Source organism: Bacillus sp. A015 (assembly GCF_053851875.1).
The window spans coordinates 1-57,671 of record NZ_JBSPZB010000015.1 but is presented as its reverse complement, the minus strand read 5'-3'; the positions used below and the strand labels follow the sequence as shown (position 1 = coordinate 57,671).

Genomic DNA, 57,671 nt, shown 5'->3' with positions numbered 1-57,671 from the left:
ATTCGTCTGCTATTAATGCGTTCAGATCAGGCATGTTCTGGGAAATCGGTCCGTATTTAAAGGATTATCCAAATTTAAGTAAGATGAACGAACTGATTAATAAAAACGCCTCTATAGACGGTAAGCTTTATGGAATTTATAGAGAGAGACCGCTTTCAAGACAAGGGATTGTCATTCGAAAGGATTGGCTTGAAAATTTAAATTTGGATACACCAAAAACATTGAATGATCTTTATGAAGTAGCCAAAGCATTTACTGAAAAAGATCCGAACCAAAATGGAAAAGCCGATACGATTGGCTTTACAGATCGAAATGATTTGATTTATGGGGCATTTAAAACACTTGGTTCATATGAAGGAATGCCAACAGACTGGAAAGAAGAAAACGGCAAATTCACGCCAGACTTTATGACAAATGAGTATATGAATACAATGAAATACATGAAAAAGCTACGTGACAATGGCTATATAAACAAAGATTTCCCAGTCACAAGTAAAACACAGCAGCAAGAATTATTCTCACAAGGAAAAGCAGGCATCTATGTTGGAAATATGGTAGATGCGGTGAACCTGAGGGATGATGCGACAGATAAAAACATGGAAGTGGATATTCTCAATCGAATCAAAGGCCCAGATGGCAAAGAACGTGTGTGGGCATCAGGCGGTCATAATGGCATCTTCGCATTCCCTAAAACAAGCGTTAAATCTGAGGCGGAGTTAAAGCGGATTTTGGCTTTCTTTGATCGCATTGCAGAAGAAGATGTGTATGGTTTAATGACTTACGGTATAGATGGTCAGCATTATAAGAAAGAAGAAGGAAATACATTTATCCGAGAAGAAAGCCAAGTGAAAAGCTGGCAGACAGATGTACAGCCGCTTGTCAGCCTCGTAGGGATTGATAAACGCTACTTAAAAAATAAAGGGGATGCGGTTCGTACAAAATACGAAGAGCTGGAAGAAGACAACAAAAACATCATCGTCGCTAACCCTGCTGAAAGCCTGTATTCAGAGACGGCATCAGAGCGAGGAAACGAATTGAAGAAAATCATCGATGATGCGACCTACAAGTTCATTCTTGGAGATATAAACGAAGAACAATTTAAGAAAGATGTAGAGAAGTGGAAATCAAATGGTGGAAATAAAATCATTGAGGAATATGAAGCTTCCTTTAAAAAATCATAAACAGAACACCCCCGCTTAGCAGAAAAAGCGGGGGTGTTTTCATTAAAAGTCGAAGTTGTCTGGATCAGGGCCAATCCGTTTGTTCTGATTTAAATCAGAAAGACGCTAGCATCTTAAATGAACAGTTTAAATAAAAAAGTCCCGCTTCTTGTGAGAGCGGGGCTTCAGCGTGTAGACAAACCCTCGCATTCGGTGTCAGTCCTGCGTGCCGGTGCTCACGAATCTCAAATTCGCTCCGCTCCGGTACTCGTCCTTCCTAGACTTCAAGAGTTTTCTATCACGCTGAAAAGAAGACAAAGGGCTAAAATAAAGGTCATTTTAGCCCTTTGTCAACAATCTGAGTCCTGCTTCTTGTGAGAGCGGGACTTTTTTTGCATTATGTTCCTTTTTTCTGGTCACGGTATTTCCCAGGGGTCGTGCCTTCTAGCTTTTTAAAGGAGCGGATGAAATTTTGCGGATTTTTATATTTTAGCTTTTCCGAAATTTCTTTGACGGACATATCGGTTTCCACAAGCCAGTTTTTCGCGACATGATGTCTGTACGACGAGAGATATTCACTAAAGGAGATATCCATTTCCTTTCTGAAAATACTGCTTAAATAATTTGGGTTGTAATGCAGGCGTGTGGCGATTTCATCCAAAGTGAGATCTGAGTCGAATTCTTGATGAATGATATGAATGATTTTCTCTGAGATATTTTTGTATTGTGAGTCCTCACGTGCACTAAGCTGGTCAATAATCGGCCGAATGATCTCATGTTTCAGCCATGTCTCTGTATCTTCAAAGGTTTTAAACTCAAAGATCGTATCATAGAGCATTTTGTTATCTTCGACTTCAAATAATTCAATGCCCAACAAATGCATCAGCTCAATCAAGTTGTTTAAAAAACGGGCAAGGGCGATATGGTATTCGTGCGGTCCAGCATTTTTAGAGAAAATGGATTGCAGGAGCACATGTAAATAGTGATCCGCCTTGCCTTGATCGCCAGACTTAACCGCATCAAATAAATCATGCTGCAGCTGTTTTGGGAAATGGGTTTTAAACGTCTTTCCTTTCTGGATATGCTCATATAAGATAATGGATTTTTTCTCTGCTTTGAGTCTATATTTTAGGGCTTCTTTCCCTTCAATATAAGCATGTTTGGCCATGGTGAGCTCTTTAAACTGACGGCTGATACCGATGCTGATCGACAAACCAAGCTCTTCCTCAATACGCTGCTGAATGATTTCAGCTAATTGATTTAAATATTCAGTAAATTCCTCCTCTGACTTTGATTGGTTTAGGATAATCGTTGTTTGATGCTGATTGACAACGGTTGGCTGAAGGTGCTCATCTTGCGGAATAATCTGCTCGATCAGTCCATTGATAGCAAATAAGAGCAAGTCAGCATCCTTTTTTTCATACAGTGTTCCTTTCAGCGTATCGATTTGGGTTACAAGCATGGATAAATGAGACCAGTCACGAGGGAATCCTAAACTTTGGAATCGGTTGTTAATCTCTTCTTCCGTCAGCTTTCCAAGGAGCAGCCGCACCATAAAGTATTGCTGTAAGTGTGTCACTTGCTGCTCAATGCGTTCCTCTAAATCATTGTTTTGATCTTTCATTTGTTTAATACTCGACTCAATCAACTCGAATTCATTTTGGAATGGCTGCTTATGCAAAAATGATTCATTGCGTGCAAATGACTCGTATAATAAGCGGATTGGTTTATAAAAGTGTCTGGAACCAAACCATGAAAACAGCAATGAAAGCGCTAACAAAATAAAGCAAATAATAAAGGTGATCCACCCAATCGATTTCGTTTGCTGTTTGAGTTCTGGAATGGAGACAAAGGATAGGTACGTCCATTCGTTATAATCTGATTTTTGAAACGTAATTTGATAGTTCAGTTCATCAATCTTTATGTCAAATTGTCCTGATCGATTTTCAAGTGACAGCACATGCTTGACGAAATCTTGATTTTTCAAGGATTCACCGATTTGTTCTTTGCGATTATGTAGCAGCACTTTTCCGTTTGTGTCAATGACAAACATACTATTAGATTGAGAGAAATCAGGCATGTTGTCAGCAATCACGCAGCTCGGAATGCTGGCGACGGCGACCCCCTTTTTTTGGACACTGTTCATGGGAAGTTGTTTGATTAAGTTCACATTGTACTTGCAAAAGGACGCTTTTCCTTCTTTTGTTGCAACAAGGGGATTATTCTCTTCAAGTGTCCAGCTGGAGTGACTCGGAATATTGAGGTAAGAGGCTAACGCTTTTTCTTGGTCTCCGCTTGTGACATGATAAAGCCCGGAATTGTTCATGTACCAATCCTCAATTTTACTGACGAGTGTAATATTGGAGAGATCGGTGTCAAAGGTTTGCAGGTAGTTCAGTTCCTGCTGTACTTGATTATAAAGCTGGAATTGGTCTGGGTTTAAAGGTTCTGTCAGTGTTTGAAGGAGAGGCGGCGAACTGACATAGTGAGTGAGAGAATGATCAACTGTCTTTAAAATATGCTCAATATTGGACTGCGTTTGTTTGACGCTGTCCAGCTTTTCATTTGAGATATTTTCAAGTGCTGTTTTTTGCGAATGCTGATAAGAAAAAATACCGACAATGATAACAGGAATCGTACTAAGCATGAAAAAAAACGTCGCAAGCTTGTAATAAAATTTATACTGCCTTCTTTTCATAAAACCCCCCATTTCAAACGAAACAATCTTTCCCCTTAATTTATTAATCCAAAAATCTGGTAGGTTTGTCAATAATCATTTTCTGAGATTAGGATCATTTTCTCATGTTTTATGTAACGTTTTGAGTAGCTACACCTAAGGAAATATGATCTGTTGATATGATTGTAGACGGATTTTTCATCCTTAAGATACAGTGAACACATGCATCAGCATGAGGGGGGCTTTATCAATGAAAACAGAGGATGTCACTGCCAAGGGTGTGCCTGCGGCAGCTTTAAAAAAAGAAAAGAGAAAGCGCTTACTTAATCAATTGCTTAGTCAAAAGTTTTTGTATTTAATGATTTTGCCAGGGCTCATTTATTTTCTTGTCTTTAAATATGTGCCTATGTGGGGACTCATTATTGCCTTTCAAGATTATCAGCCGTTTCTTGGCATTCTTGGCAGTGAGTGGGTTGGGCTCAAGCACTTTATTCGATTGTTTACAGAACCAACATTTTTCATCTTATTAAAAAATACGCTCATTTTATTTGCCATGAATGTCGTGATTTTCTTTCCAATTCCAATCTTATTAGCACTCCTTTTAAACGAGGTTCGATTGGCATTGTTTAAGAAATTTGTTCAGACGATGATTTATATCCCTCATTTCATGTCATGGGTGATTGTCGTGTCCTTATCTTTTGTTTTGTTAACAGTAGATGGTGGGTTAATTAATGAATTGATTGCTTTCTTTGGTGGAGAAAAGATTAACTTCCTCCTTAGTCAGGATTGGTTTAGACCGATGTACATTTTACAGGTGATCTGGAGAGAAGCAGGGTGGTCGACGATCATTTACCTTGCAGCGATTACGGCCGTGGACCCGCAGCTATATGAAGCAGCGAAAATGGACGGAGCCGGCAGACTGAGACAGATGTGGCATATCACCCTTCCTGCCATTAAAAGTGTCATTGTTGTTCTGCTTATTTTAAAAATCGGTGATACGTTAGAGCTTGGCTTTGAGCACGTCTATCTATTACTCAACGCAACGAACCGGGAAGTAGCGGAGATTTTTGATACGTATGTCTATACAGCTGGACTCAAGCAAGGACAATTCAGCTATAGTACCGCTGTTGGTTTATTTAAAGCAGCCGTTGGACTCATTTTGGTCATGCTGGCGAACCGTTTAGCAAAGAAATTCGGGGAAGAAGGTATTTATTAAAAAGGGAGATGAGAAGAATGACATTATCTACTGAGAAGGTATCACCACTTGAGCATGCAGAGAAATTAGCACAAAGTATAATAAAAGCGCATACACCAATTGAGCTGCCACCAGCTGGAAGGTGGCATTATCATCAAGGGGTTTTCCTTTGCGGCGTGATGAAGCTGCACGCGGCAACGGGGAACGAGGCGTATTTCGATTATGTGAAAAATTATGCGGACTCGCTCATTGATGAGTACGGAAATCTGTTATTTCGCAGGGATGAGCTTGATGCGATCCAGGCAGGACTCATTTTATTCCCCCTTTACGAAAGAACGGGAGAGAAGCGGTATGTGCTGGCAGCGGAGAAGCTGCGCGGACTTTATCGTACGCTCAATCGCACGTCTGAGGGCGGATTTTGGCATAAGGACAATTATGCTTATCAAATGTGGCTGGATGGTCTCTACATGGGTGGTCCTTTTGCATTAAAGTATGCCCAGCTTAAAGGAGAAGAGACGCTTGTGGAGATGGTCATCCATCAAGAGCATCTTATGAGAAAGCATACAAAAGATGAAAAAACAGGTCTTTACTATCATGCGTGGGACGAACGAAAAGTGATGCCATGGGCAGACCCAAAGACTGGCTGTTCCCCGGAGTTTTGGGCAAGGTCCTTTGGCTGGTATGTCCTTGCATTAGCAGATATGATCGAGGATCTGCCAGAAGAGCATGGAGGGCGAAAGGTGTGGAAGGAAACACTGACAGACATGCTGGAAAGTGTGGCAAAGTATCAGGATGATGAGACAGGTCTCTGGCATCAAATCATTGATAAAGGAAATCATAGCGACAATTGGCTTGAAAGCTCCGGATCGTGTTTATTCATGTATGCCATGGCAAAAGCCATGAATGAAGGGTATGTGAGTCTCCGTTATGTCGATCATGTGGTCAAAGCGTATGAAGGCTTGATCCAGCATAAGACGGAGGAGAAAGAAAACGGCGATTTTACAGTGAACGATATTTGTATCGGAACATCTGCGGGATTTTATGATTACTACGTTGGAAGAGAGCGGAGTACAAATGACTTGCACGGGGCAGGCGCTTTTATTATGGCGTTAACTGAGCTAGAGAAGCTGTCTGTTTTTCAAAAGGCATGAAAAGGTGTCAAAGGGCTGCGGTCTGGCTCATCAGTTTCATCGCTGCCTTTTGTTTGTCAGCCTGCCAGCGGGAAACAAACGGTATCGATGTCCTTATTTTTTCTGACATGTCAAAGGGAATGAAAGATCAATTAATGGAGAAGGCTTTTCAGCCGGATCAAGAGACATACAACGTCCACATCTTCCCTGCGATTCCTGAGAAGCTTCTCGTTGAAATCACTGCAAAAGAGGGGGACGTGATGTTCGTCCCTGAAGAAATGTTTAGAACGTATGATGATCCTGAAAGCTTTCAGCTGCTTGAAGAGATGGAAGTAAGTGATGAAGCGGCGGGACCATACACGATAGAGAACCCAAAGACGGGGAAAACGGTCGATTATGCGGTTCAAATCAATAAAGGAACGAAAAAGCTAAACGGCTATACATTTCGATTACACCGAGATATGGTCGCTTTCATTCCTGTGTATGCTGAGAAGTCCAAAGAGGCGCTGTCTCTCATGAAACAACTTCGTGAAAATCGATAGAAAAAGGGGTGGGGAATGTGAAACGGGTCGTGATTTGCGGGCTCAGTCATCGCGCGTTCAATATGTTTATCAAACCGCTCATAGAGGATTTCAATGAGCATTACAGAATCACAGGGCTCCTAGATATAGATGATCAGCGGTATATACTCTGTCAGGAGCGGTTTCCATCACTGAGAGGGGTCTCATTTTTTCATGAGGATGCATTTGATCAGATGGTGAAGGAAGTAAAGCCAGACATCGTCATTGTGGCAGGACGGGATGATACGCATGTCACGTATATCATGCAGGCGCTTGACCATGATCTTGATGTCATCACTGAAAAGCCAATGGTGACAACAGCAAAAGACGCGAAAAAAGTGATGGATAAAGAGGCAGAGAGCAAAGGGAAGGTGACGGTCACCTTTAATTATCGCTACAATCCATTTCATCGGAAGGTGAAAGAGCTCATTTTAGACGGGAAGATCGGAAGGGTCACCTCTGTTGAACTGAGCTGGCTCATTGATACGTATCATGGAGCCAGTTATTTCAAAAGGTGGAATCGCATACGTCAATTCTCTGGAGGCCTGTCTATTCATAAGTCGACCCATCATTTTGATTTGGTCAACTGGTGGATAGATCAAAAGCCGAAACAAGTATTTGCCTATGGGGCGCTGAATTATTATGGAAATGAAAGCCCTTGGAATCCCTTACAGGATGAGGAAAACAGATATTGCGGAACATGTCATGTGAAAGATACATGTCATTATGAAGCAAGGTGGAATCCGCGGGTACAGCGCTCAAAGGTGGAGGATGATCATATTGAATCAGGTCAGGAACAGTCACAGCAGTACTCAAATTACCGCCCAGATGCCTGTATTTTTGATAAGGAAATTGATATTGAGGATACGTATGTGGCGTCAGTGGCTTATGACCAAGGTGCTCTGCTCAGCTATTCGATTCAATTTTCAGCTCCATATGAAGGGTACCGGCTTGCGATAAATGGGACGAAGGGACGCATTGAAACAAATGAGTTTCATGTACCAGCAAGAATTCCTTTTCAATTCCCGGAACAAACGATTTCTTACTACCCGATGTTTGGCGGAAAAGAAACGATAGAAGTCGTGAAACAGCCAGGCGGACATGGCGGCGGAGATCCGCTGCTGCTAGCAGATTTATTTTTAGGAAAAGATCCGTTGATTCACTATGACATTTCGGCAGGGGCAGAGGCTGGTGCTTATTCGATTGCACTTGGAGAAGGCATGTGGCGCTCTGTCGCAGAAAAACGTCCAATCGGAATAGAAGAATTGTTTCAAAAAGAGACGGTATAACGAGAAAGAGAGGAGGGAAAAGAGATGGATCATGATGGATCAATGAGCAGGATGCTGCTGATGTGTGAGTGGGTGATGCGGCTTGCCTATACCAATTTGCTATGGCTTTTGTTCACATTACTGGGGCTTGGGGTCTTTGGCTTCATGCCTGCGACAACTGCGTTATTTTCCGTAATGAGAAAGTGGATACAAGGGCACGAGCAAGTCAAAGTCTTCCGCACCTTTTGGAAGGTATACCGCGAGGAGTTTGTACGCTCTAATCTGATTGGCGTGGTGCTGCTCATGATTGGAACGATTATTTATGTAGACCTTGCTTATATTTATCCAACGAGCTGGTTTTTACATGTGCTTCGCTTTGCCATTTATATCTTTGGTTTTCTGTTTATTGTCAGCTTGTTTTATATTTTTCCGCTGCTTGCTCATTATGATTGGAAAAAGCGTCTCTATCTGAAATTCTCCCTTCTGCTTGGTCTCTCCTATTTGCAATATACGCTCTCTATGCTTGTTTTCTCGGCTATCCTATTTGTCCTATTTGCTTATTTGCCGGGGATCGTGCCGTTTTTTAGTGTGAGCATTCTTGCGTATGGCAACATGTGGCTAGCCTATCAAGTATTTAAAAAGATAGAGTTTGAAAGTGAGCAGCAGGCAGTAGATGTGCAGAAACGATTGCCATCTTTCCTTCAATCGAAGCGGGTGAATACGCAGTGATGTGAATGATTTGCTATAATGGTGTCACCGTGAACAAAAGGAGAGGTGAGAGTCGTGTCCGTAAAAGAAATCTCAATAGAAGAATTAAAACAAAAACTAGAGCAAGAAGAAGCCATTCAGCTAGTTGACGTACGTGAGGATGAAGAGGTAGCAGAAGGCATGATCCCAGAAGCAGTCCATATTCGAATGGGAGATATCACTGAAAAGCTGGATGCGTTCGATAAAACGCAGGAATATTATATTATTTGTCGTTCTGGTAAACGTAGTGAAAATGTCTGCTATTTCCTAGAAGACCAAGGCTACCAAGCGACCAATGTGGTTGGCGGGATGCTTGCATGGACAGGAGAAACAAAACCGAAGCTGTAAAAAGGAGTCCTTTCATCGATGAGATGGAAGGCTTTTTTGTTCATATGCCCGTCTCTATGTGCATAAAGATAGAGTAGCGAGAGAAGGGAGAGTGGCATATGTGCTAAAGGTAGCTGTATTTGATGAAGAACACGAAAAGGATTTACAGAGCGAAATCAATTTATTTTTAAAAGGAATGGATGACGACCAAATCATTGACATCAAGTACAATGTAGCAGTGATCTGTGAGCAAGGAGGAGAACAGCTCTATTGTTTTTCTGCGCTCATTTTATATAAAAAATAGACGGCATCAAAAAAGGACCTGTGTGAAGGGTCCTTTTTCTCTTTGATTAACTTGCGTCAATATATAAACGATGCTTGTTGCAGTGAACACATTGAAAGAGATAGCCTTGTAAGTCACGAGCCATTGCTTATAGAAAAAAGCCGTTCGGATAACGGCTTTCAGCGTGTAGACAAACCCTCGCATTCGGTGTCAGTCCTGCGTGCCGGTGCTCACGAATGTCAAATTCCCTCCGCTCCGGTACTCGTCCTTCCTAGACTGCAAAGGTTTTCTGTCACGCTGAAAAGAAGACAAAGGGCTAAAATAAAGATCATTTTAGCCCTTTGTCAACAATCTGAAAGCCGTTCGGATAACGGCTTTTTCTTCTTGCGATTATGCTTTTTTTACTCTTGGACTTCGTGGTTTATTGACTTTGTTTGCTTGTTTGATTGCCTTTCGTTCATCATTTAATGATCTATACAGCGATACGATCATCAAAATGATGACAACTGAGAACGGCAAAGCTGCGAGTTTTGCTGTATTTTGCAAGGCTTCAAGCCCGCCTGAAAATAAAAGCACTGCAGCAACAGCTGATTGGATGATGCCCCAGGTGATCTTCACACTATTAGCTGGATTTAATGATCCATAGGTTGTCTGCATCCCTAGTACGAATGTAGCTGAATCTGCTGATGTGATAAAGAATACAGCAATTAAGATAAGTGCCAAAATGGACGTAATCATGGCGAGTGGGTATTCATTTAATACTCCAAACAGCATGGTTTCAGTGGACATGTTAGCAACATCGACGATATTGTTTTGTTGTAAGTCCATAGCTGATACTCCGAAGATAGAGAACCATAGGAAAACGAGTATTGAAGGAGCCGCTAAGACACCTATTAAAAATTCTCGAATGGTTCTTCCACGTGAAACCCTTGCAATAAAAATTCCGACAAATGGAGACCAAGAGATCCACCATGCCCAATAGAAGATTGTCCATCCATTAATCCATTCTCTTTTTTCAGAATCATTTGGTGATAATCTAAAGCTCATTTGAACAATATTTGATAAGTATTGTCCGATTGAATCTGTAAATGAATTTAAAATATAAACAGTTGGTCCAACAATGAGTAAAAAGATCATGAGCAAAGCAGCAAGAATCATATTTGTGTTACTTAAATATTTAATACCTTTACCAATTCCGCTCCAAGAAGAGATAAGGAACAGAACCGTAACGATTGCAATAATGATGAGCTGAGTCATGAAGTTATTTGGTAGACCGAATAAATAACTTAATCCTCCATTAATTTGTGCGGCACCTAGTCCTAAACTAGTCGCTACACCAACCACTGTTGCAAATACCGCGATACAATCAATGGTTTTTCCAATCCATCCGTGAATTCTGTTTCCGAATACTGGATATAGGGTGGAACTAATTAATCCAGGCGCATCTTTTCTAAATTTGAAGTATGCAATGCAAAGTGCGACAATCGCATAAATGGTCCATGCATGAAGTCCCCAGTGGAAAAAAGTATAACGAAGGGAATCGCGGAAAGCCTGTGCGGTTTCAGTCTCACCTGTTGGTGACTGAATGGCATAGTGGCTGATCGGTTCAGCTGCTCCGTAAAAAACAAGACCAATTCCCATACCAGCACTAAATAGCATAGCAAACCAAGAAAATAGACCAAATTCAGGCTCTTCGCCCGGCTTTCCTAGCGTAATTTTGCCGATTGGGCTAAAGATAATGAATAGACAAAAGCCGACTAGCAGTGATACCACTAATAAGTAATACCAGCCAAAGTCATTTGTAATGTATGTTTGAATTTGACCCGTCACATTTTGCAGTGTTTCTGGAGAAAAAGCTCCCCATAGAACGGCAACAAATGTGATCGCAATCACAATCCAAAATACACTTGATACGTTTTTCACACCATCTCACTCTCCTGTTGTTCTACACGTTTAAGCAGAGGGTTTTGTTTAATATCCCCTATCTCAACTATTTTCAAACAAAAAGAGGCGAGTTTCTCACTCGTCCTCCATTTTACCGTAACATGTTTCCCTTCCATTTATCAACCATCGATATGTGAAGATGATTTTTCCTCAATTCGTTTACGAAGACGGTAGACATATTCTTTTAAACAAACTGCGAAAATGGTAAACGCCAAAACAATGGCGACTTTTAACGGGGGAATCGACAGCTTCATGAAAACAGCGGCTGTCAAACTAATAACGACCGCAAGTACAATTGGAAGTGCGCGTCTGATCATTGATCTCTCTCCTTTACTTCTAGTGCAGCATTCATGCCAGCAAGCCTGCCTGTCACAAGTGCTGACGTGATATTGTAGCCGCCTGTGTAACCATGGATGTCTAAAATTTCTCCGCAGAAATAAAGACCGGCCATTTTTTTCGATGCCATTTTTTTCGGTTCAATCTCTTTGACAGAAACGCCGCCTCCTGTGACAAACGCTTTGTCCAAGGATAACGTACCATTTGCATGAACGATGAAATGTTTACAATCATGGGCAAACGCACGCAGTTTATCCTTGGCAAGGCCAGAAAATGTGTCCTGCGGATCAATACCGTTCCGTTCTAAAAGGAACAATAAATAGCGTTCTTGCATCCAAGACTTCAATACATTTTTCATCGCTTTTTTTGGTTCGTCCTTTAGGGCACGATGAAGCTTTTGAAACAGTTCCTCGTCATGAAGCTTCGGATATAAGTCAATTTGCAGGCGGACTGTCGGCTGCTTTTTCAGTTCCTTCACAACAAACCCGCTGCATCTAAGAACAGCTGGGCCTGATAAACCAAAGTGAGTGAAGATCATATCCATGACATGTGTGACGACGGGTTTCCCCTTTTTATTTAACACACTTATGGCCACACTTCTTAATGAGAGACCTTGAAGGACTTTTTCTTTTATAAATCGCTCATCTGATGTAACTGGTACTTCTGTTGGAAAAAGCTCTGTAATGGTATGACCAGCGGCTTCCGCCCATGCATAACCGTCACCAGTAGAGCCGGTATGCGGCACACTTTTCCCGCCAACAGCGATGACGACGGCCTCACTTGAAATTTTTTCATCATTATTTGTAACAATTCCAGCTGCTTGTCCGTCTTGATACAGAACTGCTTTAATCTTTTCATTCGTTCGAATGGTGACATTCAGAGCGCGAAGTCTGTCTAAAAGGGCATCCACAACAGATTGCGCTTTGTTTGAGACAGGGAACATGCGTCCATGGTCTTCTTCTTTTAGTTCAATGCCTAGGTTTTCAAAAAATCTAATAATATCCTCGTTATTGAACTCAGAAAATGCACTATATAGAAAACGGCCGTTTCCAGGAATATGCTTGATGATTTCTTCTACTGGAAGGCGATTGGTGACGTTACAGCGTCCACCGCCAGAAATAGCCAGCTTTCTGCCAAGTTTGTTTCCTTTGTCAATTAACAGAACAGATGCACCGTGCTCTGCTGATGCAATCGCGGCCATCAGTCCAGAAGGTCCACCGCCAATGACAATGACATCGTAATGTTTCATGTTACATTCCTCTTTCTACTTTCAGTCATTTCTCTATTATAGCGAAGATCGGGGAAGGCTGAAATATGAATTGATTGGTTTTGTGACTTCTGTATTGGAATTGTTACCTGTGCGATGAAATGATGTGGTAAAATAGTTAGGTTGAATATTCATTAGAAAAATGGTGGTTAAGCGCATGTCTAATAAACTGCTTCGTGGTACGTTGGTTTTAACGATTGGGACGTATCTCTCTCGTATTCTTGGTATGATTTACTTAATTCCATTTAGCGCAATGGTTGGAGCTACTGGTGGTGCGCTATTTCAATATGGATACAATCAGTATACGATCTTTTTAAGTATTGCTACGCTTGGTTTTCCAACAGCGGTATCAAAATTTGTCTCCAAATATAATGCAATCGGCGATTATGAAACAACAAGAAAAATGTTCAGGGCGGGTATGTCGGTCATGCTTGTCACCGGTATTATCGCCTTTTCTCTTTTATATTTGACCGCACCGATTTTTGCCAAGATTCAGCTTGGCGGATCGAATGAAACAGGCGGTTTGACCGTCGATCAAGTGGTATATGTGATTCGGATGGTGAGTTTAGGTCTTTTGGTTGTACCAATCATGAGTCTTGTGCGAGGGTTCTTCCAAGGACACTCCATGATGGGGCCGACAGCTGTTTCCCAAGTCATCGAACAACTTGTCAGAATCATCTTCCTATTAACAGCGACGTTTATTATTTTAAAGGTGCTTGACGGCGGGCTTGTTATTGCTGTCGGATATGCAACATTTGCCGCACTTATCGGCGCATTTGGCGGGTTATTTACGCTTTATTTATATTGGCTGAAGCGGAAAGACCGTCTCCTATCCATGCAGCTGAATACAGGTGCTTACTCTGATTTGACTTATAAGCAAATGTTTACAGAGCTGTTTAGTTATGCAGCACCGTATGTGTTTGTTGGACTTGCGATTCCAATTTATTCTTATATCGATACAAATACAATTAACAGAGCTATGATTGCATCAGGACATCAGGATATTAGTACAGCGGTACTGTCCATTGTGACGTTATATTTACCGAAGCTAGTCATGATCCCTGTGTCACTTGCAACAGCGTTTGGCTTAACATTGATTCCGACGATTACAGAATCATTTACAGCACGTAATTACAAGCTGCTCAATCGGCAAATTGATCAAACGATGCAGGTCATTTTATTCTTCGTACTGCCTGCTTCATTTGGAATCTCTGCATTGGCTGGACCGGTTTATTGGTTTTTCTATCCGTCTGTTCATCCTGAGATTGGGATCTCTATTTTGTTCTGGTATGCACCTGTTGCGTTATTGTTTTCTTTATTCACCATTAACGCAGCGATTTTGCAGGGGATTAACAAACAAAAATTTGCGATTGTCAGTCTTTTGTTAGGGATCATCATTAAAACGGTTCTGAATATCCCGCTCATTAGCTGGCTGCAAGGAAATGGTTCTGTGCTTGCAACTGCACTAGGCTACAGTGCGTCGATCTTGTATATGTTCATCATGATTAAGCGCCATGCAGGCTATTCATTCCGCAGGATTTTCAAACGTTTTATACTCATAAGCATTTTAACAGCAATCATGGCTGTTGTGGCTTATGTGACATGTCAGCTTGTGAGTCAATTGATCTCCTATGAAGGCGGAATTGTACAAGCTGGTATCGTTATTTTGATTTCAATGATCACTGGCGGCGGTGTGTATATGTTCTTATCTTACAAGGTTGGATTACTAGAGCGTGTACTTGGCAGCCGGATGCCGTCATTTTTAAGAAAAAAGAGTTAAGAAGAGGTGGATATTCATGAGGCTTGATAAATTGCTTGCCAATAGCGGCTTTGGTTCAAGAAAAGATGTGAAGAAGCTGGTCAAGGCCCGGGCTGTCACAGTGAATGGGGAAGTGGCGAAGCAGGTGAAAGATCATGTCGATCCATCAAATGATGAAGTGCTCGTACACGGAGAGCGTGTTGAGTATAAAGAATTCATTTATTTAATGATGAACAAGCCAGATGGCGTCATTTCGGCAACGGAGGATCTGCGAGATGAAACGGTTGTCGATTTACTCGAGCCGGAGGATATCGCAAGGGAGCCATTCCCTGTGGGGAGACTTGATAAGGATACAGTCGGTCTTCTCCTCCTCACAAATGATGGGCAGCTCGCTCATCAATTGCTTTCTCCAAAAAAGCATGTCCCGAAAACGTATGAAGTTCATCTGAAATACCCTTTAGGAGATCAAGACATTAAACGCCTTGAAGAGGGGGTTGTGATTTTAGACGACTACCGAACGAAGCCGGCAAAGGTTGAAGTTGATGCCAATCAAGAGGCGGATACACGCATCCGTTTAACGATTACCGAAGGGAAATACCATCAAGTGAAGCTGATGGCACAAGCAGTAGGCAATGAAGTGATTTTTTTAAAACGGTTGTCGATGGGACCTGTCTCATTAGACGAAGATCTAGCCCCCGGGGAGTACCGAGAATTGACGGAAGAAGAATTAGACAGCTTAATCAATCGAGAATAGAAAAAGAACCGGCATATCGCCGGTTCTTTTGTTATATGGACAGTCATTAGAAGCTTAAGATGATATTTTTACTTTTTTTCTCGTTGTTTCCCATTTGCCCCTGCTTGGACTATGAACAAGATCGTTATAGGCAAGCACGTTTAAGTCTCTTTGAATGGTTCTAGGTGTGATCCCGAATTCATCAACCAGCTCTTGTGTCGTCACAAGACCTTTCTCTTGAATGAACATATAGACTGATTTAATTCGAGTCATCATACGGTTTGTTGAAGGTTTCAAAAAACCACTCCCTATCAATAAGATCGGATGGACTTGACTAACCACAACTTACTACACTAAAACGGCGAAATAAGGACATGCAACAATGGTAAATGTTCGTATTTCTTATTATTTTATTCTATTATACACGTTATTATGCATCTAGTTCCACCAAAAAGTCAACTTTACGTGTTTTTTAATTTTAAAATATGTTATATAACATGAATTGAATGCGGTTACAACCCATTAAACATAAGGAGTAAGATGAAGGATGTCTCTTTAGAAAAACAAAAATAAACACAGACAATTTACAAAATAAAAATTGATATTTACAAAAAGACACATTCCTCATTTGAAATGTGCCTTTTTTGTTTCTGTTATCCTTCTAAGAAAAAGAGCTGAATGAAAAATAAAATGGCAAAGATGAGAACAAGGACATGGACTTCTTTCCATCTCCCTTTCGCCAATTTCACAAGTGGATAGGAAATAAATCCAAGTGAAATCCCTGTAGAGATACTAGAGGTCAGCGGCATGGAGAGAATAACAAGAAAAGCAGGAAATGCTTCGTCAAGCTCGTTCCAGCGAATGCGTGACACTGAGTTCATCATCAAACAGCCGACAATGATTAAAACAGGTGATGTGATGGAAGGTAAGGAGGAAATAGCTTGAACTAGTGGGCCAAAAAACAAGGCCACAATAAACAGTGCAGCGACCGTTAAAGAAGTCAGTCCAGTTCTTCCTCCAGCAGCAACCCCTGATGATGATTCAATATAAGCTGTTGTTGGGCTTGTTCCAAACATAGAGCCAACCGTCGTCGCAGCAGAGTCAGCGAGCAGGGCTCTACGCACCTTTGGCAGCTGGCCATTTTTCATTAATCCCGCTTGTTCCGCAACCCCGATCATCGTTCCCGTTGTATCAAAAATCGTGACAAGTAAGAATGAGAAGACAACGGCATATAAATGATGAGAGAACACGTCACCAAAGGCAGCGATTGGATTTGTAATCAGCATGCCTTCAGGCAGTGCAGGGACGTCCATCAGCATTTTAGGGAAATGAAGCTGGCCTGTCACGAGCGCAATCAATGTGGTCGCTAACATGCCGATAAATAGCGCTCCATTTACTTGAAGAACCATTAAAATAACTGAAATCATTAAACCAACGAGCGTTAAAATGACAACAGGTGAGCTTAAGTTGCCAAGCTTCACAAGATTCTCCGGGTCAGCTGCAATGATGCCAGACTGCCGGAGACCGATGAACGCAATGAAAAGACCGATTCCTGCTGTGATCCCGTACTTTAAATTATCTGGAATCGCTTGAATCAGTTGTTTTCTAAGGGATGTTAACGATAAAATAATAAAGAGTATACCAGCAACAAATACCGCACTGAACGCCGTTTGATAGCTGATGCCGCCACCGCCGACTACTGTAAAGGTGAAATAGACATTCAGCCCCATGCCTGGTGCAATGGCAATCGGATAGTTTGCAAATAGTGCCATCCAGAGCGTACCGACGACAGCAGCGATGATAGTTGCAGTAAAGACTTGGTCAAAAGGAATGCCTGCTTTTGAAAGAATTCCTGGGTTGACGGCTACAATATATACCATAGTAAAGAATGTCGTCATACCAGCGATTAATTCTTTCTTTATGTTGGTTTGGTTTTCTTTTAATTGAAACATAAAATCCTCCATTTACGAACATTATTACAAAACAATTAATATAATATTCGTTTTAAGGATGGATTGCAACCTTTTTTCAAGGAGGAATGGAATAATGAATTGGGAAGCTGAAGTGATACGAAAAAAAGAAGATCTGATTAAGGATACACAATCTTTTTTGCAAATTGAAAGTGTCCTTGATGAAGAAGGTGGAAAAGAAGGGAAGCCGTTCGGTGAAAAAGTGGACGAGGCCCTTCAGTACATGCTGAAAAAAGGAAAAGACGAAGGCTTCACAGTGAAAAATGTCGATGGCTATGCAGGTCATATTGAATATGGACAAGGCGAAGACATTGTAGGTGTGCTATGCCATGTGGACGTCGTGCCTGCTGGTGACGGCTGGACAACCCCGCCATTTTCAGCGGATATCAGAGAAAATAGAATCTTTGCAAGAGGGGCCATTGATGATAAAGGCCCAACCATGGCAGCTTTCTACGCACTTAAGATGTTAAAAGATGCGGGTATGCAGCTGTCGAAGAAGATTCGAATGATCATCGGAACAGATGAAGAAAGCGATTGGCGCTGTGTGGACCATTATTTCAAGCATGAAGCGATGCCGCAAATTGGCTTTGCGCCGGATGCCGATTTTCCGATTATTCATGCTGAAAAAGGGATCATTGATGCCATTGTGTCATTTACATATCAACAAACAGAGGACAATAAGCGCTATACACTCAAGCAATTCACATCAGGTATGAGGCTCAATATGGTGCCAGATGAGGCCGCTGCCACTGTGGCAGCTGCGCAGGAACATGATGAAGAAGCATTGAAAACAGCTTTTAAAGCCTATCTCGCTGAAAATCAATTGTCAGGTGAGGCAAAGAAAACAGCGGATGGGCTGCATTTCACTTTAAAAGGTGTATCAGTCCATGCAATGGAGCCGGCGCATGGAACGAATGCGGGCATTCATATGGCGAATTTCTTATGTGGGCATGATGTAGATGAACAAGGACTTGCCTTTACATCACAAATACACGCTTTATTTGATCAGGACACACGAGGACAAAAGCTGGGAATTGCTTGCCAAGATGACATTAGCGGGGACCTGACTTTGAATGTTGGAACGATCCGCTATACGCAAAACGAGGAAGCAAAGCTAGGGTTAAATGTCCGCTATCCAGTGACAGCAGATGGCAAGGACGTAAGAAAAGGGATTGAAAGCATCAAAGGGGCATCCATTGAGAAATTTGATGACAGCCCTCCGCATCACGTCTCAAAAAATCATCCACTTGTGAAAACATTGCAGCGGGTATATGAGGAACAAACTGGAGATCCAGCAACTCTTATTGCCATTGGGGGAGGAACGTATGCGAGATCTCTAGAAGCAGGAGTTGCCTTTGGCCCTCTATTCCCTGGCAGACCAGATTGCGCCCATCAAAAGGATGAATATATCGAAATCGATGACTTACTAAGAGCAACAGCTCTATATGCACAAGCTATGTATGAATTGGCAAAATAGAAAAAGGTAAAGAGAAGAGGGGATTCACAGTGAAAAAAATGTTCTTATGCTCTTCATTCAAAGACAGCTATTCTCTCTTGTCTGACTTTGCGGGTGAATCATTAAAAGGAAAAAGCGTGACGTTTATTCCAACAGCTAGTGCTGTGGAAGAAGTAACGCACTATGTGGCAGCAGCAAAAGAGGCCTTTCATCAATTAGATATGCCATTAGAGACTGTTCAAATGGCTGAGCATACTGCCCAAGAGATCACACATATGCTCGAACGAAATGATGTCATCTACGTATCAGGAGGCAATACCTTTTATTTGTTACAGGAATTACGAAAGCATCGCCTCGATCACGTCTTGAAAGAAGAAATGAGCAAAGGCAAGTTGTACATTGGAGAATCAGCAGGGAGTATCATCATGGCGCCAAGCATTGAATATATTTCATTGATGGATGATCAGGAGAAGGCGCCGGAGCTGTCATCGTTTCAAGGGATTAATGAAATCAGCAGCTATCCGGTACCGCATATGCAACATGCCTATTTAGGTGAAGCCGCGCAGCAAATTATCGAGCAGCATCAGCATACGCTTGCTATATGCCCGCTCACTGATGAACAGGTTTTACTCGTTACAGGTGAGCAGGCTGAGGTGAAGTCGGTCAAATAGACGTGACCGTGAAACAACGAAGAAAAAGGAACAGGGATTCATCCCCCTGTTTCAGCGTGTAGACAAACCCTCGCATTCTTTGTCAGTCCTGCGTGCCGGTGCTCACGAATGTCAAATTCGCTCCGCTCCGGTACTCGTCCTTCCTAGACTTCAAGGGCTTTCTATCACGCTGAAAAGAAGACAAAGGGCTAAAATTAAGATCATTTTAGCCCTTTGTCAACAATCTGAAAGGAACAGGGATTCATCCCCCTGTTCCTATTTTAATCTTGAAAAACATCACTTGATAAATATCGTTCTCCCGTATCTGCTGTCATACAGATGACGATATGATCCTTAGGCATTTGTTTGGCTGTTTCAATGGCAGCATAGCAAGCTGCGCCAGATGATGGGCCAACTAAAATTCCTTCAAGACGGGCAAGCTGCCGTGTGATGTGGTACGCATCTTCATCGCTCACTTGCACAATCTCATCATAGACATGCTCATTTAAAATAGTTGGGATAAATCCTGGACTTGTGCCAACGAGCTTATGTTTGCCAGGTTTCCCGCCAGATAAGACTGGAGATTCCTTCGGTTCTGCCACACGTATGGTCAGGCCGGGGAATGCCTTTTTTAATTCTTCACCAGTGCCTGTAATGGTTCCGCCAGTTCCAGCTGTTGCGACAAAGGCAGCAAGAGGCTGCCCAAGTTGCTTCACAGCTTCCATGATTTCTACAGCTGTTGTCCCTCTGTGAGCATCGGGGTTCGCTCCATTGTCAAATTGCATTGGAATAAAGCTATGAGGAATTTGAGCAGCCAGTTCTTCTGCCTTGCGAATGCAGCCTGGCATTTTTTCTTCTCCTGGGGTTAAGACGACCTGTGCACCGTATGCCTTTAAAATATTGATTCTTTCCTTTGTCATCGTATCAGGCATGACAAGTATAGCTTTGTAGCCTCTTGCTGCGGCGTTCATCGCTAAACCAATCCCTGTATTTCCGCTAGTTGGTTCAATAATGGTCGCCCCTTTTTTGAGCTTCCCTTGTCTTTCTGCCTCAACGATCATATTGTAAGCAGCACGATCTTTCACACTTCCACTAGGATTAAATAATTCCAGCTTTAAATAAACAGCCGCCGCATTGTCTGGCTGAAGACGCTGTAATTTGACAAGTGGTGTATCGCCAATCAGTTCAGCAATATTTTGTGCAACCTTCATCATGTGACACCCTTTCTTCTCATTCCGCATTTCTTTAGTTATACTATCATCAATGGGGATTCGTAAAGTTTGTTAAAAAAGGACAGGTGATATGATGTCAGAAAGCCGTCATTATTTTATTGGAATTCACATCCCTGAACAACTTGCGCATCAAATCAAAACAGACATCGATCAAAGAAGCGGACTGTCATTTCAAAAATGGACAGCACCAAGTGATTATCATGTAACCCTTGTATTTTTAGGCGCCATTCTAAAAGAGCGTTTGGAAAAGATCATTCAACTGCTTGAAAACCTTTCAAATGAAGCATCTGCATTTCCGCTAGAGCTGAATGAGTTAGGACAGTTTGGTACAAAGGAGCGCCCAAGAGTCTTTTTTGCAAAGCCGAGTGAAAGCAAGCCGCTCATGTATTTAAGAGAAAAGGTGAAAGCATCCGTATTATCAGCAGGTCATCCTGTCGAAAAGAGACCCTTTCATCCGCATATGACGATTGCGCGCAAATGGAATGCGGATCAGTCTTATGCAGAACAATCGCCTTTACGTAAAGAGCCATATGTGATGGAGGTTTCTAGTATTGCTTTATTTGAAATACGTCCGAAAGAAACCCCACGTTATCACACAATCAAACAATTTACCCTACATAAATGATTCTAGAAGTTGGAGTGAGCAGCAGATGGCGCAAATTATCAAAATCCAAGATTATATATCACGATATGAACAAGACCCTCATCATTACATCAATCAGTTTATTCGATTGAAAAAACAAAGATGGGACGAGTTAAAAAGAGCTTCGAAAGAGGAGGCGCAGCAGCAGGTCGACCAAATCCTTGAACAAGCGCCTGAACAAGAGGAAGAAAAGAGAAAGAAATTCTCCTTAAAGAGAAAGCAAAAAGAAGCCGATATGAAAAAGGAACGAGACCTGAGTCTTTTTAACGAGCCAACAGATATAGAGCAAGGTGTCTTCAGAAACGTCCCTACCGATGAAACGAAGCTCATTCACTTTTTTAAGGATCATCTATATGATGTTCAATTAAAATGGGCCAGCTCGACGATATCTCACATTTCAACCGTATCCCATCACATTCGGTATGATGAAAAGCTGCGTATGCTTGCAAGGCAGCTTCCAGATTCTTATTTTGTGATGTACAAGCCGGTGCTGCTCATTCAAAAAGCTGAGATGGAATTATGCTCCGTGCTCATTACGCCGCTGGAAGTGATCTGTTTATCCTTCTTAGAGGCAGAGTCAGACAGCGTATATATCGGATCCAAGGAACGTTTTTGGGAAAAGCGGGCGACGGGGAAAGCTGTTCAGTCCATCTTGAACCCTTGTACAAGCCTTCTGCGCTCTGGAACCGTGGTGTCAAAGATTTTACAGCAAAGTGGTGTAGACCTTCCTGTGAAAAAAATCCTGATCAGCCGAACCTCTTATATTGACCTACCTGAAGTGCCATACGGGATGGAGGTTGTCGATAAGAAGAAGGCTGAAGAATGGTTTGAAAAGCAGCGGAAAAATACGGCGCCGACAAAGCACCAGCAATTTAAGGCGACAAAGGCATTGCTTGCTTATGGTGAATCAGACAGCAAAAGAAGGCAGGAATGGCTCGATTAAAGGCATGATGGAAGGTCGCGTAACATGAGACCTGAGTGGAGCTAATATATGAATGAATGGTACTTTATCGTCAATCCAGCAGCAGGACATGGAAAAGGACTCCGCATTTGGAGGAGCATAGAGAAAGAGTTACAAAAGGTGGAGATCTCATACCGGTCGTTTCTCACCCAGCATGAAGGCCATGCGGAAGTATTGGCGAGACAGATTAGCGCCATGCAAGATGACAGGCTGAAGCGCCTGATCATCATTGGCGGTGACGGCACCATTCATGAAGTACTGAATGGCTTAAAAGAAATCGATCATGTGCAGCTGAGTTTTGTCCCCGCTGGCCATTGGAATGACGCAGCGAAGGGGCTCGGTATCCATCGTCATGATGTGTTAAAAGAAGTGAGAAAGCAAAAGAGAATGCTAACCAAAACATTTTCTCTCGGTTCCTTTCAGGATCATGCAGAAAGCCCGCAATCTGTTCTCTTTCTCAATCATATTGGTGCTGGGTTTGACGCGCATGTCTTGAGGAAAACGGTGCATTTCAGAGGGAAAAAGTGGCTGAAAAGGCTCAAGCTTGGGTTTATCATTTACCCGCTGTCATTTCTTCATTCTTTATGGTCATTCAAGCCGTTTGACCTTGCTCTTTTTATTGAAAATGAGAGAAAAGTCTTTCGCCAAGTGTGGTTTGTGATCGTATGCAATCATCCGTATTATGGCGGAGGGCTGGAAGCAGCGCCAGAAGCAAGTGCAAGGCAGCCAGGCTTTCAAACGATCGTAGTCACGGATTTGAATCCATTCAAAGTCCTCTTGTTTCTAAGTGCGATGGTGTTTCGAAAGCACCTGGCGATGAAGGGAGTCACCCTGTTTCAGCATGAGGAAGTGTACTTGGAGGCAGATGAAAAAATCTTATTTCACGCAGATGGTGAAGTGATCGGCGCAACTCCTGTCTTTGTGAAGGCTAGTGAACGATCCTTAAAATTACGTGCTTAAATGACTGCCGGCGTATGCGCCAGCAACAGAACCATGAAAAAAGCCTTCCTTTTCATAAGGTTCTTGTCCTGATTTTTTAGTTTTGCTTGACGAGTATAAGAAGGTAGCGATAAAATCTATAGGACGGCTATTGTTTAGCATCTCATTCTCAATAGCTGTCCTTTTTGTTTTTATGATCATATAAATAAAAAAAGAAACAGCCAATTGACCTTCAATCGGCTGAATTTTGTCGACTAAAAAAGCACGATTTAAAATATTTTAAGAAATGATGGGTTGAAAATTGATATGAACTGGTTGGGACAAATATTAGGTAGCGAATGGCACATCTCTCCTGCTGGAGGCGCTACGGGAGATGCGTACTTCGCAACACACAATGACCAAAAGCTATTTTTAAAACGCAATACGTCACCGTTTCTTGCGGTTTTGTCAGCTGAAGGCATTGTGCCGAAGCTTGTCTGGACAAAACGGATGGAAAACGGGGATGTCATTACTGCGCAGCACTGGCTGAGCGGCAGAGAACTGAAGCCAAAGGACATGAATGACCGTCCTGTGGCGGAGCAGCTAAGAAAAATTCATACTTCTAAAGAATTGCTCGATATGCTGAAACGATTAGAGAAGCACTCTCTAGACCCAGAATCTATTCTGATGCATCTGAAGCAGTCCATTTTAAAAGAGCAGATTGATTCACCTGATATCACGCGTGCCATCCAGTATTTAGAGAAGCATGTGGAGGCAGTCCATTTCGAGGATAAGGTCGTATGTCATTGTGATCTCAATCATAATAATTGGCTGCTGACAGATGAAAACCAGCTCTATTTGATCGATTGGGATGGGGCAATGATTGCAGACCCTGCGATTGATCTTGGACCGCTTTTATACCATTATGTTGATGAAAAGAACTGGGAAAGCTGGCTCTCTATGTACGGCGCCCCGCTGACGGACAATTTGCGGAAACGCATGGCGTGGTACGTGCTCGCTGAAACCGTATCGTTTGTCGTTTGGCATAAAAGAAAAGGAAATGAAAAGGCGCAAAAAGAAGTGCAAGCAGAGCTAAACGCACTGCTAAAACGGTTAAACATCCATTAAGACAGTGGAATGTTTTCGACCCACTCAGACAGATGAGATTGATGCTCCTCGATATGTGCATCAATTGAACTGACAGAGGTGCCCTTTTGGCTGTAATCATAAATATCTGTTAACAGCTGACGAACATCGGCATCAAAATCTTCTTTCGCCAGCATTAATTGAATGACGCGTCCCACCTGTTCATATTCTGCAACAGTCCCACAGCAATCCAGCTGGTGATCGGTTAAGATATCTTTGATTAATTGAAGCTGATGTTGGCGGTTTAATCCCATACGTATGCTCCTTTCTTGCGTGTCGTTTATGTGGTTAAACTGTGCATTCAGCGCCCAATTTATACATGCGGCAGACCAGCTCAAATAAGGGCTGGTCTTTTTCATATGTGCATATGAGATGCTGTCTTGCGGGTCTTTATGTTTCATGGTATCTTGATAAAATGTAAAGAAAATAGAGGTGTATCAAATTGAGAATGCGACATAAACCATGGGCTGATGATTACTTAGCTGAAAATGCTCATATTGCTCTAGCAAACCCTGAACAGTATAAAGGGAAATGGCATGAGCTGTTTGGAAATGATCATCCAATCCATATTGAAGTTGGGACAGGGAAAGGGAGCTTTATTGCTGGAATGGGCAAGCTTCATCCCGATATCAACTATATTGGTATTGAATTATTTAAAAGTGTCATAGTGACAGCAGTAGATAAAATCAAAGAAACAGATGTAGAAAACGTGAAGCTTTTAAACATTAATGCAGAGACACTGACAGATGTGTTTGCAGAAAATGAGATTGACCGGGTGTATTTGAATTTCTCTGATCCGTGGCCAAAAGCAAGACACGAAAAGCGCAGATTGACATTTAAAGCCTTTTTAGAGCGATATGAACATATTCTCCGTCCAGGCGGTGAATTACATTTCAAAACAGATAACCGCGGATTATTTGAATATTCCTTAAAGAGCTTTTCTGCTTACGGACTCCTTTTAACGTATGTAAGCCTTGATTTACATGAGGATGGTCTAGAAGGAAATGTGATGACAGAATATGAAGAGAAATTCTCTTCTATGGGACAACCCATCTATCGATCAGAAGTGAAATACCCAGAATAATAAAAGAAAAAAGCTGGCTGCAATGAATGATTGCGTCAGCTTTTTTTGATGAAACGTTTCAGAGGATTGGTGCATGCGAATTTCCGCTGTATTTGCTACGATAGAAAAAGGAGGGATGACAGCAATGGAGACAATGAAAATAGGCGAAATGGAATTGTTCTGGTTAAACGGGGGAGATACTCACATGGACGGCGGTGCGATGTTTGGTGTGGTGCCAAAGCCGTTATGGTCAAAAAAATACCCGGTAAACGATCGCAATCAAATTGAACTAAGGTGTGATCCCATTCTCATTCGATGGAATGGTCTTCATCTATTAGTGGATTCCGGCATCGGATCAGGGAAGCTGACGGATAAACAAAAACGAAATTACGGCGTAACAGAAGAGACCAAAATGGAGGAATCGCTTGCGGCTCTCGGTCTACAACCATCAGACATTGATTACGTATTAATGACCCACCTGCACTTCGATCATGCTAGCGGGTTAACAAAACGCGAGGGCGATCAGCTCGTGTCTGTTTTTCAGCAGGCAAAAATCATCACATCCAAAATCGAATGGGATGAGATGAGAGCGCCGAATATTCGCTCAAGAAATACATATTGGAAAGAAAACTGGGAGCCTGTAGCAGATCAAGTGGTCACATTTGAAGAAAGCATCGAAGTGACAGAAGGAATTCATCTGCATCATACAGGTGGTCACAGCAATGGTCATAGCATCTTAACGCTCACAAGTCAGGGCGAAACAGCGATTCATTTAGCTGATATCATGCCAACACACGCTCATAAAAATCCACTTTGGGTGCTGGCATATGACGATTTTCCGATGACTTCGATTCCCGCCAAACAAAAGTGGCAAGCATTCGCAGAAGAACAAAATGCATGGTACTTGTTTTATCATGATGCCATTTACCGCGCTGTGAAGTGGGATGAAGACGGGCAAATCACACATGAAGTCAAAAGAGAAGCAGGAAGATAAAAGATCATCTGTATGTTTTTTTCGCCTTTCACACAAAATAACGACAAAATGAACTTGTGAAAGGAAGAGTGCAGGTGAATCAATTTTATCGTGTACATGGTGATGTGATCGAGACACCATTAAGAGGGATGGAAGTCATGTCTGTCCCTTATTTAAACAAAGGGGTTGCATTTACAAAGGAAGAGCGGGAAGAGCTTGGTTTAAAGGGATTTCTCCCGCCTAAGGTTTTAACGTTAGAAGACCAGGCGAAGCGTGCATATGAGCAGTTCCAAGCACAGCCAGATGCGCTTGGGAAAAATGTTTATTTAACAGCGCTTCATGACAGAAACGAAGTGCTCTTTTATAAATTATTAAATGATCATTTGGCAGAAATGCTTCCGATCGTATACACCCCGACCGTAGGAACGGCGATTCAGCGTTATAGCCATGAGTATAGAAAACCTAGAGGACTTTATTTATCCATTGATGACCTAGAAGGCATGGAAGAGATTTTTGCCTCTTACGGTGTTGATGAATCGATTGACTTAATCGTTGCGACTGATGCAGAAGGCATTTTAGGCATCGGAGACTGGGGCGTTGGCGGCATAGCCATTTCAGTCGGGAAGTTGTCTGTTTATACAGCGGCGGCAGGTATTGATCCTAGCCGCGTGCTGGCAGTGGTGCTTGATGCCGGGACGAATCAAGAAAGTCTCTTGAATGATCCGCTTTATGTCGGAAATCAGCACTCTCGCGTTCGAGGAGAGCGCTATGATGAGTTCATTGATCAATATGTTGAGCTTGCCCGCGCCACCTTTCCGAATGCACTTCTTCACTGGGAAGACTTTGGTACAAAGAATGCCCGCGCCATTTTGGAGAAATATAAGGACCGTATTTGTACATTCAATGATGATATTCAAGGAACTGGAGCGGTTTCACTTGCTGCGGTTCTGGCATGTGTAAAAGCATCGAAGGTTCCACTGAAAGATCAACGAATCGTCATCTTTGGAGCGGGTACAGCAGGTATTGGCATAGCAGAGCAAATTCGTGATGCTATCGTAAGAGATGGGGTCAAAGAAGAGGAATCATATGACCATTTCTGGTGTATAGATAAAAATGGATTGCTCACAGATGATTCACCTGAAATTCAGCCTTTCCAAAAGCCATATGCAAGACATTCTGAGGAAGTAAAGGATTATGCGCGTAATGGTCCAAAGCATTCCATTGATTTGTTAGAGGTCGTCAAGCAGGCTAAACCAACCATTTTAATTGGCACCTCGACAGTAGGAGGGGCATTTACAGAGGAAATTGTAAAAGAAATGGCGTCACATGTCGAGCACCCAGCGATTTTACCGATGTCTAATCCGACACCTCTTTCAGAAGCAAAGCCGGAGGATCTGATCGAGTGGACAGAAGGACGTGCCCTTGTGACAACGGGAAGCCCATTTGATCCTGTGGAATACAATGGGGTCACATATGAAATTGGGCAGGCAAATAATGCCCTTGTTTTTCCAGGCCTTGGTCTTGGAACCATTGTGTCTAAAGCCCGTCTGATGACAAATAGCATGTTTGTGGCGAGTGCTGAAGCCATTGCTAGTATGGTCAATGTCGGAAAACCGGGTGCGTCGATGCTGCCAAGTGTCGAGCAGCTTCGAACGGTTTCGGCCACAGTGGCTGTCCGTGTGGCGCAAGCGGCAATTGACGAAGGAATTGCCGAAGATACGCCTGATGATCTCATACAGGCTGTACAGGACGCCATGTGGCACCCTGTGTACAAAAAAATCAAAGCCATATAAAAAAAGAAGCTTCGCAAGGACACGTCTTTGCGAAGCTTTCTTTATCAAGCAACAGAATCAATGACATCAACGATCATGCCTGTTTTTGCATCAATCATGACTTCGTACTGTTCAAGCTCACCAAAGGCAGAGCGAGTAATGCCAGATTTGTACACATCAATCGTTTCACCATTTACGGTATACGGCTCTGGTACAGTATAGATCCAAGAGCCATCAATCGGACCGCGCTGTTTAAAAGCAGATTTCACAATTTTTAACGCTTTTTCAGACGAGATATACGTAGGGAAAAATACTTTCTTTGCAATCATTGCAGCGGCTACGCCAATACTCGCACCAATCAAAACATGTTTTAACTTCAACGTGCTGCACCTCCGTATTGCTGTTTTTTCCATTATACAAAACTTGTCCATTGATGTTAAGAAATCCGAATACTTGAAAGCATATTCAAAATTTCTGGAGAGATACTTGGAAAACCGAAAGAATTCTTATAGTATAAAGTGAGTGTTATTTTTATAGGAATATATATGGTCATACATAGAAACGAGGTAAACTGTAGAATGAACGAAGAAACATTGTCGCTTTTCCGAAATTTAACAGAATTACAAGGGACTCCAGGTAATGAGCACCATGTGCGTGCTTTTATGAAAAAGGAACTTGAGAAATATTCCGATGAACTGATTCAGGATCGTCTTGGCGGAGTGTTTGGCGTACGCAAGGGGCCAGAAAAGGCACCAAACATCATGGTGGCTGGCCATATGGATGAAGTGGGCTTCATGGTCTCATCGATTACGAAAAACGGGATGATTCGTTTTCAAACACTTGGCAGCTGGTGGAGTCAAGTGATGCTCGCGCAGCGTGTGGACGTTCATACTGATCACGGGCCAATTCCTGGTGTCGTGTCTAGTACACCACCTCACCTTCTGACACCAGAACAAAAAAGCAAACCTGTGAAGCCGTCAGATATGCTGATTGATATTGGTGCAGATAGCGAAGAAGAGGCAAAAGAGCTTGGCATTCGCCCAGGACAGCAAATCGTCCCTGCAACGGTCTTCACCCCAATGGCGAATCCAAAAAAGATCTTAGCAAAGGCTTGGGATAACCGCTATGGCTGCGGACTTGCCATTGAATTATTAAAAGAATTAAAAGACGAAACCCTTTCATGTCAGTTGTATTCAGGTGCAACAGTTCAGGAAGAAGTAGGGCTTAGAGGTGCAGAGGTAGCAGCCAATATGATTCAGCCGGATCTATTTTTTGCTTTAGATGCGAGTCCTGCAAACGATGTGACGGGTGACAAAACACAATTCGGCCAGCTTGGAAAAGGTGCACTTCTTCGTATTTTTGATCGAACGATGATTACGCACCGTGGCATGAGAGATTTTGTGCTCGATACTGCTGAAACAAATCACATTCCATACCAATATTTCGTATCACCGGGTGGTACTGATGCTGGACGTGTTCATATTTCAAACCAAGGTGTGCCGTCTGCTGTGATTGGTGTTTGCGCGCGCTATATTCATACAAGTCATTCTGTCTTGCATGTGGATGATTATGCTGCGGCAAAAGAGTTAATTGTTCGTCTTGTTAAAAGCTGTGATCAAAGCACGGTTGATTCTATTTATCAACAGGTGTAAACGATAGAAAAGAGGACAAAAGACTAAATTAAAAACCATGTTATCCTTTTGTCTTCTTTCAGCGTGATATGAAAACCCTTGAAGTATAGGAAGGCCGAGTACTGGCGCGGAGCGAATTTGATATTCGTGAGCACCAGCACGCAGAACTGACACCGAATGCGAGGGTTTGTCTTCTTTTCAGCGTGATAGAAAGCCTTTGAAGTCTAGGAAGGACGAGTACTGGCGCGGAGCGAATTTGACATTCGTGAGCACCGGCACGCAGGACTGACACCGAATGCGAGGGTTTGTCTACACGCTGAGGCTGCCTCTTCAATGAGGGCAGCCTTCTTTCTTATTGCTGTTCAAACACGTAAGATAACGCCTTGATCGCTTGATTCACTGTTTCTACAGTGATATTTGCTTTGTTTGATAGTTCCTTTAATGGATGGTGTAGTTCCTTTGGACGGATCAAAATAAGAGGTTTTCCTTTGGCGATGGCAGAAGATGCATCCATTGCCGTGTTCCATTGTTTATATTTCTCACCAAAGCGGGCAATGACAACATCTGCTTTGGTCAATAAAATCTCGGTACGGAAATTGTTCAAATCAGAAGCAGCATCGTCTTTTAAAATGGCATTCGGCTGCTCGCCTAAAATGTCTTCACCAATGTGATCTGATCGGTCATGATTCTCCATTGGGCCGACAAAAGTTACAGGTAACTTCAAAGATTGGCTTTTCTCCTTGATTTCATCACGCCACTGGCTATGAATTTCTCCAGCTAAATAGACGGTTAATTGCATAACAATCTCCTCCTTTTGTACAAACTTAGTAAAGGTTTGCCCTGTTTCTTTTCATGTTACACAAGAAGTGCTTGATAAAGCAAAAAAAATATGATTATGATATTCATGGTAGAGACTATTTTTCATCGTAAGAATAATACATATAATGGGAAGGACAGGCCTCTTCGTCTTTCCTATGAGAAAGCAGGAAGACGACGTTGATGACTTATTTGAAAAGAAAGGGCATTTCCCTTTCGCCAAAGGTGTATTTCATTGATGCACTCTCTTATATGGCTTTAGGTCTATTTGCAACATTAGTGGTAGGGCTTATCTTAAAAACAGCAGGCGGCCTGTTATCACTTCCACTCATCATCAAAATGGGAACGCTCGCCATGGGGCTCATGGGACCGGCGATCGGCGTAGCGGTTGCGTATCGCTTAAATGCATCTCCTCTGATCATTTTTGCAAGTGTGGTCTCAGGTGCCGCAGGAGCAGAGCTTGGAGGACCTGCTGGAAGCTTTGTCGCAGCATTAATTGGTGTGGAACTCGGCAAACTTGTCAGTGGAGAGACAAGAATTGATATTATCTTCACGCCGCTTGTCACCATTATCACAGGCTTTTTCACCGCCGCTTTGATCGGGCCTGGGATTGAAGGTATGATGACAGGGCTAGGCAGGCTCATCATGTGGGGAACAGATCAAAGTCCGCTGATCATGGGTATGCTTGTGGCAACCATTGTTGGACTTGCGCTCAGCTCACCGATCTCAAGTGCTGCGCTTGCGCTGATGCTTGATTTAAGCGGGACAGCGGCCGGTGCTGCAACGATCGGCTGCTGCGCTCAAATGGTCGGCTTTGCCGCTGCAGGCTTTAGAGAAAACCGCTTTGGTGGTCTTGCCGCTGTCGGCATTGGGACGTCAAAACTGCAGCTGCCGAATATTGTGAAAAACCCCCTCATCCTCATTCCGCCGACGATTGCGGGCCTTATTCTTGCACCAATTGGTATTATTGGCTTTGGGATGGTCAATAATGCGGCAGGAGCAGGTATGGGAACGAGCGGTCTTGTTGGACAACTGATGACGCTGACAGTCATGGGGTTTCATCCATCCGTACTACTCGCGATTGCTCTCTTGCATATCGTTGGCCCGGCAGTGATTAGTTTGGTAGTATCAGAATGGATGAGAAAGAAAGGCTATATACAATTCGGAGATTTAACCATACAAACTGGAGGAATGAAACATGAAAAAAATTGAATCAAACGAAGAATTACAAAAAGTAATTCAACAAGACTTAACGGTATTACTATTCTCAGCTGACTGGTGCCCGGACTGTACATTTATTGAACCATTCTTACCAGAGCTTGAAGCAAACTATCCAGAATTTGAATACTTCTATGTCGATAGAGATCAGTTCATTGACACTTGTGCAGAGTGGGAAATTTACGGCATTCCAAGCTTTTTAGTCTTTAAAAACGGACAAGAGATCAACCGCTTTGTCAGCAAAGATCGTAAGACAAAGGAAGAGATTGAAGCATTTTTAACAGATTCTCTTTCTAAATAACGAAAGGAGAGTCTTAACTATGGCAAAAATGACATCAAGACAGCTTGCCAATCAATTGAAAAGCCGTCTGACGAGTGACAGCTGGTCACACCAGTTTGACCGGGAAAAAGATACGCTTCGTATTGAAGATAAACAAACAGGTAAAGGCATCACGCTTGAGCTTCCGCCAATTATTGCGAAGTGGGAAGTAAAGCCTGATGAAACACTGGATGAGATCGTTTACTATGTGAAAGAGGCGCTAAGCGCAATGAAAGGCGAAGCGCAGCACATATCAGGTAAAGAAAAGCAAATCTATCCGGTCATTCGTTCGACTTCCTTTCCAGAGACATCAAGTGACGAGATTCCGCTCGTTTTTGATGAGCATACAGCTGAAACAAGAATCTACTATGCGCTTGACCTTGGAAGCACCTACAGATTAATTGATGAGAAGATGCTTCAAAAGGAAAACTGGACAAAAGAGCGAATCAGGGAAACCGCAAGCTTTAACGTCCGCTCACTTGAAACCGTGGTGAAAATGGATGAAGTCGCAGGCAATCGTTTTTATTTCTTCCGTGCGAATGACGGATATGATGCAAGCAGACTTTTAAATGAATCGATTTTACAAGAATACGCGCAAAAAATAGAGGGACAGATGGCCATTTCTGTTCCCCATCAAGATGTATTCATCATTGCAGATGTTCGCAATGATTCAGGCTATGATATTTTAGGGCAAATGTCGATGAGCTTCTTCGCCAGCGGCACGGTTCCAATTACCGCATTGTCATTTTTATATGACGAGGGCAAGCTCGAACCAATCTTTATTCTTGCGAAAAGCAGACCAAAACAGCAGTAGAAGGGAATTTTGAAGAATGAATGCTTTTTATAATGCAGAAGGTGTAGGCGACACACTTCTTATTTCATTAAAAGATGTGACAAGAGAAGAAGTAGGTCATGAAACGTTTGGAGATGTCGTGAGAATCTTCAATCAAGACACAAAAGAAACAACAGGTTTTAATATCTTCAACGCATCCACTTACATGAAAATTGAAGAAAACGGATCTGTACCGCTTTCTGAAACGCTTGTTCAAGATATCAATGAAATTTTAAACCGCAACGGTGTCAGTGAAACGTTGACTGTCGATCTATCACCAAAATTTGTTGTCGGCTATGTGAAGGAAAAGGAAAAGCATCCGAATGCAGATAAATTAAACATTTGCCAAGTAGATGTTGGCGAAGAAACATTACAAATCGTGTGCGGTGCACCAAACGTCGATCAAGGTCAATATGTCGTTGTTGCCAAGGTCGGCGCAGTGATGCCAAGCGGCTTGATCATCAAAGATGCTGAACTAAGAGGTGTACCATCAAGCGGAATGATTTGTTCTGCAAAAGAATTAGATCTTCCAGATGCGCCTGCTGAAAAAGGGATCCTTGTTCTAGAAGGAACCCACCAAGCTGGCGAACCCTTTGAAGCCTAACCTCCCATAAACGGGCACATATGAGCGAAGAATGTGTTATACGAAAAGTCACTAAGTACGTACTTAGTGACTTTTTTTCATCTACATACAGCACGAACAGCAAAAGCGGCACTTTTCTCGCTTTTCTGCATGAAAAAGCAGTGGTATACTAAAAATCGCCCAAGAAAACGTAAGGGGAGTTAAAGTGAGTGATAAACGATGAGTTGGATAGATAAATTTTTCAGTGTGTTTTTAGGAGAAGAAAAGAAAGAAGAAAAAGCTGAGAGACCCGTAGAAGGTCCGGATGCGCCAAAGCAGTCATCTGTTGAACAGCATAAAGAATATAAAAAAATTGAAGATACGAAAGTCTTTTATGAATATCCGAAAGGCAACTTCCGCTTTCCTCTCGTTCCAGATGAACCCGCTCGTGACGGAGTGAAGCAGCAGGAGAGAAGGCGCGCGAGACCCAGCCAGCCAAAGGCAAAGCAGACGACCTATGAGCCTAAACAAACGTTGCAGCCTGATATAAATAAAAAGCCATTCAAAACAGAGCAAATCCCTTCGCCGATCTATGGCTATCATCAGGATATGCGTCCAAAACGAAAAGAAGGCAAAGAAGAAGCACCCTCTGTTCAAATGAAGGCCACAGAAGAAACAGCACAGCGTGTCACACTGTTATCAGAAGAGGCAGAGCGTGAACGGAATGTGAGACAGCAAATGAACATCCCGTCTATACGGAAAGAAAATCGTATGGAAGAAGCTGCTTCAGCCCTAGCAGAAGAGAAAGCGGATATGCAAACAGCCGCGACGCCTCTTACATTGCAAGAGGAACTCGCCTATCAGGATCACGTTCAGTCGACGATGGAGCGCTTAAATGACGAATCTTTTATCCAAGCAGAGGAAAAGGATCAAGCCTTTTCTCAGCCAGAAGATCATAACGAAGCTGTTTTACATAAGCAGCAAGCCCCAGCATACCAAGACGAGCCGGTAGAGCCTGAGCCGGAACAGGTCGTCTCCGGCGAACAAGAAGAAAGAAAAGACGAGCCGATGAATCAGGTTGAAGATCATGCTGTGGAAATAGACAGATGGACATTTGAAAAAGCTGAAGACTCACAACCAGCAATTGAAATGGAAATAGATAGCCCAGCAGAAGAAGTGACGGTGACAGAAGACATCACAGCGGAAGATATGGAGGAAATAGAGGCCGCTTCGATAGAAGAAAGACAAGAAGAAGTGCCAGCAGCAGGATTTGAAGAAGCTGAGCCAGTGATCAAACATGATCTGCAAGATGATCAATCTATGGAAGATCAAGTCATGCCATTAGAACCAGAACCAGTAACAGATGAACCGACTGCCTCTGGGCCAGCAGAAACCTTCATGGATCAGACAGAGCAGCAGGAACAAACGCTTGAAGTGAAGCGAGAAGAACCACAACAGACATCTCCGCAGCCGAAGCGTTCAAACGGTCAAACCTCAACGGTTCCTTTTAACGTCATGATGTTAAAAAGTGACCAGCGCGTGCAAGGACAGAAGAAAACGTCGGATGCACAAGGATATGTTTTTCCAAGCTTAGCCCTTCTAGACGTACCTCCAGCTCAAAAAGAAGAGGACGGGGCATGGGTGAAAGAGCGGGCAGAGCTGCTCAATGCAACGCTTAAAAATTTCAATGTAAGAGCAAGTGTGGTCCATGTCACGCAGGGCCCTTCTGTCACAAGATTTGAAGTACATCCTGAACCAGGTGTGAAAGTGAACAAAATCACGAACCTGTCAGATGATATTAAACTCAGTTTGTCCGCAAAGGATATTCGAATCGAAGCACCAATCCCAGGAAAGAACACGATCGGAATTGAAGTGCCGAACCTGCACAGTAAAATGGTGTTCTTAAGAGAAATGATCAGAAGCAGTGCATTTAGAGACAATCCATCTCCTTTAACGGCAGCGCTTGGATTAGATATATCAGGTCAGCCCGTCGTGGTTGATCTGCAAAAAATGCCGCACGGCTTAATTGCTGGAGCAACAGGTTCAGGAAAAAGTGTCTGCATTAATACCATTTTAGTAAGCTTGATGTTTAAAGCCTCACCAGATGAAGTGAAAATGCTCCTAATCGACCCTAAAATGGTTGAATTAGCGCCGTATAATCACATTCCACATCTTGTGAGTCCTGTCATTACCGATGCCAAGACAGCGACAGCTGCCCTGAAATGGGTAGTTGATGAAATGGAAAGACGCTATGAACTGTTTGCTCACTCTGGTGTGAGAGAAATTAAACGATTCAATGAGCTTGTGAAAGAAAAACAAATGGGTGAAAAACTTCCGTATCTCGTCGTTGTCATCGATGAGCTGGCTGATTTAATGATGGTCGCACCAAATGAAGTCGAAGAAAGCATTTGCCGGATTGCACAAAAAGCAAGAGCGTGTGGTATTCACTTACTGATTGCGACTCAAAGACCATCCGTTGATGTCATCACAGGTCTCATTAAAGCCAATATCCCAACAAGAATTGCTTTCTCTGTCTCAAGTCAGGTAGATTCTAGAACCATTATTGATATGGCAGGTGCAGAAAAGCTTCTCGGAAAAGGAGACATGCTCTTTTTAGAAAATGGCTCTGGCAAGCCGACAAGGCTGCAAGGGAACTTTGTATCAGACCGCGAGATCGATCAAGTGGTGGCACATGTGAGGAAACAACGCAAGCCTGTGTTTCTTTTCGAACAGGAGGAATTGATGCTCCAAGGCTCTGCGATTACAGACGAAGACGAATTGTTTATGGATGCCTGCCGATTTGCAATCGAGCAAAATAGTGCAAGTACATCCAGTTTGCAAAGAAGATTTAGAATTGGCTACAATCGTGCAGCCAGATTGATTGACATGATGGAACGTGAAGGCATGATCTCTGGTGCGAAAGGCAGTAAACCAAGAGAAGTCCTCATGACACTCAGTGATCTAGAACAATTGATCTAAACAAAAACCACTTCATTTTTTTGATAAACATGGTATGATAGCACATAGGTGCAATTTTGTAATTGGACACTTTTTGCGTGCCTGTCTGAACTCTTTTTATGTAAAATGAGCTGAAACAGGTGTTAGAAATGGGAAAGTTGTCGGATACTAATCATAGTTAATATTGATTAGAATAGGGAGATCGGAAAAAATCTTTATTTGGAGCTGCGATCTGTGATCCGCTAGAGACGAAAATCACAAGTTGCAAATTGAAATGAGCGTCATATACTGTAAGTCAGATAGACGTTTGTTGGAGGTACAATTATGACTGTTTATCATTTTGTTGGAATAAAAGGGACAGGTATGAGTCCACTGGCCCAAATTCTTCATGATACTGGGTATACTGTCCAAGGATCGGATATCGAAAAGCATATCTTTACACAAAAAGCATTAGAAGAAAGAAATATCAAAATTCTTCCATTTGACCCAGATAATATTCAGCCGGGGATGACGGTCATTGCAGGAAATGCATTTCCTGATACACACCCTGAGATTGAACGTGCCCTTTCTGAAGGGATTCCTGTGATTCGTTACCATAAATTCCTTGGAGAATACATGGATTCATTCACAAACGTTGCGATTACTGGTGCTCATGGCAAAACATCCACAACAGGACTGCTTGCCCATGTGATGCAATCAGCAAAGCCAACTTCGTACTTAATCGGTGATGGATCTGGAATGGGGAAAGAAAACAGCGAGTATTTTGTATTTGAAGCATGCGAATACCGTAGACACTTCCTCAGCTATCATCCAGACTATGCGATCATGACCAATATCGATTTTGATCACCCTGATTATTTCTCGGACATTGATGACGTGTTTGATGCGTTTCAACACATGGCGCTTCAAGTGAAAAAAGCCATTATCGCTTGCGGAGACGATGAGCATCTGCTCAAGATTCAAGCGAAAGTACCTGTTGTGTACTACGGATTCAATGAAGAAAATGATTTCCAAGCACGTAATGTTGTGAAAAATACGGAAGGCACCACATTTGATGTATTTGTTCGCAATACGTTTTATGATACCTTCTATATTCCTGCATATGGAAATCATAATGTCCTCAACTCGTTAGCAGTGATTGCTTTATGTCATTATGAAGCCATTGATGTAGATTTGATCAAAGGTGCATTAACAACATTTGGCGGTGTGAAACGACGCTTTAATGAAAAAGTAGTAGGTGAGCAAGTTTTAATTGACGATTATGCACATCACCCAACTGAAATTGAGGTCACCATTGAAGCGGCCCGTCAAAAATATCCAGAACGTGATATTGTCGCTGTTTTCCAGCCGCATACCTTCACACGGACACAGCAATTCTTAACTGAATTCGCTGATAGCCTAAAGAAAGCTGATTATGTGTATCTTTGCGATATCTTTGGTTCAGCTCGTGAAAACATTGGAAAACTAAGCATCGAAGATTTACGTGGAAAAATTCCGCAAGCTCAGTTGATTGATGAAGAAGAGACATCTGTGTTGAAAGCGCACGAGGATGCGATTTTGATCTTTATGGGAGCCGGAGACATTCAAAAATATTTACGTGCTTATGAGAAAGTTGCTGTATAAATGTAAATGATCGTAAAAGTGCCGTTTCAATCGGCACTTTTTTATGTTGAATAAAATGTGACAAAGGGGCTGAATGTGTCAAGATGTGCTGCTTTTTTTCATTCGCTGTGGACAGGAATGAGCGAATAAGTGTAGAATTATTAATCAATCGGTCATTCTAGGCGATGTTTGAATGATACAACGAGAGGGTATTGAATTGAATATGCCCGCAACAAAGGAGGTATCAGATGATTATTATTTTATATCTAAGCGTTGCACTGATCGCAATTGCTTTCCTCATTCTTGTCATCTATTTGTCTAAAACATTAAAATCTTTACAGCTGACATTAAAGAATGTCGCATCAACTTTAGAAGGTCTTGAAGGACAGATGCAAGGTATCACCACAGAGACAGCACAGTTGCTACATAAGACGAATCAGCTTGCTGAAGATATTCAAGACAAATCGGCAAAACTCAACACAGTTGTGGATGCGGTGCAGGGAATTGGCGGCTCGATCAACCAATTTAATACAAGCATAAAGCAGGCAGCTGGAGCAGTTTCTTCTTCCGTTGAAAGGAACCAAGAAAAAGTCACGGATGTTGTAAGCTGGAGTAACGCAGCACTTGAAATTTATAAAAAATGGAAACAACGTAAACACCAAAATTAAACCATTTTCGCATAGGAGGAATAATCATGAGCAAAGACGGAATCAATAGCAAAGACTTTTTGATCGGAACACTTATTGGTGGCATTGTTGGTGCAACAACAGCATTATTCTTAGCACCGAAGTCAGGGAAAGAGCTTCGCGATGATTTGAACACCCAAGCGAATGCTTTAAAAGACAAAACAGATCGACTCACAACAGATGCGAAGGAAAAAAGCACTGAATATGTGACGATTGCGAAAGATAAAACGTCTGAATTGTCTCAGCTGGTGGCAGAGCAGTCAAACCAGATTTTAGACAAAGTGAAAGACATAAAAGAGCGTGCAGCTGGAAAAGCTAATCAAGTGAAAAGTGAAGCAGAAGATGCTGCAAATGATCTTGCGAGCGAAGCGTCAGATGTAGCAGACGAAGCAAAAGTAAGAGCACAAGAAGCAAAATCAGAAATTGAAGACGGCATCAAAGATGTCAAAGAAAAAGTAGAACAATCTACTAAAGGCTAACTTGCTGCTTAAGTTAGGAAGGAGCACATCATGTCAAAGCAACTCATCGAAACAGAAGAACAGTTTGATCAACTAACGAATCAAGACGGAACCTTTGTCTTTTTTAAGCACAGTTTGACATGTCCAATCAGCCAAGCTGCTTTTCATGAGTTTGAAGCATTTGCATCTGCACATGAAGACGTACCTGCTTATTTCTTGCAAATTCAAAACACAAGAGAGCTTTCATCCTATGTGGCTGAAAAGTCAGGGGTAAAGCACGAAAGTCCCCAGGCACTCGTCTTTAGCGGTGGAAAAGTAAAATGGCATGCATCTCACTCAAGCATTACAAAAGAAGCGCTTGAACATCATATGTAGAAGAACGTCAGCAACTGCTGACGTTTTTTTTTATAAAAAAAGGTTTACTTGAACCAAAAGTATGCTATAATCTTACACATAATACTTTATCGCTTAAAAGCGTTTTGGTAATAAAGAATTTTTTCGTGACAATTCCGAAATCTTTGTTTATAATAAACCCTATCCTGAGAGAATTTAAAAATAAAAAGCGAGAGCAGGCAGAGGAAAGGATGACAAAAATGAGCAACAACGAACTAGAACAATTGAGACAGCAAGCAGATGAACTAAATCTTCAAATCTTAAAACTGATCAATGAAAGAGGAAGCATTGTAAAAGAAATTGGGAAGGCAAAAGAAGCGCAAGGTGTCAACCGTTATGATCCTGTCAGAGAGCGCACAATGCTGAACCAAATTCTTGAAGAAAATGACGGCCCATTTGAAAATTCAACGATCCAGCATATTTTCAAGGAAATTTTCAAAGCAGGTCTAGAGCTTCAAGAAGATGACCACAGCAAAGCACTTCTTGTTTCTCGTAAGAAAAAACCAGAAAATACAATTGTGAACATCAATGGGGAAGCCATCGGTGATGGAAAACAACGCTTCATCGTTGGACCATGTGCTGTTGAAAGCTACGAACAAGTCGCAGAAGTCGCGGCAGCAGCTAAACAGCAGGGACTAAAACTTCTTCGCGGTGGCGCATTTAAACCTCGCACAAGTCCATACGACTTCCAAGGGCTTGGCGTAGACGGTCTAAAGATTCTAAAGCGTGTAGCTGATGAATACGGTCTTGCTGTCATTAGTGAAATCGTAAACCCTGCGCATATTGAAGAAGCGATCGAGCATATTGATGTGATTCAAATTGGTGCACGTAACATGCAAAACTTCGAACTATTAAAAGAAGCCGGGTCTGTGAAGAAACCAGTTCTTTTAAAACGCGGTCTAGCAGCGACCATTTCAGAATTCATCAATGCAGCTGAATACATCATCGCACAAGGAAATGACCAAATCATCCTTTGCGAGCGCGGTATCCGCACATACGAAACAGCGACAAGAAACACATTAGATATCTCTGCTGTGCCAATCTTGAAACAGGAGACACATTTACCAGTATTCGTTGATGTGACGCACTCAACTGGACGTAGAGATCTTCTTCTGCCAACAGCTAAAGCAGCTCTTGCGATTGGAGCGGACGGTGTCATGGCAGAAGTGCATCCAGACCCATCTGTTGCCCTATCTGATTCAGCGCAGCAAATGGACATTCCTCAATTCGAAAAATGGTTAGATGCGTTAAGACCACTTGTCAACATTCACGCGTAATCATAGTTAGAAGAACCGCCGGATAGTAGCCCGGCGGTTTTTTCATGGAGAAAACAGAATAGAATTGGAAATGAAAGGAATAAAACACATTGCAAGCTTAAAGTGCTTGTTCACAATGTTTTCATTTTTAAAATTCGATAGAATCTGCTAAGATCATTGTCATAGCTGATGTTCACGATGACTTTTGATGAAATATGATTCAATTTACAGGTAACAAGCTCATTAAAGTTTGTTTAATTTAGTTATAAAAAGAAAGGGAACGTTTTCATATGAAGAAAAAACGTGTATAATTTCATAAAAGAATGTCATTTTGATGTAGATTGAAAAATTATGTGTCTCTTTTCATCGTTTTAATGACAAATAGGATATTATTTTTTTCGTATCTGATATGTCTCTACCTAATTGGTGAATGCTATAGATATGAAGTGTATTTGAAGGAGTGATTTATGTGAATAATGTTACAATATATGATGTAGCAAGAGAAGCAAATGTAAGTATGGCAACGGTATCACGTGTTGTGAATGGAAATCCGAACGTGAAACCAACAACAAGAAAAAAGGTGCTTGAAGCGATTGATCGTCTTGGCTACCGTCCGAACGCAGTGGCACGAGGACTTGCAAGTAAAAAAACGACGACAGTTGGGGTCATCATCCCTGATATTTCTAGTATCTTCTATTCTGAGCTTGCACGCGGGATTGAAGATATCGCCACGATGTACAAGTACAACATCATTTTGAGCAACTCAGATCAAAATACAGATAAAGAGCTGCATTTGTTAAATACGATGCTAGGCAAACAAGTAGATGGGATTGTCTTTATGGGCGGCAACATCACAGATGTGCATGTCGAAGAATTTAAGCGCTCTCCTGTACCAATTGTTCTTGCAGCATCGGTTGAAGAGCAGGCACAAACACCATCTGTGAACATTAACTACGAGCAGGCCATTTATGATTCAGTCCAATTATTAATTGACAAAGGCCATAAACGAATTGCGTTCGTATCTGGTCCGATGTCAGAACCAATTAACTCTGTGAGAAAGCTTGCTGGATATAAGCGTGCGCTAGAAGAAGCGGGCATTGCTTTTGATGATGTTCTCGTTGCTGAAGGCGATTACTCCTATGACTCAGGAATTGAAGCTCTTGCAAATCTGCTTGAGCAATCAGACAAGCCGACGGCTGTCATTGCAGCAACAGACGAAATGGCTCTTGGTGTCATTCACGGCGCACAGGACAGAGGCGTCTCGATTCCTGAAGACTTAGAGGTCATTGGCTTTGATAACACAAGACTTTCCCTCATGGTACGTCCTCAGCTGACAACGGTTGTTCAGCCGACATATGATATTGGCGCTGTCGCAATGAGACTGCTGACAAAGCTGATGAACAAAGAACAAGTGGACGATCAAATTGTTGAGCTGCCACACAGAATTGAAGAAAGACAATCAACAAAATAAAAACAAAAAGCAGGCTCACCTTATCAGTGAATGCCTGCTTTTCTTATGCATTTTTCCTTTCTCTTCTAACAGGCATGAGTGCTTTTTCTACTGTTTGCGCATTTTTTTCTGTGATTTCTGCTTTTCTTGGTATCGGTGGATATAAATCGTCAGGGTCGAACCATGTTGATGGAAGGGTGACAGGCGATTGCTTATTCCATGCCCGAATCCACTCCTTAGGAAGGTCAGCTGGCGGTGTGACGCCTTTCATCTCAAGCCAAATGCGGCTCCACGCTCTTGGGACCACGCGCCAAATATCATATCCGCCTCCGCCAACAGCGATCCATTTGCCTTCACAATATTGATGAGCAAGCTCATGGGCAAGTCTGGGAATTTCCTCATATATTTTCATGGTGGCAGATAAATGGGTTAAAGGATCGTAATAGTGAGCATCCGCTCCGTTTTGCGTCAAAATCACGTCTGGTTTAAAAAAAGCAGCTATCTCAGTCACTGCTGTTCGGTATGCTTCGAGGAACGATTCGTCTTCTGTAAATGCATCGAGCGGAATATTATACGCATAGCCATAGCCTTTATCATGGCCTCTTTCCTGTACTTGTCCAGTTCCAGGGAACAAGTAGCGACCCGTTTCATGAATGGAGACAGTACATACCTCTGGATCGTCATAGAAGCTAAACTGTACACCATCTCCGTGATGAGCATCCGTATCAATATATAAAATCCTTGCGCCATATGTCTTTTGAATATATTGAATGGCCACAGAGCTGTCATTATAAATACAAAAGCCAGATGCACGTCCTTTAAATCCGTGGTGAAGCCCGCCGCCAAGGTTGAGCGCATGCTGCGAATGACCCAGCATCACTTGATCAACCGCTGTTAATGTCCCACCAACAAGAAGAGAAGCCGCCTCATGCATACCTGCAAACATCGGTGTATCCTCCGTGCCAAGGCCGTAGCGTTCACCCTCTGCTGTAGACAGCTTTCCTTCACTTGCCCGCTGCACAGCTTGAATATAATCTGTCGTATGGACGAGCTTTAATTCCTCCAGCGTAGCCATACGCGGTGCGATGATCTCATCATCCGTTAACGCCTTCATTTTTTGAAGAAGATCGTATGTTAAGTAGACACGAAGCTGATTGAAGGGGTGATCTTGATGAAACTGGTACGTTTGAAAAGATGGTGAAAAAACAAAGGTCGCTTCCTTCATTTGACCGTCTGCTCCATAGGCCAGAGCACCTTGTAGCCTTTTGCCCGAATCAGCTTCGTCACATGATCTGCATGAATGGTTTGAAGGCGGAATACGAGCACTTTAGAGGCTTCATTTGCATGCGGGTACACAAGCACACTCAGCATTTGAATATGCTGCTCCTTTAAAATAGCCGTAATGTCTGCGAGCCCTTCTGTCATCTGCTTCACTTCAACCTCTAAGTGTGACCCAGGCTGATCTGCACCTGTCAGTCTGACAAACGTACGAAGTAAATCTGTCTTTGTGATAATGCCTACAAGCTTACCGCGTCTCACCACTGGAAGGCAGCCAATTCCATGCTCAAAAAAGACACTCGAAATCTCCTCAACGAAATCAAGCGGATGGGCGGTGATTGTCTCTAGCACCATGATCTCTTCTACCGGCCGCTGAATAAAAAGCTGCCTTTTTTCTGTTTCGAAAATACTTGGACTGGCATTTTTAATATCCCGATCTGTCACCATCCCAATGACAGAATCTTGATCAGATACGATGGGAATATGCCGAATGTGATGTGCACTCATTTTTTGAATGGCTTCTTCGATCGTATCGGTTTTTCGCAGCGTGATCACATCACGCTCCATAATTTGTTCAATCATCATTGTTTACCAATCCCCTTTGCCAAAAAAACGAATTGAACGTTAATACATAAAGCGCTGATGGAAGCGAAGACGATCAAAACGCTCGATCGAATCAGGACTCACGTTTTTTCCGATTCTCGCCATTAAACAATTGGCTGGATGTGAGCTGATCTCTGGCTCGTCTGTTGCAAACCAGACAAGACCACCTGCGTTCATCATTTTCTCCATCATTTTACGGTACTCCCAAACGTTTTTCTTTGTCCCCTTTAAATCCCAATGCCAGTAATATTCAGTTGTAATAATGATGTAGTTCTCCATTTGCTCATCCATCATGCTCACATCAAGTAAATGCTTGCCGAGCGAGCATCCTCTAAATGGAGGAGCGACTTCAATCGCGCCAAGCTCGATTAAATTGTCCATCTTGCCCTCTGACCAGCGCTCAAGCGGATCAGGATACAAATACGTGACATAGCCTACGACAAGCTCATCCACTCTTGCAATGATAATACGTCCTTCTGGAAGATCTGCTATTTCAACAAGTGCTTGTTTCTGCTCCTCAGGCGTGCGAAATGCCGTTAGTCCTTCATGAAACGTATAGTTCGCAAGCTCTGATGCAGGTACCGGTCCTTCAATCAGGATAGAACCTGTTTCTCGCTCAATTGTTTTTGAATAATAAGTTTTAGGATGCTCCACGTATCCACCGCCTCAAATTCTAGTGAGTCGTCTCTATTTTAGCTTAAATCTTGAAGAAATTAAAACGGTTTCACCATAAGTTTTTTAAAAATTGAGAAAAAAAGTCATCTATACTATAATGGTCATTGTAAACGTATGCAAAGGGGGACTGTTTGATGAAAGTGGAAACGCTACCATCAGTAAAAGGAGACTATCATTTAAATGATTATGAGCAGGCATACAAAGAATTTTCATGGGAGGAAGCGAGAAAAAACTTCTCCTGGTATGAAACAGGAAAAATAAATGCAGCCTATGAAGCAATTGACAGACATGCGGACTCGTTTCGTAAGAACAAGGTGGCGCTTCATTACAAAGATTCACAGCGGGATGAAAAGTATACGTTCAGGGATATGAAAATCAACACAAACAAAGCGGGAAATCTATTCAGAGAAAAGGCGCATGTGCAAAAAGGGGATCGCGTGTTTATCTTTATGCCAAGATCACCTGAGCTCTATTTTCTTCTGCTTGGTGCTGTCAAAATTGGTGCGATCGTTGGCCCGTTATTTGAGGCATTTATGGAAGGCGCCGTCAAAGACCGTTTAGAAAATAGCGAGGCGAAGGTCATTGTGACAACGCCGGATCTGCTTGAGCGTATTCCGTTTGCAGAGCTTCCGAAGCTTGAATCTGTCATCATTGTCGGCGGTGAAAAGGAAGACATCGGTGGTGTGCGGACAATTCACTACGAAGAGGCATTTCAGGAGGCAGTAAAGGAACTTGAAGTAGAATGGATGGATGAAAAAGACGGTTTCCTACTTCATTACACGTCAGGGTCAACTGGTACGCCAAAAGGTGTGCTGCATGTCCATGGCGCGATGGTGCAGCAAGACCAGACCGGTAAATGGGTGCTTGACCTGAAAGAAGATGACGTCTACTGGTGTACAGCTGATCCAGGCTGGGTAACAGGGACAGTGTACGGTATTTTTTCACCATGGTTAAATGGGGCAACGAATGTCATCTTAGGTGGCCGGTTTAATCCTGATACGTGGTATGAAACGATTGAATCACTTGGTGTGACCGTTTGGTACAGTGCACCGACAGCCTTCAGAATGCTGATGGGGGCAGGGGACGACCTCATTCAAAAATATGACCTCAGCTCGCTCCGTCATGTCTTAAGTGTAGGAGAGCCTCTCAATCCGGAAGTGATCCGCTGGGGAGACGCTGTATTTGGCAAACGAATTCACGATACTTGGTGGATGACGGAAACTGGTGCACAGCTGATTTGTAATTATCCATGCATGGACATCAAACCAGGCTCGATGGGGAAACCAATTCCAGGCGTAGAAGCCGCGATTGTGGATAATGCCGGAAATGAACTTCCACCATACCGGATGGGCAACCTTGCGATCAAAAAGGGCTGGCCGTCCATGATGCATACGATCTGGAACAATCCTGAAAAATATGAATCTTACTTTATGCCGGGAGATTGGTATGTTTCAGGAGATTCAGCATATATGGACGAAGACGGATACTTTTGGTTCCAGGGACGTGTCGACGATGTCATCATGACGTCAGGAGAGCGGGTCGGTCCATTTGAGGTGGAAAGTAAACTGGTTGAACATCCGGCCATTGCAGAGGCTGGTGTCATTGGAAAACCAGATCCGGTACGTGGTGAAATTATCAAAGCATTCATTGCTCTCAGGAGCGGATACGAGCCGACAGATGAGCTGAAAGAAGAGATTCGTACGTTTGTGAAAAAGGGGCTTGCTGCACATGCGGCACCAAGAGAAATCGAGTTTAAAGACAAACTGCCAAAAACGCGAAGCGGAAAAATTATGAGACGTGTGCTAAAGGCGTGGGAGCTGAATTTACCTGCTGGCGACCTTTCGACAATGGAAGATTAATCTCCTTCGTCAGTTGACTTGATATCAAAAGTATGTTAAAAATGACTTTAGTTGAATACGAAAAGGTTTTGACTGAGATTCAGTAGAATCATCTTTCCCTGTCCAAGAGAGCTGACGGCTGGTGCGAGTCAGTACAAAGAGATATTCGAATTACCCTCACGAACCGCTTTTACGAAAAGGAGCATGAATGCTGCCTCATTAGTGAAAGAACGGATCTGTCCGTTATCAGTGTAAGTGAAAAGACGTGATATTTTGTCTTTTAAGCAGGGTGGTACCGCGATATATATCGTCCCTTCGTTCATTCGAAGGGGCGTTTTTTATGTTGAATTGTAAAAAAAGGAGATTTGGATATGAGTCAATTGATGGAAGATTTATCGTTCAGAGGATTAATTCAGCAGCAAACAGATGAAGAAGGTTTAACAAAATTATTAGCAGAAGAAAAAATCAAGCTGTACTCCGGCTTCGATCCGACAGCTGACAGCTTGCACATTGGTCATCTATTGCCCATTTTAACATTGCGCAGATTCCAAGAAGCAGGGCATCACCCGATTGCCCTTGTTGGCGGCGCAACTGGACTGATCGGAGATCCTAGCTTCAAAAAAGCAGAGCGTTCACTAAACCCGGCAGAAATCGTGGAACAGTGGTCAGAGAAAATCAAAGGCCAGCTGTCTCAATTTCTTGATTTTGAAGCAGGCGAGAACCCAGCCGTCATCGTCAATAACTATGACTGGATCAGCCAAATGAATGTCATCACGTTCCTTCGTGATATTGGAAAGAACTTCGGTGTGAACTTCATGCTGGCAAAAGATATCGTCAGCTCACGTATCGAGACAGGTATTTCGTACACAGAGTTCAGCTACGTGATTTTGCAATCGTTAGACTTCTTAAACCTTTACAAAAATGAAAACTGTAAGCTGCAAATCGGTGGTAGTGACCAGTGGGGAAATATTACATCTGGACTTGAGTTGATCCGCAAGTCTGAGGCAGAAGGCGCAAAAGCATTTGGTCTCACGATGCCGCTTGTCACAAAAGCAGACGGCACGAAGTTTGGTAAAACAGAAGGCGGCGCAATCTGGTTAGATAAAGAAAAAACGTCACCTTATGAATTCTACCAATTCTGGATCAACACAGATGACCGTGACGTCGTGAAATACTTAAAATACTTTACGTTCTTATCAAAAGAAGAGATCGCATCTTACGAAGAAAAAGTGCAAACAGCACCTGAAAAACGTGAAGCGCAGCGCCGTTTAGCAGAAGAAGTGACAGCGCTTGTACATGGCCGTGAATCACTAGAACAGGCTGTGAACATCTCAAATGCACTATTTAAAGGCGAGATCAAATCTCTTTCAGCTGAAGAAGTCAAAGTAGGCTTTAAGGATGTTCCATCAATGGAGAAAAGCAGCACAGAAGAATTAACACTAGTCGATATCCTTGTGGAATCAAAGCTGTCTCCATCAAAGCGTCAAGCACGTGAAGATATCACAAATGGTGCGGTCTACATCAACGGAGAGAGACAAACCGATAAAGACTATGTTCTTTCAGCTGAAGACCGAATTGAAAACCAATTCACTGTTTTAAGAAGAGGGAAAAAGAAATACTTCCTTGTGAATTACAAGTAAGAATGATGTGCAGCCGGCTGAGAGAACCGGCTGCTTTTTTTTATGCCAATTGAGTCATGGAGGCTGTCACATAGACCAACAGACTGTAAGAGAAACGAATGTCTAGTCTTTTGGCATTGGCTCATGAGAAAGTCAAAGGTGCTTTTTCATTATTTATTTCTTGTGAAAATATCGGACAAACAGTGCCTTGTTCACTTTTCTGTCATATTTTTGTTGTTTAAAATAGAGTCGAACAAGATAAATAAGGGGGAATGAAAGTGTCATTTTTGATGAAAAGGAGTTTGCAGATTCTCGTTGCATTTGCATTGGTGGTTGGTTCAATGGTTTTCGTCCAGCCGAAAGAGGTCAAAGCGGCTGAGCATAATCCGGTTGTGATGGTCCATGGCATGGGTGGTGCCTCTTACAACTTCGCGGCGATCAAAAGATACCTGGTGTCACAGGGCTGGGACCGAAACCAATTATATGCAATTGATTTCATAGACAAAACAGGCAATAACCTTAATAATGGACCGCGTCTATCTAGATACGTCAAAGATGTGCTAGCCAAAACGGGCGCCAAAAAAGTAGATATTGTGGCGCATAGCATGGGTGGAGCCAACACGTTATACTATATTAAGAACCTAGACGGCGGAGATAAAATTGAAAATGTCGTCACACTAGGTGGAGCGAATGGACTCGTTTCACTCAGAGCATTACCAGGCACCGATCCAAATCAAAAAATTCTTTACACATCCGTCTATAGCTCAGCCGATCTCATCGTCGTCAACAGCCTCTCCCGCTTAATTGGCGCAAGGAACGTCCTTATCCACGGAGTTGGACATATCGGTCTATTAGCCTCAAGCCAAGTCAAAGGCTATATTAAAGAAGGACTGAACGGCGGGGGACAGAATACGAATTAATTTAAAATAGCCAGCTACCATTCATGGAAGCTGGCTTTCTGTATTTTACAAGTAGATTTAATCATGAAGAAACATGGAGTACCTATTGATGAAGTTCTATTCGTGTGAATACTTGAAATGATTGTCGATGAAATCAGACTATGGTACGATGAATGTATATGTTATAAAGTAATTCGTACGAATTACTAAATGAGGGCGGGATATGAAGCTTGAACAAATCATAACGATCAAAATGGGAAAAAACCAATCAAGAAGAAATGAAAAAGCCGACAATAGCTTATCTGCATATTCTTATGAAGATTTAATGAAAGATTTAGATGGCGCTTATTTAGACTCCATTGTAAATGAAAAAGAAAGCACATTATTAACGGTTGATCCGTACTTAACAAATGTTTGTGATGTTGTCTTCAGCTTTGTTAGTTCGATTGCAGGGATTGTCAGTATTGAGACTCAAGGTAAAGTCATGAACCAAAACTTTGCCAAGCTGATCATAGAAACTGAAGAACTAGATAAGCAGTATTTATGTTATGTTTTAAATGAATCTCAATTTATGAAAAAACAAATGGCGATTTCTATGCAAGGAAGTACGGTTCCAAAACTAACACCAGGGATTTTTCGTGCGTTAGAAGTGCATCTTCCTTCTATTGAAAAACAACAAATGATAGGAAGAGCCTATTTTCATTTTAGAAAGCGTCAAGCGCTTATGAAGAAACAAGCAAAATTAGAAGAACAACTATTTTTAGAAGTATTAAAACAACATGATCAATAAAGAAAAGTGAGGAAATAACGATGGCTGACTTACATACAACATTATTTAGTGCCGCAGATGACCTTAGAAGCAAAATGGATGCTTCAGAGTATAAAAACTATTTATTAGGATTGATCTTCTATAAATATTTATCTGATCGATTATTAGAAAAAGTGGTCGAAGTTGCAGATGAATCACTGGAAGAATATGACACGCAGGATAAACAAGCGCAATTATACAAAGAGTTGTTATCAGATGAGGATATTCAAAAAGACTTAATTGAAACATTAGTCGATACGATAGGGTATGATATCGAACCAACGTATTTATTTAGTGAGTTAGCGAGTCAGGCAAAACAGAATATCTTTCAGTTGAATGATTTGAATAAAGCATTCATTGATTTATCGACGAAATATCTTCAATTTAGTGGCTTGTTTGATGATGTGGATTTGAAATCGAAAAAACTGGGGTCAGATGATCAACAGAGAAATATCACCATTACAGAGGTATTGAAAAAATTAAATGATGTTGATGTCATTGGTCATAATGGAGATGTCATTGGGGATGCTTATGAATATTTAATCAGTCAATTTGCCTCGGAAGCAGGGAAAAAAGCCGGCGAATTCTATACACCACATGAGGTCTCTATCATGATGGCACGTATTGTGGCAATGGGGCAAGAGGAGAAAAAATTATTCAGCGTGTATGACCCTACTATGGGTTCTGGTTCTTTAATGTTAAATGTTCGTAATTACATTAAGTATCCAGAAAGTGTGAAATATCATGGGCAAGAACTGAATACGACAACTTTTAATTTAGCAAAAATGAACTTAACTCTGCACGGTGTCGATTACGAGGACATGCGCTTGCGTAACGGGGATACACTAAATAAAGACTGGCCAACCGATGAGCCATATACATTTGATTCAGTTCTAATGAATCCGCCATATTCAGCCAAATGGTCAGCAGACGATACATTTTTAGATGATTCACGTTTTAATCGCTATGGAAAGTTGGCACCGAAATCAAAAGCGGACTTTGCTTTTCTTTTGCATGGCTTATATCATTTAAAAGATTCTGGAACTATGGCGATTGTCCTGCCACATGGAGTTCTTTTTAGAGGCGCAGCTGAAGGTGTCATCCGTAAGAAATTACTAGAAGATGGACACATTGATGCGGTGATCGGTTTACCAGCAAACTTATTCTTTGGTACAAGCATTCCAACCACTGTCATCATTTTAAAGAAAAACCGTACAACGCGTGATGTACTATTTATCGATGCAAGTAAAGAATTTACCAAAGGAAAAAATCAAAACAAATTATCAACTGATAACATTGATAAAGTAGTAGAGACATATCAAAAACGAGAAGATGTAGAAAAGTATGCACATGTGGCAAGCTTTGAAGAGATTAAAGAGAATGATTTCAACTTAAATATTCCAAGATATGTCGATACATTCGAAGAAGAAGAACCTGTCGATATGGCTGCCATAGGAGCAAAAATTCAAGAGATTCGAAAAGAAAAAGAAGAACTAGAGTCTAATTTATATGACATGATTTCTTCCATGCAGTTTGATGAAGAAGACGCAGAATGGATGAAAGGTGCATTAGAGGTGTTTAAACGTGGGAAGTAAGAGCGTGCCGGAAGTTAGGTTTAAAGGGTTTAGTGGGGAATGGGACGAATGTAAAATTGTTGACGTGTTGAATATAAACTCGGGCAGGGATTATAAACATTTAAAAAAAGGAGATATCCCAGTTTATGGTACTGGTGGGTATATGCATAGTGTTAATGATAAGTTATCAGATGATGATGCTATTGGAATTGGAAGGAAAGGTACTATAAATAAACCGCAGTTGTTATTAGCACCTTTTTGGACGGTAGATACTTTGTTTTATATGACAGTTAAAGGGAAAAATGATTTGTATTTTCTGTACTCACTAGCTAATAGAATTGATTGGAAGAAGTACGATGAATCAACTGGGGTACCTAGCTTATCAAAAAATAGTATTTATAAAATCTCTATTAATGTGCCCCTATTAAGGGAACAAACACAAATCGGCAACTTCTTCAAACAACTAGACGAAACAATTGCTTTTCAACAACAAGAACTAGACACCTTAAAACAAACGAAACAAGGATTCCTACAAAAAATGTTTCCAAAAGAAGGAGAATCCGTACCGGAAATTCGTTTTTCTGGGTTTAGTGGGGAGTGGGAAGCCAAGTGTTTAGGAGAGATCTCCGAATCTTATTCTGGTGGTACACCAAGTGTAGATAATAAAACTTTTTATGGTGGAGACATTCCTTTTATTAGGTCGGCAGAGATTAATTCAAAAACAACTGAAATATATATCACTGAAGAAGGATTTAATAGCTCATCAACCAAAATGGTTAGGGTAGGAGATATTCTTTATGCTTTATATGGTGCTACAAGTGGTGAAGTAGGGATTTCTAAAATAAACGGTGCAATAAATCAGGCTGTGTTAGCAATTAAGCCTAAAAGAGGTTACGATTCATATTTCCTTACCCAGTGGCTTAAAAAACAAAAAAGCTCAATTATTAATACATATCTCCAAGGTGGGCAAGGTAATCTCTCTGGTTCTATTGTTAAGAAATTGATTCTGAAAATACCTTTTGATGAAAAGGAACAAACCGAAATCGGTCACTTCTTCAAACAACTAGACAAAACAATCGCTCTACACGAACAAGAACTAGATATCTTAAAACAAACCAAAAAAGCCTTTTTACAAAAGATGTTTGTCTAAGCAAAAGGGGGAAATAAGATGATTAAGATTGAACATAGAGATGAATCAGAAATAGAACGTCAGTTAATTGACGTACTTGGTGAAGAGAGTAATCAATGGAACTATCGTCCAGATCTAAAATCAGAAGCCGACTTATGGCAGAACTTACGAAAGATCATCACACAAAACAACTTATCAGAAATTGGGGAGCATCCGATTTCTGATAAGGAATTTGATAAGATTAAAACGGAAATTTTAAATAAAACGAAAACACCTTTTGATGCAGCAAGGTGGCTAAAAGGTGAAAATGGGATTGCTCGCATTACAATTGAACGAGATGATGTGTCCCTAGGTTCGATGTCACTCGTTCTTTATTCAAATCATGATATCGGTGGGGGCATTTCTACATATGAAGTCGTTCATCAAATTGCGAAAAAAAGAGAGAATATTGACGAACGTGACAGGCGTTTTGATGTGACGTTATTAATCAATGGGTTACCCATTGTGCAAATTGAATTAAAAAAGGTTACGGCAAAAGATGGTGTGTTTCAAGCATACAATCAAGTGAAGAAGTATGCAGAGGAAGGGCTATTTCGTAATAATATTTTTTCCACTCTTCAGTTATTTGTCATTTCAAATGAACAAACGACTCGTTATTTTGCCAATGCTCTGCCAAAAGATATGCATAAGAAGTTTGTTTTTAGTTGGCGGACAAAAGATAACCGAAAAGTGAACAACCTCTATGAATTTGTGAAACAAGTACTCAGAATTCCAAATGCACATCGACTGATCGCTCAATATACTGTTGTGAGTGAAGAAAATGATCAAAAAGCGTTAATGGTTTTACATCCATATCAAATACACGCAATTGAAGCATTGTTTACGGCGGCGATGAAACATGAATCTGGATATGTATGGCATGCAACAGGATCAGGGAAGACATTAACGAGTTTCGTTGCAACCAAATTATTAGCAAGGAAACCTGGCGTTGACCGGACGATTATGCTCATTGATCGAAAAGATTTAGACAATCAAACAACGACAGAATTCACAAGGTTTGCGTCTGAATTTAATACAGGTATCTCTTCAGGTAAGGCAAAGTCTAATAGTTTAATTGTTGGAACTGGCAGTGCAAAAGAACTGAGTGAGACATTATTAGCGGATGCCAATTCAAATACCATTATTATTACGACTCGTCAGAAACTAGAGAATGCTATCAATTATGCAAAAAAACAAGAAGAGCAGGATGGTAAGAACCGATTTCAAAAACTGATCGGTCAACATATTGTCTTTGTCGTTGATGAATGCCATCGAGCATTAAGTGCCGAGGGCATGGAGTCTGTGAAAAAAACGTTCCCTAATTCTACTTGGTTTGGTTTTACTGGAACACCTATTTTTGATGTTAATAAAAAACAACCAAAAGGTCAGTTAGCACGTACGACTCGTGATCAATACGGTGAAGAGCTTCATACATATACGATTAAAAACGCCTTGGATGATGGTGCAGTTCTAGGATTCCAAGTAGAACATGAAGATACGATTGAACCAAACTCTCTTAGCAATCATATCTTTTCTCGGCTTCGTCAAAATGACAAATACGCTCATCTTAATGATGATGAATTAAATACGTATATTGATCAAATGGATGGGATGGAGAAGGAATCCCATTTGCCATCCACTATCTATGAAAGTGAAGAGCATATTCAAAAGGTCATCCATAAGATGTTTCGACCGGATAATGCTTATACAAAGTTTGATTTCAAAAACGGACGACCGCAAAAGTCCGCTATTTTGACAACAAACTCTATTGCGATGGCCAAACGATATTATGATGCGATAAAAAGGATGACGAAAGATCCTGATTGGATGGCAAAAGAGTTTGAAGGTCATCCTATTCGTAAAGGGCGAACGATAGAGGATAAGGATTTTCCTAGAATCGCGATCACCTACTCATTAAATGATAATGAAGAAACTTCAAAACTAGATCAAGAAGATATGATAAACATCATCAAAGACTATAATCAATCCTATGATACCGCTTGGTCGATTCAAGATATTGAGCGGTATAATGGGGACATTAACAACAGATTAGCCCGAAAAAAAGCGGAGTTTAAACAATTTGGCAAGCATATAGATTTAGTGATTGTGGTTGATCGCCTTTTAACTGGCTTTGATGCGCCGACCATACAAACTCTTTTTGTGGATCGACTCTTAGAGTATGCGGGTTTAATTCAAGCTTTCTCGCGAACAAATCGTACATATCCTGGTAAAACAAAAGGGCTGATCATGACGTTTAGAAAGCCGTGGACGATGGAGTGGAATGTAGAGGAAGCGACCAAGACATACTCTAACGAACAGGAAGAAACGAATCTTGTGTACCCAACTTATGAAGAATCATTGAAACGATTTAAAAAGGCACATAAAACCTTAAAGTCACTTGATATCAATCTTTCTGAATTGGACGAGCATTCGCCAGTAGAGGAACGTGTTGAATTTGTTAAAGCATTCCAAGAGCTGAGTAATGCTTATGAAGCTCTCGTGACGTATGACAATTACAACGATGATATGGAAGCATCGAAAGCCTTGCGAGAACAAGTGATGACGATCGAAGAAAATATCGGTATATACAATACAATCAAAGGCTCACTAGTAGAAGAAGGGACGAAAGAGAAAGAAGAGGAAACACCCAACTTCTCGGATATTGAATTTTATGGTGAGAATTCTGTTAAGCTATACGACATTGACTCTGCCTTTATTGATCAACTGTTAGGAAATTACTCTGCCAATAATCATGATATTCGTCAAGAAATCGAAAAGGCACTTCAAAAATTGAAAAAAGCTGAAGTGGTAAAAGAGGTGTATCGAGCGATCCTCAATGAAATGGACAATAAACAGGTGAATCCAGATGAAGATATATTAGTGGTCAAACGAACATTCTTTACAAAAAAGAAAAATTCCCATATTAAAGAATTTGCTGAAACGTGGTTCGTGGATGAGAACGAACTCCATTTATCATCTATTCAATATATGATAGGAACTGATCCTATTCCGAATATTGGGAACATCATTGATAGTAAACAATTTGATCAATATAAAGCAATTCATCCAGATGCTAAACCATTAAAATACGGACCTGAAATGAAACGAGCGTGGAGAACATTGTTAGATGAAGTGATTGTTCCTTTGGATGATGAATTAAGATAATCTCGATAAGGAGTTTAAATTGACGCAACAACTTAAACAATATTTCTTAGGATACTTTCTCTATTTTCCCTGTTCATTTTTCATCATCTATAGGTAATCTCTAACATCATAGCCAGTGGGTGGTTTGTCTTTTTGATGCAAAATCAGACAAAACATCAGTAAAAGCATGTACAAATCGACCACTATTCCTTACACTACATGTAGTGAACGAGAATCTTTGGAGGTGGGCGTTTGTGCAAACGAATCAAAAGGCTTTGATTATGGTAGATGTACAAAAGGCATTCGAGCATGAAAAATGGGGAGAACGAAATAACCTAGATGCAGAGAAGAATATCAGTCGTTTATTGACGTTTTGGAGAAAAAAAGGCTGGACAGTCATTCATATTCAGCATACATCGGATCAACCGCACTCCTTATTTCATCCAGCAAATGAAGGGCACTCCTTCAAAGATATCGCCAAACCGCTAGATGAAGAAATGGTGTTACAAAAGAAAGTTAACAGCAGCTTTATAGGTACAAACTTAGAGGAACAACTAAGATCAAACGAGATCGACACAGTTGTGATTGCAGGATTAACAACACCGCACTGCGTATCTACCACAACAAGAATGAGCGGGAATCTAGGCTTTGACACGTATCTCATTTCAGATGCAACCGCCGCCTTTGGACTAACAGATCAAACCGGTACATATTATGATCCCGAAACGATTCATCGGCTGTCGCTTGCCACACTGCATGATGAATTTGCGACTGTCATGACAACCGAGCAGCTCATCACAAATTGGGCAGAACATAAATGAACGATTGAAAGCTCCTAGAAAGATGTCTAGGAGCTTTTTCGTCATACTAAGCATGTGTATCCAGCGATTGTTTTCGTTGCTCAATACCTGAGTATACGAAATCAATTCCAATAAATAAAAAACTGACAAAGAAGGATAAAATCAATGTACCATACTCCCAAATGGAGACGTTCACTATTTTCATATTGAGCACAAACTTAACTGAGAAATGCACAACGATCCATGAGAGTAGAAATTCTATTATAAACTCGACCCATTTGGGGAATCTTAGCAAGGAGGAAATTCCTTTACCAATGAATGCTAAAAAGATCGACCAAAAAAGAATAATCCCACTGACCAATAAAGAGAAGATCAACAATGAAAAAAATGAATCATAGGTGATATATTCCCCAAAAAGAAAGTTCACTCCTAATGAAACGATATAAAGTACGGTACTTGGAATGATCATTACAAAACTAAGCGAAAAAAAGATGAGTAAAATGAGGAGAACCCCTATGATAGCTCCAGGCGGTTCATCGACAACCTTTGTTTTTCTCGTTATCGCGTAGATAACAATTGAAATGAGCAGAAGTACTAATATAAATGAGATGATCGACAAATTGTTTTTCCCTACCTTTTCCTTTCGTCATTGTTTTAAAAATTTTTAACACATGTAATTATAAGGAAAAAATGAAAAAGGGTAAAGGATAATCGCAGTTCTCTTTTTCTTTTGGCGGGATAAGGTGTTCGCTCTTAAAGAAGTAACCCAAACAAAAAACCCTAGACCACCTTGAACAATCAAGGGGACTGACCCCATAAGATGAGACAAATAAAAAACACCTTCAAGTTTGAAAACGGATCGTTGTTATCCGAAATAAGACGTGGAGGTGTTTTTTCTATGGGGACAAGAGTGA

General features: G+C 41.7%; 53 protein-coding genes and 1 other annotated feature (1 of these 54 running past the window's edge). Of the genes, 39 read left to right on the top strand and 14 right to left on the bottom strand.

All coding sequences use genetic code 11. The features are described 5' to 3' along the window. A protein-coding gene (locus ACSLGF_RS13125; protein ID WP_456006107.1) for an extracellular solute-binding protein crosses the window boundary here: on the top strand, positions 1 to 1,181 show its 3' portion. Its footprint begins 316 nt before the window's first position; only the last 1,181 of its 1,497 coding nucleotides appear in the window; the start codon falls outside the window, past its left edge; it ends in the stop codon at positions 1,179 to 1,181. Between the two features lie 376 nt (positions 1,182 to 1,557). On the opposite strand, the gene ACSLGF_RS13120 is transcribed toward ACSLGF_RS13125, so the two are convergent. Then, positions 1,558 to 3,858 carry a helix-turn-helix domain-containing protein gene (locus ACSLGF_RS13120; protein ID WP_456006105.1) on the bottom strand — a complete coding sequence of 767 codons (2,301 nt, stop codon included), beginning with the start codon at positions 3,856 to 3,858 and terminating at the stop codon, positions 1,558 to 1,560. 229 nt (positions 3,859 to 4,087) lie between these two features. On the opposite strand from ACSLGF_RS13120, the gene ACSLGF_RS13115 reads away from it, so the two are divergent. From ACSLGF_RS13115 to ACSLGF_RS13085, 7 genes are all read left to right on the top strand, one after another. Next, the gene (locus tag ACSLGF_RS13115; protein WP_456006103.1) at positions 4,088 to 5,053 is read left to right on the top strand and encodes an ABC transporter permease; all 966 of its coding nucleotides are present in this window, start codon (positions 4,088 to 4,090) and stop codon (positions 5,051 to 5,053) included. Positions 5,054 to 5,070: 17 nt separating this feature from the next. Further along, positions 5,071 to 6,183 (top strand): glycoside hydrolase family 88/105 protein, encoded by a 1,113-nt coding sequence (locus ACSLGF_RS13110; RefSeq protein WP_456006101.1) that lies wholly within the window; start codon positions 5,071 to 5,073, stop codon positions 6,181 to 6,183. After that, positions 6,180 to 6,704, top strand: coding sequence for a lipoprotein YteS (locus ACSLGF_RS13105; protein ID WP_456006099.1), 525 nt, complete (start codon positions 6,180 to 6,182; stop codon positions 6,702 to 6,704). The genes ACSLGF_RS13110 and ACSLGF_RS13105 overlap by 4 nt, the downstream gene beginning before the upstream one ends. A 17-nt stretch (positions 6,705 to 6,721) precedes the next feature. Beyond that, a complete protein-coding gene (locus ACSLGF_RS13100) occupies positions 6,722 to 8,011 on the top strand; it encodes a Gfo/Idh/MocA family protein (protein WP_456006097.1) in 1,290 nt (429 codons plus the stop codon). Between the two features lie 24 nt (positions 8,012 to 8,035). Then, positions 8,036 to 8,719: a YesL family protein gene (locus tag ACSLGF_RS13095; RefSeq protein ID WP_230031074.1), complete on the top strand. Its 684-nt coding sequence runs from the start codon at positions 8,036 to 8,038 to the stop codon at positions 8,717 to 8,719. Between the two features lie 54 nt (positions 8,720 to 8,773). After that, entirely contained in the window at positions 8,774 to 9,085 is a 312-nt protein-coding gene (locus ACSLGF_RS13090; protein ID WP_456006095.1) for a rhodanese-like domain-containing protein, read from the top strand. Between the two features lie 100 nt (positions 9,086 to 9,185). Then, positions 9,186 to 9,368, top strand: a complete 183-nt coding sequence (locus ACSLGF_RS13085) for a sporulation protein Cse60 (protein ID WP_003217582.1) — start codon at positions 9,186 to 9,188, stop codon at positions 9,366 to 9,368. 369 nt (positions 9,369 to 9,737) lie between these two features. Here ACSLGF_RS13085 and opuD read toward each other — a convergent pair whose 3' ends face one another. The 3 genes from opuD to ACSLGF_RS13070 all read right to left on the bottom strand — a co-directional run bounded on the left by opuD (position 9,738) and on the right by ACSLGF_RS13070 (position 12,876). Next, positions 9,738 to 11,270: a glycine betaine transporter OpuD gene (gene opuD / locus ACSLGF_RS13080; RefSeq protein ID WP_456006092.1), complete on the bottom strand. Its 1,533-nt coding sequence runs from the start codon at positions 11,268 to 11,270 to the stop codon at positions 9,738 to 9,740. 140 nt (positions 11,271 to 11,410) lie between these two features. Continuing rightward, positions 11,411 to 11,608 carry a hypothetical protein gene (locus ACSLGF_RS13075; RefSeq protein ID WP_456006089.1) on the bottom strand — a complete coding sequence of 66 codons (198 nt, stop codon included), beginning with the start codon at positions 11,606 to 11,608 and terminating at the stop codon, positions 11,411 to 11,413. Continuing rightward, positions 11,605 to 12,876: an NAD(P)/FAD-dependent oxidoreductase gene (locus ACSLGF_RS13070; RefSeq protein ID WP_456006086.1), complete on the bottom strand. Its 1,272-nt coding sequence runs from the start codon at positions 12,874 to 12,876 to the stop codon at positions 11,605 to 11,607. The genes ACSLGF_RS13075 and ACSLGF_RS13070 overlap by 4 nt, the downstream gene beginning before the upstream one ends. A gap of 175 nt (positions 12,877 to 13,051) precedes the next feature. On the opposite strand from ACSLGF_RS13070, the gene ACSLGF_RS13065 reads away from it, so the two are divergent. Then, positions 13,052 to 14,674: a putative polysaccharide biosynthesis protein gene (locus ACSLGF_RS13065; protein WP_456006083.1), complete on the top strand. Its 1,623-nt coding sequence runs from the start codon at positions 13,052 to 13,054 to the stop codon at positions 14,672 to 14,674. 16 nt (positions 14,675 to 14,690) lie between these two features. Continuing rightward, on the top strand, positions 14,691 to 15,407 hold the full coding sequence (locus ACSLGF_RS13060; RefSeq protein WP_456006081.1) for a pseudouridine synthase: 717 nt from the start codon (positions 14,691 to 14,693) through the stop codon (positions 15,405 to 15,407). A gap of 54 nt (positions 15,408 to 15,461) precedes the next feature. Here the strand turns inward: ACSLGF_RS13060 and ACSLGF_RS13055 are convergent, their stop codons facing one another. Together ACSLGF_RS13055 and ACSLGF_RS13050 are read right to left on the bottom strand one after the other, a co-directional pair. After that, a complete protein-coding gene (locus ACSLGF_RS13055) occupies positions 15,462 to 15,683 on the bottom strand; it encodes a DeoR family transcriptional regulator (protein ID WP_008356419.1) in 222 nt (73 codons plus the stop codon). Positions 15,684 to 16,039: 356 nt separating this feature from the next. Next, entirely contained in the window at positions 16,040 to 17,338 is a 1,299-nt protein-coding gene (locus ACSLGF_RS13050; RefSeq protein ID WP_456006079.1) for an NCS2 family permease, read from the bottom strand. Between the two features lie 94 nt (positions 17,339 to 17,432). Between ACSLGF_RS13050 and pepV the strand changes: the two genes are divergently transcribed. Then, positions 17,433 to 18,833: a dipeptidase PepV gene (gene pepV / locus ACSLGF_RS13045; RefSeq protein WP_456006077.1), complete on the top strand. Its 1,401-nt coding sequence runs from the start codon at positions 17,433 to 17,435 to the stop codon at positions 18,831 to 18,833. A 29-nt stretch (positions 18,834 to 18,862) separates the two neighbouring features. Continuing rightward, entirely contained in the window at positions 18,863 to 19,483 is a 621-nt protein-coding gene (locus tag ACSLGF_RS13040; RefSeq protein WP_456006074.1) for a Type 1 glutamine amidotransferase-like domain-containing protein, read from the top strand. A gap of 260 nt (positions 19,484 to 19,743) precedes the next feature. Here ACSLGF_RS13040 and cysK read toward each other — a convergent pair whose 3' ends face one another. Continuing rightward, entirely contained in the window at positions 19,744 to 20,673 is a 930-nt protein-coding gene (cysK, locus tag ACSLGF_RS13035; protein WP_456006071.1) for a cysteine synthase A, read from the bottom strand. 91 nt (positions 20,674 to 20,764) lie between these two features. On the opposite strand from cysK, the gene thpR reads away from it, so the two are divergent. The 4 genes from thpR to ACSLGF_RS13015 all read left to right on the top strand — a co-directional run bounded on the left by thpR (position 20,765) and on the right by ACSLGF_RS13015 (position 24,344). Beyond that, positions 20,765 to 21,319 carry an RNA 2',3'-cyclic phosphodiesterase gene (gene thpR, locus ACSLGF_RS13030; protein WP_456006068.1) on the top strand — a complete coding sequence of 185 codons (555 nt, stop codon included), beginning with the start codon at positions 20,765 to 20,767 and terminating at the stop codon, positions 21,317 to 21,319. Positions 21,320 to 21,344: 25 nt separating this feature from the next. Beyond that, positions 21,345 to 22,280 (top strand): hypothetical protein, encoded by a 936-nt coding sequence (locus ACSLGF_RS13025; RefSeq protein ID WP_456006066.1) that lies wholly within the window; start codon positions 21,345 to 21,347, stop codon positions 22,278 to 22,280. A 48-nt stretch (positions 22,281 to 22,328) separates the two neighbouring features. Continuing rightward, positions 22,329 to 23,258: a YegS/Rv2252/BmrU family lipid kinase gene (locus ACSLGF_RS13020; RefSeq protein ID WP_456006062.1), complete on the top strand. Its 930-nt coding sequence runs from the start codon at positions 22,329 to 22,331 to the stop codon at positions 23,256 to 23,258. A gap of 285 nt (positions 23,259 to 23,543) precedes the next feature. Next, entirely contained in the window at positions 23,544 to 24,344 is an 801-nt protein-coding gene (locus ACSLGF_RS13015) for a phosphotransferase family protein (protein WP_180275495.1), read from the top strand. Here the strand turns inward: ACSLGF_RS13015 and ACSLGF_RS13010 are convergent. Next, on the bottom strand, positions 24,341 to 24,616 hold the full coding sequence (locus tag ACSLGF_RS13010; RefSeq protein WP_456006059.1) for a YtzH-like family protein: 276 nt from the start codon (positions 24,614 to 24,616) through the stop codon (positions 24,341 to 24,343). The genes ACSLGF_RS13015 and ACSLGF_RS13010 overlap by 4 nt on opposite strands. A 188-nt stretch (positions 24,617 to 24,804) precedes the next feature. Between ACSLGF_RS13010 and trmB the strand changes: the two genes are divergently transcribed. The 3 genes from trmB (at position 24,805) to ACSLGF_RS12995 (ending at position 28,191) form a co-directional block, all read left to right on the top strand. Beyond that, on the top strand, positions 24,805 to 25,446 hold the full coding sequence (gene trmB, locus ACSLGF_RS13005; RefSeq protein ID WP_456006057.1) for a tRNA (guanosine(46)-N7)-methyltransferase TrmB: 642 nt from the start codon (positions 24,805 to 24,807) through the stop codon (positions 25,444 to 25,446). Positions 25,447 to 25,570: 124 nt separating this feature from the next. Further along, on the top strand, positions 25,571 to 26,419 hold the full coding sequence (locus tag ACSLGF_RS13000; protein ID WP_456006054.1) for a YtnP family quorum-quenching lactonase: 849 nt from the start codon (positions 25,571 to 25,573) through the stop codon (positions 26,417 to 26,419). A 74-nt stretch (positions 26,420 to 26,493) separates the two neighbouring features. Further along, a complete protein-coding gene (locus ACSLGF_RS12995) occupies positions 26,494 to 28,191 on the top strand; it encodes an NAD-dependent malic enzyme (RefSeq protein WP_456006052.1) in 1,698 nt (565 codons plus the stop codon). A gap of 44 nt (positions 28,192 to 28,235) precedes the next feature. Here ACSLGF_RS12995 and ACSLGF_RS12990 read toward each other — a convergent pair whose 3' ends face one another. Then, positions 28,236 to 28,550 (bottom strand): PepSY domain-containing protein, encoded by a 315-nt coding sequence (locus tag ACSLGF_RS12990; RefSeq protein WP_099726831.1) that lies wholly within the window; start codon positions 28,548 to 28,550, stop codon positions 28,236 to 28,238. A 198-nt stretch (positions 28,551 to 28,748) separates the two neighbouring features. On the opposite strand from ACSLGF_RS12990, the gene ACSLGF_RS12985 reads away from it, so the two are divergent. After that, a complete protein-coding gene (locus tag ACSLGF_RS12985; RefSeq protein ID WP_456006049.1) occupies positions 28,749 to 29,822 on the top strand; it encodes a M42 family metallopeptidase in 1,074 nt (357 codons plus the stop codon). Positions 29,823 to 30,153: 331 nt separating this feature from the next. On the opposite strand, the gene ACSLGF_RS12980 is transcribed toward ACSLGF_RS12985, so the two are convergent. Beyond that, a complete protein-coding gene (locus ACSLGF_RS12980) occupies positions 30,154 to 30,600 on the bottom strand; it encodes a YtoQ family protein (protein WP_230031063.1) in 447 nt (148 codons plus the stop codon). A gap of 200 nt (positions 30,601 to 30,800) precedes the next feature. On the opposite strand from ACSLGF_RS12980, the gene ACSLGF_RS12975 reads away from it, so the two are divergent. From ACSLGF_RS12975 to ccpA, 11 genes are all read left to right on the top strand, one after another. Further along, complete coding sequence (locus tag ACSLGF_RS12975; RefSeq protein WP_456006046.1) at positions 30,801 to 31,829, top strand: PTS transporter subunit IIC; 1,029 nt, start codon at positions 30,801 to 30,803, stop codon at positions 31,827 to 31,829. After that, positions 31,816 to 32,136, top strand: a complete 321-nt coding sequence (locus tag ACSLGF_RS12970) for a thioredoxin family protein (RefSeq protein ID WP_034322446.1) — start codon at positions 31,816 to 31,818, stop codon at positions 32,134 to 32,136. The genes ACSLGF_RS12975 and ACSLGF_RS12970 overlap by 14 nt, the downstream gene beginning before the upstream one ends. A gap of 19 nt (positions 32,137 to 32,155) precedes the next feature. Further along, positions 32,156 to 32,968, top strand: coding sequence for a DUF1444 domain-containing protein (locus ACSLGF_RS12965; RefSeq protein ID WP_456006043.1), 813 nt, complete (start codon positions 32,156 to 32,158; stop codon positions 32,966 to 32,968). 16 nt (positions 32,969 to 32,984) lie between these two features. Further along, on the top strand, positions 32,985 to 33,590 hold the full coding sequence (gene ytpR, locus ACSLGF_RS12960; RefSeq protein WP_099726836.1) for a YtpR family tRNA-binding protein: 606 nt from the start codon (positions 32,985 to 32,987) through the stop codon (positions 33,588 to 33,590). A 198-nt stretch (positions 33,591 to 33,788) separates the two neighbouring features. Next, entirely contained in the window at positions 33,789 to 36,527 is a 2,739-nt protein-coding gene (locus ACSLGF_RS12955; protein WP_456006041.1) for a DNA translocase FtsK, read from the top strand. Between the two features lie 303 nt (positions 36,528 to 36,830). Next, positions 36,831 to 38,129 (top strand): UDP-N-acetylmuramate--L-alanine ligase, encoded by a 1,299-nt coding sequence (murC, locus tag ACSLGF_RS12950; protein ID WP_456006039.1) that lies wholly within the window; start codon positions 36,831 to 36,833, stop codon positions 38,127 to 38,129. A gap of 227 nt (positions 38,130 to 38,356) precedes the next feature. Then, positions 38,357 to 38,776, top strand: a complete 420-nt coding sequence (locus ACSLGF_RS12945; RefSeq protein ID WP_456006036.1) for a DUF948 domain-containing protein — start codon at positions 38,357 to 38,359, stop codon at positions 38,774 to 38,776. A gap of 26 nt (positions 38,777 to 38,802) precedes the next feature. After that, positions 38,803 to 39,273, top strand: coding sequence for a YtxH domain-containing protein (locus ACSLGF_RS12940; protein ID WP_456006033.1), 471 nt, complete (start codon positions 38,803 to 38,805; stop codon positions 39,271 to 39,273). A 30-nt stretch (positions 39,274 to 39,303) separates the two neighbouring features. After that, positions 39,304 to 39,627: a bacillithiol system redox-active protein YtxJ gene (ytxJ, locus tag ACSLGF_RS12935; protein ID WP_099726840.1), complete on the top strand. Its 324-nt coding sequence runs from the start codon at positions 39,304 to 39,306 to the stop codon at positions 39,625 to 39,627. A gap of 218 nt (positions 39,628 to 39,845) precedes the next feature. Beyond that, a complete protein-coding gene (locus ACSLGF_RS12930; RefSeq protein ID WP_099726841.1) occupies positions 39,846 to 40,922 on the top strand; it encodes a bifunctional 3-deoxy-7-phosphoheptulonate synthase/chorismate mutase in 1,077 nt (358 codons plus the stop codon). Between the two features lie 448 nt (positions 40,923 to 41,370). Next, the gene (ccpA, locus tag ACSLGF_RS12925) at positions 41,371 to 42,372 is read left to right on the top strand and encodes a catabolite control protein A (protein ID WP_456006031.1); all 1,002 of its coding nucleotides are present in this window, start codon (positions 41,371 to 41,373) and stop codon (positions 42,370 to 42,372) included. Between the two features lie 43 nt (positions 42,373 to 42,415). Here the strand turns inward: ccpA and ACSLGF_RS12920 are convergent, their stop codons facing one another. From ACSLGF_RS12920 to ACSLGF_RS12910, 3 genes are read right to left on the bottom strand one after another with little or no spacing between them, the layout of a single operon-like run. Continuing rightward, positions 42,416 to 43,576 carry an acetoin utilization protein AcuC gene (locus ACSLGF_RS12920; RefSeq protein ID WP_327924854.1) on the bottom strand — a complete coding sequence of 387 codons (1,161 nt, stop codon included), beginning with the start codon at positions 43,574 to 43,576 and terminating at the stop codon, positions 42,416 to 42,418. Then, positions 43,573 to 44,214, bottom strand: a complete 642-nt coding sequence (locus ACSLGF_RS12915; RefSeq protein WP_256498923.1) for a CBS and ACT domain-containing protein — start codon at positions 44,212 to 44,214, stop codon at positions 43,573 to 43,575. The genes ACSLGF_RS12920 and ACSLGF_RS12915 overlap by 4 nt, the downstream gene beginning before the upstream one ends. Positions 44,215 to 44,253: 39 nt before the next feature. Beyond that, positions 44,254 to 44,886 (bottom strand): GNAT family N-acetyltransferase, encoded by a 633-nt coding sequence (locus ACSLGF_RS12910; RefSeq protein WP_256498922.1) that lies wholly within the window; start codon positions 44,884 to 44,886, stop codon positions 44,254 to 44,256. Positions 44,887 to 45,041: 155 nt separating this feature from the next. Between ACSLGF_RS12910 and acsA the strand changes: the two genes are divergently transcribed. The 8 genes from acsA to ACSLGF_RS12870 all read left to right on the top strand — a co-directional run bounded on the left by acsA (position 45,042) and on the right by ACSLGF_RS12870 (position 56,778). Then, entirely contained in the window at positions 45,042 to 46,766 is a 1,725-nt protein-coding gene (gene acsA / locus ACSLGF_RS12905) for an acetate--CoA ligase (RefSeq protein WP_256498921.1), read from the top strand. Positions 46,767 to 46,825: 59 nt separating this feature from the next. Next, positions 46,826 to 47,063 (top strand) — a binding site (T-box leader). A gap of 53 nt (positions 47,064 to 47,116) precedes the next feature. Beyond that, a complete protein-coding gene (tyrS, locus tag ACSLGF_RS12900) occupies positions 47,117 to 48,385 on the top strand; it encodes a tyrosine--tRNA ligase (RefSeq protein WP_256498920.1) in 1,269 nt (422 codons plus the stop codon). A 320-nt stretch (positions 48,386 to 48,705) separates the two neighbouring features. Then, entirely contained in the window at positions 48,706 to 49,284 is a 579-nt protein-coding gene (locus tag ACSLGF_RS12895) for an esterase/lipase family protein (RefSeq protein ID WP_371930241.1), read from the top strand. Between the two features lie 202 nt (positions 49,285 to 49,486). Beyond that, positions 49,487 to 50,053, top strand: coding sequence for a restriction endonuclease subunit S (locus ACSLGF_RS12890; RefSeq protein WP_256498918.1), 567 nt, complete (start codon positions 49,487 to 49,489; stop codon positions 50,051 to 50,053). A gap of 20 nt (positions 50,054 to 50,073) precedes the next feature. Then, complete coding sequence (locus tag ACSLGF_RS12885; RefSeq protein WP_256498917.1) at positions 50,074 to 51,666, top strand: type I restriction-modification system subunit M; 1,593 nt, start codon at positions 50,074 to 50,076, stop codon at positions 51,664 to 51,666. Beyond that, positions 51,656 to 52,795 carry a restriction endonuclease subunit S gene (locus ACSLGF_RS12880; protein WP_456006027.1) on the top strand — a complete coding sequence of 380 codons (1,140 nt, stop codon included), beginning with the start codon at positions 51,656 to 51,658 and terminating at the stop codon, positions 52,793 to 52,795. The genes ACSLGF_RS12885 and ACSLGF_RS12880 overlap by 11 nt, the downstream gene beginning before the upstream one ends. An 18-nt stretch (positions 52,796 to 52,813) precedes the next feature. Next, on the top strand, positions 52,814 to 55,978 hold the full coding sequence (locus ACSLGF_RS12875) for a type I restriction endonuclease subunit R (protein ID WP_456006024.1): 3,165 nt from the start codon (positions 52,814 to 52,816) through the stop codon (positions 55,976 to 55,978). Positions 55,979 to 56,211: 233 nt separating this feature from the next. Continuing rightward, positions 56,212 to 56,778 carry a cysteine hydrolase family protein gene (locus ACSLGF_RS12870; RefSeq protein ID WP_456006021.1) on the top strand — a complete coding sequence of 189 codons (567 nt, stop codon included), beginning with the start codon at positions 56,212 to 56,214 and terminating at the stop codon, positions 56,776 to 56,778. 46 nt (positions 56,779 to 56,824) lie between these two features. Here the strand turns inward: ACSLGF_RS12870 and ACSLGF_RS12865 are convergent, their stop codons facing one another. Further along, positions 56,825 to 57,376, bottom strand: coding sequence for a hypothetical protein (locus ACSLGF_RS12865; protein ID WP_456006019.1), 552 nt, complete (start codon positions 57,374 to 57,376; stop codon positions 56,825 to 56,827). Positions 57,377 to 57,671 lie beyond the last annotated feature (295 nt).

Bases quoted from the DNA above. Each gene is read 5' to 3' on its own strand.
- ACSLGF_RS12930 (WP_099726841.1), top strand. From the start codon at position 39,846: ATGAGCAACAACGAACTAGAACAATTGAGACAGCAAGCAGATGAACTA.
- ACSLGF_RS13115 (WP_456006103.1), top strand. From the start codon at position 4,088: ATGAAAACAGAGGATGTCACTGCCAAGGGTGTGCCTGCGGCAGCTTTA.
- ACSLGF_RS12980 (WP_230031063.1), bottom strand. From the start codon at position 30,600: ATGCAATTAACCGTCTATTTAGCTGGAGAAATTCATAGCCAGTGGCGT.
- ACSLGF_RS12885 (WP_256498917.1), top strand. From the start codon at position 50,074: ATGGCTGACTTACATACAACATTATTTAGTGCCGCAGATGACCTTAGA.
- acsA (WP_256498921.1), top strand. From the start codon at position 45,042: ATGAAAGTGGAAACGCTACCATCAGTAAAAGGAGACTATCATTTAAAT.
- ACSLGF_RS13070 (WP_456006086.1), bottom strand. From the start codon at position 12,876: ATGAAACATTACGATGTCATTGTCATTGGCGGTGGACCTTCTGGACTG.
- ACSLGF_RS13015 (WP_180275495.1), top strand. From the start codon at position 23,544: ATGAACTGGTTGGGACAAATATTAGGTAGCGAATGGCACATCTCTCCT.
- ACSLGF_RS13110 (WP_456006101.1), top strand. From the start codon at position 5,071: ATGACATTATCTACTGAGAAGGTATCACCACTTGAGCATGCAGAGAAA.
- ACSLGF_RS12970 (WP_034322446.1), top strand. From the start codon at position 31,816: ATGAAAAAAATTGAATCAAACGAAGAATTACAAAAAGTAATTCAACAA.
- ACSLGF_RS13025 (WP_456006066.1), top strand. From the start codon at position 21,345: ATGGCGCAAATTATCAAAATCCAAGATTATATATCACGATATGAACAA.
- murC (WP_456006039.1), top strand. From the start codon at position 36,831: ATGACTGTTTATCATTTTGTTGGAATAAAAGGGACAGGTATGAGTCCA.
- ACSLGF_RS13075 (WP_456006089.1), bottom strand. From the start codon at position 11,608: ATGATCAGACGCGCACTTCCAATTGTACTTGCGGTCGTTATTAGTTTG.
- ACSLGF_RS12890 (WP_256498918.1), top strand. From the start codon at position 49,487: ATGAAGCTTGAACAAATCATAACGATCAAAATGGGAAAAAACCAATCA.
- ACSLGF_RS12945 (WP_456006036.1), top strand. From the start codon at position 38,357: ATGATTATTATTTTATATCTAAGCGTTGCACTGATCGCAATTGCTTTC.
- ACSLGF_RS13000 (WP_456006054.1), top strand. From the start codon at position 25,571: ATGGAGACAATGAAAATAGGCGAAATGGAATTGTTCTGGTTAAACGGG.
- ACSLGF_RS12955 (WP_456006041.1), top strand. From the start codon at position 33,789: ATGAGTTGGATAGATAAATTTTTCAGTGTGTTTTTAGGAGAAGAAAAG.
- cysK (WP_456006071.1), bottom strand. From the start codon at position 20,673: ATGAAGGTTGCACAAAATATTGCTGAACTGATTGGCGATACACCACTT.
- ACSLGF_RS13105 (WP_456006099.1), top strand. From the start codon at position 6,180: ATGAAAAGGTGTCAAAGGGCTGCGGTCTGGCTCATCAGTTTCATCGCT.
- ACSLGF_RS13095 (WP_230031074.1), top strand. From the start codon at position 8,036: ATGGATCATGATGGATCAATGAGCAGGATGCTGCTGATGTGTGAGTGG.
- ACSLGF_RS12985 (WP_456006049.1), top strand. From the start codon at position 28,749: ATGAACGAAGAAACATTGTCGCTTTTCCGAAATTTAACAGAATTACAA.
- ACSLGF_RS12915 (WP_256498923.1), bottom strand. From the start codon at position 44,214: ATGATGATTGAACAAATTATGGAGCGTGATGTGATCACGCTGCGAAAA.
- ACSLGF_RS13050 (WP_456006079.1), bottom strand. From the start codon at position 17,338: ATGTTTCAATTAAAAGAAAACCAAACCAACATAAAGAAAGAATTAATC.
- ACSLGF_RS13120 (WP_456006105.1), bottom strand. From the start codon at position 3,858: ATGAAAAGAAGGCAGTATAAATTTTATTACAAGCTTGCGACGTTTTTT.
- ACSLGF_RS12940 (WP_456006033.1), top strand. From the start codon at position 38,803: ATGAGCAAAGACGGAATCAATAGCAAAGACTTTTTGATCGGAACACTT.
- tyrS (WP_256498920.1), top strand. From the start codon at position 47,117: ATGAGTCAATTGATGGAAGATTTATCGTTCAGAGGATTAATTCAGCAG.
- ACSLGF_RS12875 (WP_456006024.1), top strand. From the start codon at position 52,814: ATGATTAAGATTGAACATAGAGATGAATCAGAAATAGAACGTCAGTTA.
- ytxJ (WP_099726840.1), top strand. From the start codon at position 39,304: ATGTCAAAGCAACTCATCGAAACAGAAGAACAGTTTGATCAACTAACG.
- ACSLGF_RS12895 (WP_371930241.1), top strand. From the start codon at position 48,706: ATGGTTTTCGTCCAGCCGAAAGAGGTCAAAGCGGCTGAGCATAATCCG.
- ACSLGF_RS13060 (WP_456006081.1), top strand. From the start codon at position 14,691: ATGAGGCTTGATAAATTGCTTGCCAATAGCGGCTTTGGTTCAAGAAAA.
- ACSLGF_RS12975 (WP_456006046.1), top strand. From the start codon at position 30,801: ATGACTTATTTGAAAAGAAAGGGCATTTCCCTTTCGCCAAAGGTGTAT.
- pepV (WP_456006077.1), top strand. From the start codon at position 17,433: ATGAATTGGGAAGCTGAAGTGATACGAAAAAAAGAAGATCTGATTAAG.
- ytpR (WP_099726836.1), top strand. From the start codon at position 32,985: ATGAATGCTTTTTATAATGCAGAAGGTGTAGGCGACACACTTCTTATT.
- ACSLGF_RS13010 (WP_456006059.1), bottom strand. From the start codon at position 24,616: ATGGGATTAAACCGCCAACATCAGCTTCAATTAATCAAAGATATCTTA.
- thpR (WP_456006068.1), top strand. From the start codon at position 20,765: ATGATGTCAGAAAGCCGTCATTATTTTATTGGAATTCACATCCCTGAA.
- ACSLGF_RS13020 (WP_456006062.1), top strand. From the start codon at position 22,329: ATGAATGAATGGTACTTTATCGTCAATCCAGCAGCAGGACATGGAAAA.
- ACSLGF_RS13065 (WP_456006083.1), top strand. From the start codon at position 13,052: ATGTCTAATAAACTGCTTCGTGGTACGTTGGTTTTAACGATTGGGACG.
- ACSLGF_RS12965 (WP_456006043.1), top strand. From the start codon at position 32,156: ATGGCAAAAATGACATCAAGACAGCTTGCCAATCAATTGAAAAGCCGT.
- ACSLGF_RS12920 (WP_327924854.1), bottom strand. From the start codon at position 43,576: ATGAAGGAAGCGACCTTTGTTTTTTCACCATCTTTTCAAACGTACCAG.